The sequence below is a fragment of the Brucella sp. NBRC 14130 genome (assembly GCF_040371715.1).
GTDB classification, from domain to species: Bacteria; Pseudomonadota; Alphaproteobacteria; order Rhizobiales; family Rhizobiaceae; genus Brucella; species Brucella intermedia.
Map to the genome: position 1 here is coordinate 1 of NZ_BAABTE010000006.1, position 54883 is coordinate 54883.

Genomic DNA, 54883 nt, shown 5'->3' on the forward strand with positions numbered 1-54883 from the left:
GTTTTGGGGCGTATATTTGGCGCCCCCACCCCCCCCGCCGCCGCAAGGGGGGCGCCGCGGGGGGGGAGGCGGGCCAACCCCCCCCCCCCCCCCGGGCCTCGTGTTTCGACAGACCGGCCATTCACCGTAAAGTGACGATCAGGAAGCTGGTTCGGATGCCGGAAAAAGCTTCCAGTAACGTGGGCGGAAAGCGATGCGGCTTTTTTCCGCCGCCGGATGTTCGGCCGGGATTTCGATCTCGACCCGCTCGCGCGCGCCGCCCACTTCCAGTTCGACGCGCCGCTTGCCGCCCGAACGGCGGCTCGCCACCACCGTGCCTGCGATGCAGCCGCCGCAGCCGTCCAGCAGTTCGACATCGTGCGGACGGAAGAAGAGTTGCGCGTCCCCATCGGCCACACCATCGGCGGTCAGGCCGATATTGCGGTCCACCAGCCAGACCTCACCCTTTTCGACCCGGACCGGAAGCGTGCTCGATTCTCCGATGAAGCCATAGACCCCGGGGGAATTCGGATTGTCGTAGACCTCATCCGGCGTGCCAACCTGCTCGATACGGCCCTGGCTCATCACCACCACGCGGTCGGCCAACTCCAGCGCCTCGTCCTGATCGTGGGTCACGAAAACGGTGGTGTGGCCCGTCTTGTCGTGGATCTCGCGCAGCCAGCGGCGCAACTCCTTGCGCACCAGCGCATCAAGCGCGCCAAACGGCTCGTCGAGAAGCAGGACTTTCGGTTCGATCGCCATGGCGCGGGCCAGAGCGACGCGCTGGCGCTGGCCACCGGAAAGCTGCGCCGGATAGCGCTTTTCCAACCCCTGCAACTGGACGAGATCGAGCAGTTCCAGCGCGCGGCTGCGAATGGCGTCGCTCGACGGGCGCGTCGCGCTCGGGCGCACCTTGAGGCCGAAGCCGATATTGTCCGCAACCGTCATATGGCGGAACAGCGCATAATGCTGGAAGACGAAACCGACATTGCGCTCCTGAACGCTCTTCTGCGATGCGTCCTCGTCACCGAAGAAGATCGTCCCCTCGGTCGGCGTTTCCAGCCCGGCAATGAGGCGCAAAAGCGTGGTCTTGCCCGAACCGGAAGGCCCCAGCAAGGCGATCAGCTCGCCGGAACGAATATCCAGCGAGACATTATGCAACGCCGGGAAGCGAGCGAACTCCTTACGCACTCCGGCAACACGAACTTCCATTCCCAATCCTTTCCCCTGCCGCCATGCGGGCGACCGTCGATTTAATTTCAATGCCCGTTTCCGCTGCCAGCCAGTTCATCGCCATAGCGCAATTCGAGCGCCGTCTTGATGGCAAGCGTCAGCAACGCCAGAAAAGCCAGCAGCGACGCCACCGCGAACGCACCGACGAAGTTATATTCGTTGTAGAGAATTTCCACATGCAGCGGCATCGTATTGGTGAGACCGCGAATATGTCCAGAGACGACGGAAACCGCGCCGAACTCGCCCATCGCCCGGGCATTGCACAGCAGCACGCCATAGAGAAGCCCCCATTTGATATTGGGCAGCGTCACATAGCGGAAGGTCTGCCAGCCATTGGCGCCGAGCGAAATCGCCGCCTCCTCGTCGCCCGTTCCCTGTTCCTGCATCAGCGGGATCAGTTCGCGCGCGACGAAGGGAAATGTGACGAACACCGTCGCCAGCACGATGCCCGGAACGGCGAACAATATCTCGATGCCATGCCGCGACAGCCACGGCCCGAGCAGGCTGTGACTTGAGAAAAGCAGCACGAAGACAAGGCCTGAAATGACCGGCGACACGGAAAACGGCAGGTCGATCAGCGTCGTCAGCAGTGCCTTGCCCTTGAATTCGAACTTGGCGATCGCCCACGCTGCCGCAATGCCGAAGACCAGATTGAGCGGCACGGCGATGGCTGTAACCAAGAGGGTCAGCCTTATCGCAGCCCACGCATCCGGCTCGACCAGCGCCGCCAGATATTCGCCCGCTCCCTTGCGGAAGGCTTCTACGAAGACCGCGATGACCGGCAGGATGAGGAAGAGCGCCAGGAAAGCCAGCGCCAGAGCGATCAGCGTGATGCGCGTTAGCGGGCTCTCGGTGAGGGCGCTCCGGCTTTCGCGGGGCGCGGAAGAAGCAGGTTCATTCGCCATGACCATATTTCCTCCGTGTCCACGCCTGGATGAGATTGATGAAAAGCAGCATCGCAAAGGAAAGCGCCAGCATCACCGTGGCAAGCGCGGTCGCTCCGGCATAATCATATTCCTCAAGCTTGATAACGATCAGAAGCGGCGCGATTTCCGAAACATAAGGCGTATTGCCCGCGATGAAGATGACCGAGCCATATTCGCCGACCCCGCGCGCAAAGGCGAGCGCGAAGCCAGTCAGGATGGCCGGTTGCAGGCTTGGCAGCAGCACCCGCCAGATCGTCTGGAACCGGGAAGCGCCAAGTGTTGCCGCAGCTTCTTCCACCTCGCGGCTGATTTCCTCCATGATCGGCTGCACCGTGCGCACCACGAAGGGCAGGCCGATGAAGATCAGCGCGATGACGATGCCCGCCCGCGAGAACGCGACGCGGATGCCCAGCGGCGCCAGCAGGCTGCCGATCCAGCCATTCGGCGCATAGATCGCGGCAAGCGCGATACCGGCCACGGCCGTCGGAAGAGCGAAGGGAATATCGACGATAGCATCGACGAAGCGGCGCCCGGGAAAGCGATAGCGCACGAGAACCCAGGCGAGGATGACGCCAAAGACCACATTGACCAGCGCCGCGATGAAGGCGGTGCCGAAACTCGTTTCGAGCGCTTTCAACGTGCGCTCGTCGGTGACGAGGCGCCAGAAGCCGGAAATCCCGACTTCGCTGGAACGCAGCACCAATGCCGCAAGCGGAATGAGAATGAGAAGGGTCAGATAGGCAACACTGAAGCCGAACGTCAGCCCGAAACCGGGAATGACGCTCGGCTTTCTGAAGTGCGACCCTGCCCTGGCCCGTGCAGGGAGCGAAGTCATGCGCTGGTTTGTTCCCTCTTCAGTATTTGATATTACCGATTGCTCACGGTTTCCGGATTATTTTCCCGGCTTGTAGAGCTGGTCGAACGTTCCTCCATCGCCAAAATGATAGGGCTGCGCCTTGGCCCACCCGCCGAAAATCGGATCATCGATCGTTACCAGCGTCAAATCGGGAAACTTGCGCTGCTTGTCGGCCGGGATGATTTCGGGCTTCGACGGACGGTAGAAATGCTTGGCGGCAAGCGCCTGGCCTTCCGGCGAATAGAGATATTCGAGATAGGCCTGCGCCAGCTTGGTGGTGCCGTTTTCCTCGGCATTCTTGTCCACGACCGCGACCGGCGGTTCGGCCAGAATGGATTGCGGCGGCGCGACGATGTCGAATGCGTCCTCGCCAAATTCCGCGACCGAAAGATAGGCTTCGTTTTCCCAGGCGAGCAGCACGTCGCCCAGCTGGCGCTGCACGAAAGTGGTTGTCGAGCCGCGCGCGCCGGTGTCGAGCACGGGCACATGGCGGAACAGCTCGCCGATGTAATCCCTGATCTTCTGTTCGTCGCCGCCAAACTGCTTGTGGGCCCAGGCCCAGGCGGCGAGATAGTTCCAGCGCGCGCCACCGGAGGTCTTCGGGTTCGGCGTGATGACCTCGACGCCATCCTTCACCAGATCGCCCCAGTCCTTGATGCCCTTGGGATTGCCCTTGCGCACGAGGAAGACGATGGTTGACGTATAGGGGGCGGAATTGTTGGGCAGGCGCTTGCGCCAGTCCTTGTCGATCTTGCCCGACAGCTGGGCAATGGCATCGATATCGCTTTCAAGCGCCAGCGTCACCACGTCGGCCTTGATGCCGTCGATCACCGAACGCGCCTGTTTGCCCGACCCGCCATGGGAAGCGCGAATGGTGACGGTTTCGCCGGTTTCCGCCTTCCAGTGGGCGGCAAAGGCGGCGTTGTAATCCTTGTAGAGTTCACGCGTCGGATCGTAGGACACGTTGAGAAGTGTCTGGTCGGCGAAGCTTGACCCAACCGTTCCGGCCAGCGAAGCCGCAGCCACCAATGCCGCCAGAGTGAGCGAAAATCTCGATATCTTCATGACCGCCTCCATGTTTCATTGGTCAAGACAGTATCAGAGCTCTTTGACGACAGGATGCCACAAGCCGGTCGTTATTTGAAACGACTTCGAAAAATCCGCGCAGTTTTGAGGAGATTTCGAGGATAATTTTTTCACCGGCAGGTCGAAACATGCGGGCGATAGTATCATTAACTCATTGGGCCGATGCGGGTTTGAGGGAAGGCGCCGGCGTGCCGCTCGTGGCCAGTTCAAGCTCAGGCTGCCTCGGCTCGTTCCAGCCCATGAAATTGTAGACCGTGTAGCGCCAGAGACCGATCTCCTCGTGAAGCGCCACATCCGTGACAAGGAAATAAAGGGCAGTTGAAGACATGTTGGTATGGGAGCCCGTCAGAAAACCGGCGGCGACCGGCTCGGGCTTCACGCCGAAATGCGCCAGATAAAGAAGATCGCGGGTCAACATGGGCGCAGCCTGCAACAATACGACCCTGGCCGGCCTGATCTCGCGCAGGATCGCCGCCGTGTTTTTGGAATTCTGCCAGCTGTTGCGGCTCTTTTCGTCAAGCAGGATGGAAGCCGGATCGACCCCGACCTTTTCAAGCTGCACGGCGATGGCCGTGGCCTCGGAAACGCCGGTGCCGCTCACATCCGCGCCGCTGGCGATGAACTTGCAACTGAACCCCTTGTCGACGCACTGGCGGTTCATGGCGGCTGCCGCCAGAAGCGGAGCATAGGAGAAGGCCAGCGGCTCGACCGCTTTCTGGCCGCGCTCGTCAACGACCTGCGTTCCCGTGCCGAAAATGATGAAGGCGGTATTGTCTTCAAGCGGCCTCTGCAATTGCGACGTATAGGGCGATTGCAGACGGTTCATCAGGTAATCCGGGGCCAAGCCTGAAGCAATCGCGCCATAAAGAATGACTGCAAGGCCAATCAGAACAGTACCCGTCTTGCGCCATTTGAAACAGAAAAGGATTAAACCGACAGCGGCAAAGGAAAGCATGATATTGATCGTCATTGAAAATCACCGCTTTCAATATAATATTTCATCAATCGGCGGATTTGTGATATACGTGAACGCGTTGCTTGAAAACAACCCCAAGAATTTCGGAAATAACGATCTGTTTGTTGTGAGAAGCCGCTGTTCAGGATGCACCCTGCCCCGAAAGGGTGAGGCCCGGACTGGGGTTGCGGGGGGCAAGTATTCATCCGGGCCTCGGCCAGTCTCGCGACCGGCAGGCTAACAACGGACGAAACCCGTTTCGGTTGCACGAAATCTCGACAGGCAGCGAATATTTTTTCGCTTTCATTTGCAGGCCCTTCGGCGGCCGGATCGCTCTTGAACCGTACAGGCGAAGAGTTATTCTCCCCGGATGGATTGGCTGACCAGAGGATTTTTCACCATGGCATTTGGCAAACGCTCTATCGGCACCCTTTTCGTGATTGCCGCAGCCCCGGCACTGCTCCTGGCGTCGTCCCTTTCCCTAAAGGCCGAGGAGTCGAATCCGATCGAGCGGGTCGATTACATCTGCGAGCGCGGGGTCGTCGTGCCGGTCACCTATATCCGCAAGGGCAGCGCGCCCGGATTTGCGGTCCTCGACGCCGAGGGCAAGATGATCGCGATGCAATGGCATGAAAGCCTGAAGAAATATGTCGCTCTCGACGAGCAGGACAGCTATCGCTGGAGCGACAATGACGGTCAGGCGGTGCTGAGCCATCTGGAAGCCGATCACACCGCCAAGGAGGTGACGCTGCTTTCGGCCTGCCGCTCGGACGATGCGGAAGAATAGGAACTCCCGCTACGGGACGAGGTAATGCCGGTCCCACTGATCCTGCGGTACTTCATCGCCAATGTCGTAACGGAAAGACACGATATTGATGTGGTCCTGATCCGTCTTGCAGACGAAGGACAGCCTGTACCAGTGCTCGCGGCTGCGGAATGCCGCGCCATCGGCCTTGATGGAATTTTTCTTGGTCACAGGATCGGAAAAGGCATAGGCCAGAACCTTGTCGACGGAAAACTTGCCTTGTTCCCGCGTGATGCGCTCCATGGCTTCCACGTCGCAACGCTGCTCGAGGCGGGTCGCCGGGTCGAGCTTTTCAAGCTGGGCCTTTTCGGAAGCATTCATGGCGAAGGACGGGAAAACCGCCAGCCCGAAGGAAAGGAAACCGGCAAGGGCGGACGCAGGCAACACAAGGGACATGCATTTCATCGGACTTTCGGGAACTCCTCGCGCGGATATTGTTGGTCACAATAATAAGCATGATTTGCTGCCCTGTCTGGATTATCACCGGAAAGTTACCGGCGACCAACAGCAAAGCCGACCTGCGCGAAACCGCATCGCACTTTTGCTGGAAATGCTCCAATGCGGGCTATGGCACGCGACTCAGCCCTGCCGCTTCCACATAGGTGCGGTTGCGACCGTCCTTCTTGGCGGCATAGAGGACCTTGTCGGCCTTGTCGACCGCCTGCCACAGATCGCCCTGCTCCTGAAGGCGGACGCAGCCGATACTGCATGTGACGCTGGTTTCATCCGACAGCCGCTGGAAACGATGGGTTTCGATGTTCCGGCGCACGCCCTCCATGAGTTCCAGGACGTTATCGGCCTGCATATCATGAAGGCAGATGACGAATTCCTCGCCGCCCGTGCGGGCAATCAATGACCGCTCGCCTAAGAGCTTGCGCAGGATTCCGGCAAATTCCTGCAGCACGGCGTCGCCGGCCGCATGGCCGTAGTCGTCGTTCAGAGCCTTGAAATAGTCGATATCGCAGACGGCAACCCAGCCCGATGCGCCCCTCTTCGTATGCGAAAGGGCATTGTAGCGCATTTCCAGCCCACGCCGGTTGAGAAGGCCGGTCAGCGGATCGCTGTCACGTTCATGGGAAAGCTCGCCGATACGGTCATGTCCAGCCGCCGCCAGCAAGGCGAAGCCGGTGAGAACCGCGGCGATGGCCGTGGAGAACACCGTCCATTGCCAGAAGACCGTCGCCGCGAAATTCTCGCCGTCGACTTCGCCGAGCAGGGAACGGGCAGTCAGGAGCGTGCGCGGCACCAGTTGCAGCGCCACCAGAACGAGCATGACCAGCAGAAGCTTGTCCACCAGCGGCCCCTTGAACAGGCGCCGCGCCCGCCAGGCGAAAGAAAGAATCAGCGTCGCCATGCCGAGATTGAGCACATAGACCCGTGCCAGAAGATTGGACTCGACATAGCAGAAATACCAGACGCCGCCGACAATGAGCGCAAAGCTCAATATGTAGAAGGCGGAGGTCAGGCGCAGCCCGCTGCGCTGCAGAATGCCATAGCCGCCGACCAGCGTGCCGCCCACATAGAATGCAGCCGAAAGCACCGTGTTCAGCCGGTCGTCGGCGGGAAAATTGCCAAGCTGCACCAGCATGGCAAGGCCGATCAGCAGGAAACAGGCCCCGCAGGACACAAGAAAACGGCGCCCGCGATCCGACAGCCAGGCCGTGAAAAAGGCGAGTGAGAATAATAGAAGGACGGCGGGGAGTACGAACTTCATATAAACCGGATGTGCAATTTGCAGTTTCAATAAGAATCCTTATTGCGTCCTCTCATCAAAATTACAATTCAGTAAATTAACACGTTTTGTGAACCGACATGCATTGAGCCGCCAGCCCGGACGTCTTGTCCCGGCGTGCTTTCGCTCTTGATTTCATCGGGCCGTCCGTGTTTGTAACCTGCAAACAGTGCTGCCATATGCGCTATCATGCGCATCACGCAGCCCCGTCGCGAAAGGTAGAGACATGAAGCCCGTTTTCCTGCAACTGCAGTGCACGCCCGGCAAGACCTACGAAGTTGCCGATACGCTCTTTCAGCGCGAAATCGTCTCCGAGCTTTATTCCACCAGCGGCGAATTCGACCTTCTGGCCAAGATCTACATTGCCGAGGATCAGGATATCGGCAAGTTCATCGCCAGCAATGTTCTCGACATTCCCAATATCGTGCGCTCGCTGACGACACTGACCTTCACCGCCTTCTGACGCTCCTGAAAGCCGCCAGCGGGCGGCAGATGCCGCCGGGGAAACCGGTAAAGGTTTGATTCACCATTAACGAATTATCATGCCGGCGAAAGGAACCTCTGCTTGCGCTCGCGCATTTGTTGCGTGATGGGCTTACCTCGAAAAGGGAGGCAGCGAGACAAGTGATGAACGATCTTGGACATCGGCGGGTGCTGGTGGTGGAAGACGAGGTTTTCGTCGCCCTTGACGTTGCCGCGACTGTCGAGGACGCGAACGGAACCGTTCTCGGCCCGGTCGGCACCGTGCGGCAGGCGATAGATATCATCAACCGCAATGAAATCGACGCTGCCATTCTGGACGTGAACCTCGCCGATGGCGATGTGGAAGCCGTGCTCGACCGGCTGAAAAGCCGCGATGTCTTCGTGGTCATCCATACCGGCGGCGGGCTGCCCGCGCGCCTGGCGGACCGCTATCCAGAAGTGCCGGTTTTCCAGAAGCCCATCCCGCCATCCGTACTGACACGCACGCTCGCCTCCGCTCTCGCCTCTCACATGGCCTGACGAGGCAGGATGCAGCCGACATTTCCCGATTTCGCAACCGTGCTAAAGGAGGTCGAGGCTGATCAAGGCCCTGCGGACGACATTCGTGGCCCGCAATTCGGATTTGCCTCCGCCGTTTTTTCCGCCAGCCTGTCCGACCTGCCGGCCTCCCCTCGCCAGCCGGACGATCTGGAAAGCCTGTTCGACATTGGAAGCCCGCCGGAAGCGGCGCCCGATCCGGAGCACGAACGGCAGGAGATTGCCGCGCGCATGCAAAGCCAGTCGGCGGACGCCATCCGCCGCGAGCTTGACCTTCAGCCGGGCCTGAAGCGCGCCGAACTGCAGCGCCGCCGCCGCAGCTTTGCCGCGAGGAACCACCCCGACCGCCTGCCGGGAGAATTTCGCCCTGCCGCCGAACAGCGGATGAAAACCGCGAATGCCTTGCTGGACAAGGCCATGGCCGAGGCCTTGCGCTGACGCGCCAGCGCATTGCCAGTTTGAATTGAACCATTGGAAATGCTCTACTTCCTGACTGCAGGCTTTATCCTGCGCAAAACCGCTTCGCACTTTCGCTGGAAATGCTTAAAGCAACTTCCTTACGTTTTGCGCGCAAAATCTTTTGCCTTATAACAATAACGTGCTAGATTGGCTTGTCTGTGCCTGCGAAAGCTGTCGCACGCCGGAACCCTTTCCGTTGTCCGCAAGCCCGCAAACGGTCCCGCTGCTCCCCGTACACCGGGGCAAAATGGGCAATATGGGGCAATTTGCGCTTTGCTCGGCGGGAGCGGTTCTGTCATATCGACGTTACACATTGGAATAGTTCCTAAAAGGTTTGAAAATGCCTCCTTATCGTTCGCGTACAACCACCCACGGCCGCAACATGGCCGGCGCGCGCGGCCTTTGGCGCGCCACCGGCATGAAGGATGAGGATTTCGGCAAGCCGATTATTGCCGTGGTGAACTCGTTCACCCAGTTCGTGCCCGGCCACGTGCACCTGAAGGACCTCGGCCAGCTCGTAGCGCGCGAAATCGAAAGCGCTGGCGGCGTCGCCAAGGAATTCAATACCATCGCGGTTGATGACGGCATCGCCATGGGCCATGACGGCATGCTCTATTCGCTGCCCTCGCGCGAACTCATTGCCGACTCCGTCGAATATATGGTCAATGCGCACTGCGCCGATGCGATGGTCTGCATTTCCAACTGCGACAAGATCACCCCCGGCATGCTGATGGCAGCCCTTCGCCTCAATATCCCGGTCGTATTCGTTTCCGGCGGACCGATGGAAGCAGGCAAGGTCGTCTGGGACGATCAGGTCAAGAAGCTCGACCTCGTCGATGCAATGGTTGCCGCTGCCGACGATCATTACACCGACGAGCAGGTCAAGACGATTGAACGTTCCGCCTGCCCGACCTGCGGCTCATGCTCGGGCATGTTCACCGCGAACTCGATGAACTGCCTCACCGAAGCGCTTGGCCTGTCGCTGCCGGGCAACGGCTCGACGCTCGCAACCCATGCCGACCGCAAGCGCCTCTTCGTGGAAGCCGGTCATCTCATTGTCGACCTCGCCCGCCGTTATTACGAACAGGACGACGAAAGCGTGCTGCCGCGCTCGATTGCGAGCTTCCCGGCCTTTGAAAACGCCATGACGCTCGACATCGCCATGGGCGGCTCGACCAACACGGTCCTGCATCTGCTTGCCGCCGCGCAGGAAGCCGAAATCGACTTCACCATGGCCGATATCGACCGGCTGTCGCGCCGCGTGCCGGTGCTCTGCAAGGTCGCGCCAGCCAACAACACGGTTCACATGGAAGATGTGCACCGCGCAGGCGGCATCATGGGCATTCTCGGCCAGCTCGACAAGGCAGGCCTGATCAATACCGATCTGCCGACCGTGCACAGCGAAACGGTTGGCAAGGCGCTCGATCATTGGGACGTGACCCGCACCAACAGCGAAATGGTGCACAAGTTCTATTCGGCGGCACCGGGTGGCGTGCCGACACAGGTTGCCTTCTCTCAGGAGCGCCGTTTCGACAGCGTCGATACAGACCGCGAAAAGGGCGTCATCCGCTCCAAGGAACATGCTTTCAGTCAGGATGGCGGTCTGGCCGTGCTTTACGGCAATCTGGCCGAAGACGGCTGCATCGTGAAAACGGCAGGTGTGGATGATTCCATCCTGAAATTCTCCGGCCCTGCCCGCATTTTTGAAAGCCAGGATTCGGCTGTGCTCGGCATTCTGAACGGCAAGATCAAGCCGGGCGACATCGTGCTGATCCGCTATGAAGGCCCGCGCGGCGGCCCCGGCATGCAGGAAATGCTCTACCCGACCAGCTATCTGAAGTCGAAGGGCCTCGGCAAGGCATGCGCGCTGATCACCGACGGACGCTTCTCGGGCGGCTCTTCGGGTCTCTCGATCGGTCACGTCTCGCCGGAAGCAGCCGAAGGCGGCACGATCGGTCTGGTGCGCGAAGGCGATATCATCGATATCGACATTCCGAACCGCAAGATTCATCTGGCTGTGGACGATGCGACGCTTAGCCAGCGCCGCGCCGAGCAGGATGCAGCAGGCTGGAAGCCAGCAGAGGAACGCAAGCGCAAGGTTTCGACCGCGCTGAAGGCTTACGCCGCCATGGCTACCAGCGCCGCCAAGGGCGCGGTCCGGAAACTGCCGGATTGATAAGTTCGAATGAAATAAAGGGCCATATGGCCCTTTATTTTTGGATGATTATCGGTTCGCAGGATATTCCATGGTTGTGCCAACCCCATCAGACGCTGGCCAAGTTCTTACCCCACATGCATTGTCAACGGGATCACCAAATGGAAGATCATACTCTTTGGCCTCGAAAAAACCCACTACGTGAAGTGGATAAAACGTGATATCTGTAGTAGAAACTTGATCACACGGATCATCTGTTCCTTCTACCCATGAAATCATGTTCTTAAAATACGCAGCCCCTTGAGCAACCTCTATTGTTCCGATTTCTTTATTATCGATAATTTTTCCGTCTCCGTCAGACACTTCAACCGTACCTGCAACAACAATTTGATACTGATCTCCGCTTATAATCTTTGCATTTAGCTTGTATGTATAGCCTTCATGCGTAGGAAGATCTATTGCGCAAGTAACACCCTCTTCCGCGTCCGCACCTTTGCTACAAGTATCGCTTTTTCCAACTCCATCTTTCCCAAAGTATGAAAAATGCGCTTACCCAGGATATCCTTGCGAAAGCTGAGTCGGATTAACCCCTATGTACATAACCCCGACATCTCCGCCCAGTATTTTTTTCAAATCAAACTGCGTAGCGACAAACTTCGTACCACGAGGAGACTCTTTAATTTTATTAAAAGTAAAAGAACTATAAATATTAATCACGCCGCCGTTGTTGCCATCCGGCATTACACTTGCGTCATAACTAATATTAATATAATTCCCATGGTTGTTTGGCGGAAAATAATCGCCTTCTCTCGCCTCACCATAAGATATTCCAGCCAAAGCAAAAAATAACAAAAACACTATACCTTTATTAGAAACCTTCATTTCATACCCCAAAATTCAAATTAATAAGGAAAACTCATGTTAATTTACAATTACTAAACTGTAATAAGAGCCTGACCGAAAAAGGGTTTTATTTTTTCAAATCCTTGCGAGACGTGTTGTTAGCGTATATGGGCATGACCAACCAGGCTTCGGCCGAAGCGATAGTCTTTTCAAAGTCCTCACAAGTCTTCGTCATCGTCCCAACTATGCAAATGTACGTTGACAACCCATCTGCCTGGCGGGACTTGGAAACCGCTGACTTGATCCGACCGCTTAACGATTTCCAACGTAAATTTACCGACCTTTTCCATTTTACCTCTTAGAGGTAATGCTAGCCAATATTAATGTCAGTATATTTTTTCTATGCGTGAATTTTCTCCTCAATTATTCTAAATTATATTATATACTTTTTTGTACATAAAATTTGTATTAATTTGCTATTTTGTGCTATTTTTTATTGTTGTGTAGATTATTTTAATAAGTATATTATCTTGTTTATACTGTAACTAATTACAGATAGGCAAATTAGTTTTAAATGTGTAAAAAAGTCTAGCCGAAAGAAAGTTGAGTTACTTCAGTTAGTTGTGATTCAATGTTGTTTACGAAGCCACGCTGAAGAGCACGATGGATTAGGCTGAAATCACCCGCAAACAATATGCTCGAGGCGGTCAACGTTATGCAAGCGACCTTATTCCAAGGCCTTTTATCAATCTTCAATAATTTAACCATTGTACTCAATCATATACGCGGAGATTATTAATGTTTGACGTCATAAATTATATAATCGCTAGAGTTAAATGTGTCGAAACTGGAACTTATCTACAATATAATGTAAATATTAATGGTGACACTCTCTGTACAGCACCGCTAAAAAGTATGGATGACCCCGATCATATCGCTTTTTATTGGAGGATTGGCTACCTTTGGGACGCCAATACAAACGCGAACATCTATGTAGATTTCAATACTGTATTCGACGGTCTATGCATTCAATTTCCAAGTGGAATCACCGAACAAACGACATTCAGTAATTTGACATTTACAGATGAAACACATGATATCGCTCACTTTTCTCCTATAGAAATGGCAGATAATCAATTCAAATTCCAACTGGTTACTACTTATCAAGATTCTTATTCAGTGCCAGAGATGTTTCTTGCTGCCCGAGGCGCAGGTGAGTCGGCTGCTGGTGTAGCCAGAGAGCCATTACCTAAATATGCAAGCAACGTCTGGACAATTGAACGAATCGACAACCTATAATCGATCACTTGAAGAGCTGGGAAACCGCCGGCATCAGATCGTTCTTCACCGACTCCGGCGTAAACGGCCCGACATGCTTGTAGACGATCTTGCCGTTCTGATCGACGAGGAAGGTTTCCGGCACGCCGTAGACGCCCCATTCGATGGCTGAGCGCCCGGCGCGGTCGGCGCCGACGGCGGCAAACGGATTGCCGAGATCGCCGAGGAAGCGGCGCGCATTTTCCGGCTGGTCCTTGTAATTGAGGCCAACCACGCGGATGCGCTCGTCCTTGGCGATTTCCATCAACAACGGGTGTTCCTGACGGCAGGGAACGCACCACGCCCCCCAGACATTCACCAGTGTCAGCTTGCCGCCCGGACCCGTTTTGAAATCTTCGCTGTCGAGGCCCGGAACAGGTGCGCCATCGCGCACCAGACCCTCGACAGGCGGCAGGTTCGTCTGCGGGGCCTGCTTGCCGATGAGCGCCGAAGGTATCGTCGTATTGTCCTTGCCCGACAGAAGCTGAACCGCGAACACCGCCGCCAGTGCGACGAAAATCGCCAGCGGCAGCAGGGCAACCCAGGTGGAACGCTTTTTCGGCGCGGCGGGCTTTTCGGTCGTTTCGGTCATTGTGCCTTACCGGGGACTTTCGCGGAACGGCGGCGCACGCCCTGCACTTCCAGCCGCTTCAACTCGTTTTTCTGGATACGCTGGTCGATCAATATCCAGCCGATGGTGACGACAAGTGCCGCGACCGTGATGCCATATGAGGCGAGAACAAAGCCGAGGTGATTCATACCGCGTCCTCCTGTGCCTTGCGGTTGCGGTCGGTTCCCCGGTCGGCCCCTCGGTCGGCATTGCGTGCGGCAAGCTTCTTCATCGACGCGACACGGCGGCGCCAGATTTCATTGCGCATGGCCATCATGTGCAGCGTGAAAAACAGAAGCGAAAAGCCGATCGCCATCACGAAAAGCGGGCGCAGCATGGATGCGTCGATGGTCGGGCCGTCCATGCGGAACACCGAGGCTGGCTGGTGCAGCGTGTTCCACCAGTCGACCGAGAATTTGATGATCGGGATGTTGATGAAGCCGACCAGCGTGAGAACGGCCACCGGCTTGGCGCTCTTCGCCGGATCGTCCATGGCGCGCGACAGCGCGATGATGCCGAGATACATCAGGAACAGCACGAAGACCGAGGTCAGCCGCGCATCCCACACCCACCATGTACCCCACATCGGCTTACCCCAGAGCGAGCCGGTGGCAAGCGCAAGCGCGGTGAAGACGGCGCCGAGCGGCGCGGCGGCGCGGATCGACACATCGGCCAGCGGATGCCGCCAGACTAGCGTGCCCAGCGCTGAAACCGCCATAATCGAGTAGCACATCATGGAAAGCCATGCGAAAGGCACATGGATATACATGATGCGGACCGTCATGCCCTGCTGGTAATCCTCCGGCGACAGGAAGAAGACCATGTAGAGGCCAGCCGCCAGAAGCAGCGCCGAAAGCCCGGCCAGCCATGGCAATACCTTGCCTGCAAAGGCAAGGAACCGCGTGGGATTGGCCAGATCGAGCCAGCTCGTGGTTTTAACGGCGTCTTTGGTCATGTCTTTTTCCATGGCCTATGTTTACCTTCCGCCCCTGTGCCGTTCAATTGACCGAAATCAACTGCGTCAATCGGTCGAACATGATCGTTTCCGAAAACGGGTGCCCACTTTTCGGGATCATGTTCAATCCGCCGAACTTTTCAGGGCCGCGCTCGCGGCCAGAGGCCCGAGGACGGCAAAGAACAGGGTAAGTGCAGCAAGAATGAGGAATGGCGCCAGAAAGGGCGCATTGTCTACCGTCGCCCCGTGCGAAGCTGATACACCGAAAATGAGCACCGGAATGGTGAGCGGCAGAACGATCACCGACACCAGCAGGCCGCCGCGCGGCAGCGCCACGGCAAGGGCTGCACCCACTGCACCGATGAAGGCGATGGCGGGCGTTCCCACCAGAAGCGTCAGCGATGTCGCGCCGATTGCCGATGCATCCATGTTCATGAACAGGCCCAGCATCGGCGATGCGATCACCAGCGGCAGCACGCTTGCCACCCAATGCGCCACGCATTTCACGAAAACCGTGAAGGGTAGCATGTGGCTGTCCGCGCCGATCAGCAGCAGGTCGAGCGAACCGTCCTCCCGGTCGGCCTGAAACAGCCGGTCGAGGCCCAGAAGCGTTGCCAGCAGCGCGCCGATCCACAGCATGGCCGGGCCGATGCGCGCCAGAAGGTTGAGGTCGGGTCCGACGCCGAAAGGCATGACGGCGATGACCGCGAGGAAGAACAATATGCCAATCAGCGCGCCGCCACCGGCGCGGAAACTGAGGCGCAGGTCTCTCAGGAAAAGCGCCAGCATCAGGCAGCCTCGAGCGAACAGGCGGCCATGTCGAGGGTGCGGACACCTTCAAGGCCAAGGGGAATATGCGTTGCGGCGACGATCATGCCGCCCTCCCGCATATGCCCGCGCATGATTTCCGCAAAGCGGGCTTCCGACGCCTTGTCGAGACCGGCGGTCGGCTCGTCGACGATCCAGAGCGGACGATGGCTGACCAGAAGCTTGGCAATGGAGACACGGCGTTTCTGCCCCGTCGACAGATAGCCGAACGGCAGATGCTCGACGCCGGGCAGGTCGACCGCCTCCAACGCCTCATCGATCTCCACCTGCGCGGCGCCGTTGAACTTCTGCCAGAAGGACAGGTTCTCGCGCACGCTCAAGGCCGGTTTCATTGCGTTCTGGTGTCCGAGATAGTGGCAGGCGGCGCGCACTGGCAAAACGGTGCCATCCTCGCGAAGCTCAACCTTGCCCGCTTGCGGCGCGAGCAGGCCGCAGATGATTCGCAGCAGCGTGGACTTGCCGGAGCCGTTCGGGCCGGTCACCACCAGCGCCTCGCCGTCACCGAGCGCAAAAGACAGGCCAGCGAAAATCGTTTCGCCACCCCTTTCGCCCGCCAGATTGTCGGCTTCCAGCCGCATTTTATACCCTCTAAGCCCCGATGGATAATTGCCAGACCATTAGAACCGGAACCCCGGAAGATCCATGGAAAGGCATCGCAACATTTCGCCGCAAGGGGCCGAATTCACGATATTCTGTCTGGAATCGTTTTAGAAAACTCTCTATATGAGGGCTACCACGCCAGCGGTCGGCGTGGAAACCATTTTTGGCCGATCTCAACCTGTTGCCCGTAAGGATGCAGGCTTCGGGACGGACAGCGGAAATGACTGCACCCGCACCTTGGCGCGTCCTTGAAACGCTAGCCTAGGCGTTCGTCCTGGTTTTCTGGCCAGCAGCATAAGGACGAACGCAGTGTCGCACATCGACAGCTTTAAATGCCGCAAAACCCTTACCGTAGGCGGTAAGGATTATGTTTATTACAGCCTGACCGAAGCCGAAAAGAATGGCCTCGAAGGCGTTTCCAAGCTTCCATTCTCCATGAAGGTTCTGCTTGAGAACCTGCTCCGCTTCGAGGACGACCGCTCCGTCAAGAAGTCGGACATCGAAGCTGTTGCCAAGTGGCTGAACGACCGTGGCTCCGCGGGCGCGGAAATCGCCTACCGTCCGGCGCGCGTTCTCATGCAGGACTTCACCGGCGTTCCTGCCGTCGTCGACCTTGCAGCAATGCGCGACGGCATCAAGGCGCTCGGCGGCGATCCTGAAAAGATCAACCCGCTCGTTCCCGTCGATCTCGTCATCGATCACTCGGTCATCGTCGATGAATTCGGCAATCCAAGCGCGTTCAAGGCCAATGTGGACCTCGAATACCAGCGCAATGGCGAACGCTACCGCTTCCTCAAGTGGGGCCAGCAGGCATTCCAGAACTTCCGCGTCGTTCCTCCGGGCACCGGCATCTGCCATCAGGTGAACCTCGAATATCTGGCGCAGGCCGTCTGGACCAAGGAAGAAGACGGCGAGACCGTCGCTTACCCAGACACCTGCGTCGGCACCGACAGCCACACCACCATGGTCAACGGCCTTGGCGTTCTGGGCTGGGGTGTTGGCGGCATCGAAGCTGAGGCGGCCATGCTCGGCCAGCCGGTTTCCATGCTCCTGCCGGAAGTCGTCGGCTTCCGCCTGACCGGCAAGATCAAGGAAGGCGTGACCGCGACCGACCTCGTGCTCACCGTCACGCAGATGCTGCGCAAGAAGGGCGTCGTCGGCAAGTTCGTCGAATTCTTCGGCGAAGGCCTCGAAAACATGACGCTGGCCGACCGTGCGACCATCGCGAACATGGGTCCGGAATATGGCGCGACCTGCGGCTTCTTCCCGGTTGACCGCGAAACGCTGAACTACATGAACACCACCGGCCGCGACGAGCATCGCATCGAACTGGTCGAAGCCTACTGCCGCGCGCAGGGCATGTGGCGTGAAAAAGGTGCAGCCGATCCGGTCTTCACCGACATTCTCGAACTCGACATGGGCGACGTCGTTCCGTCGATGGCCGGCCCGAAGCGTCCGGAAGGCCGCATCCCGCTGGAAAACATCGGTTCCGGTTTCGCGACCTCGCTCGAAAACGAGTACAAGAAGACCACCGGCCAGACCACGCGCTATGCCGTTGAAGGCGAAGACTACGACCTCGGCCATGGCGATGTCGTGATTGCCGCCATCACGTCCTGCACCAACACCTCGAACCCGAGCGTGCTGATCGCCGCTGGCCTTCTGGCCCGCAATGCGGTCGCCAAGGGCCTGAAGACCAAGCCATGGGTCAAGACCTCGCTTGCGCCCGGTTCGCAGGTTGTCGCCGCCTATCTCGAATCCGCTGGTCTCCAGAAGGATCTCGATGCGCTCGGCTTCAACCTCGTCGGCTTCGGCTGCACGACCTGCATCGGCAATTCCGGTCCGCTGCCTGCTCCGATCTCCAAGACGATCAACGAAAAGGGCCTGATCGCGGCTGCCGTCCTGTCCGGCAACCGTAACTTCGAAGGCCGCGTTTCGCCGGACGTTCAGGCGAACTATCTGGCTTCGCCGCCGCTCGTCGTCGCCCATGCTCTTGCCGGTACGGTCACCAAGGACCTGACCAAGGAGCCGCTCGGGGAAGACCAGAACGGCAACCCGGTATATCTCCGCGACATCTGGCCTTCCTCGCAGGAAATCCAGGAATTCATCGCCAAGAACGTCACCCGCAAGATTTTCTCGGAAAAGTACGCGGACGTGTTCAAGGGCGACGAAAACTGGCAGGCCGTTCAGGTGCCCGCTGGCCAGACCTATGCATGGGACGACAACTCGACCTATGTGCAGAACCCGCCTTACTTCGTCGGCATGGGCAAGTCGGCCGGCACGATCGGCGACGTCAAGGGCGCCCGCATTCTGGGCCTCTTCGGCGACAAGATCACGACCGACCACATTTCGCCTGCCGGTTCCATCAAGGCGCAGTCGCCTGCCGGCAAGTATCTGCTGGACCATGGCGTCGGCGTTGCCGACTTCAACCAGTACGGCACGCGTCGCGGCAACCATGAAGTGATGATGCGCGGCACTTTCGCAAACATCCGTATCCGCAACCACATGCTGGGCGAAAACGGACGCGAAGGCGGCTACACCATCCATTATCCGTCGAAGGAAGAAACCTCGATCTATGATGCTGCCATGCAGTACAAGGCCGAGGGCGTTCCGCTCGTCGTCTTCGCAGGCGTCGAATACGGCAACGGCTCCTCGCGTGACTGGGCTGCCAAGGGCACCAACCTGCTCGGCGTCAAGGCCGTGATCGCGCAGTCCTTCGAGCGTATCCACCGCTCCAACCTAGTGGGCATGGGCATTGTGCCTTTCGTCTTCGAGGAAGGCACCAGTTGGCAGACGCTTGGCCTCAAGGGTGATGAAATCGTCACCATCGAAGGTCTGGCCGATGTGCGCCCGCGCCAGAAGGTCGAAGCCTCCATCACCTATGCCGACGGCACGGTGAAGAAGGTTCCGCTCATCTGCCGCATCGATACGCTGGACGAGCTGGACTACATGAAGAACGGCGGCATCCTGCAGACCGTTCTGCGTGACCTGGCTGCCTGATCCACACGCACCTGAAATTCAGAAGCCGCCGGAGAAATCCGGCGGCTTCTTTATTTGGACTGAACCCGTCCCCGCACAATCTATTGGGAGCCAATTTTGAGAGGAGATTCGCAACCCTTTCGAATCTCACCGCAACGTGAATTCCTATTGATCGCAAGGCTTCTTACATAATAGATGTCAGCGACAATTATTGCAGGATGAAACGAAGTGATACTCCACGCCCCCTTCTACGGGACAGGTCCATGGCTTGCAGGCGAGCATCTGCCCGGCTGGCGTAGCATCTGTGCCGTTCTGGGGCTGGCGGTTACCGGCTGCATTTCCATGCAAGGCCCGGCGCGGGCGCAGGACAGCGACAAGAAGACGACCGTTCTGGAGCTTTATACCAGCCAGGGCTGCAAATCCTGCCCGCAGGCCGATCGCAACCTCGCCAGATATGCCGATGATCCCAATGTTCTGGCGCTGTCGTTTCACGTCAATTACTGGGATTACATGGGCTGGCGCGACACGCTTGCCAATCAGGAAAACACCGACCGGCAGAATGCCTATCGCAATTCCTTCAATGCGCGCATGATCTATACGCCGCAAGCCGTCATCAACGGTACTGCCGAAGTGAATGGCCGCGACAGCGAAGCCATCAAGACGCAGATCGCGGCAAACAAGCTGGATGTGCCGGTTTCGATCAAGCAGCTCGATGACGGGCGCCTGTCCATCGATATCGGCGCAGGCAAAAAGCCCGACGCGCCTGTGCATGTGGTCCTGTTCTATTTCCGCGATTCGGTGACGATCCCGATCACGGAGGGCGAAAATGCCGGGGAATCGATCACCTATCGCAATACGGTCAGCGATACCGATACGATCGGCATGTGGGACGGCAAGCCGTTGAAGATCGAGATTCCGGCGTCAGAACTGAAACGCAAGGATGTTTCGGGTTGCGCCGTCGTGTTGCAGGAGACCCGCAACGACAATTCGCTCGGCGCCATACATGGCGCAGCCATGTTCAAGCAGTCGAGGCCCGTGGGCCTTTAGAGTGGTTCCTGTTCCAACAGAATCGCCGGAACCGCTCTAACTTGTTCTATCGCATTATCCAGCGCATCGAGGCGGGGTAAGAAATCAGTCCAGTGAACTGATCCCCGCGTAGAGGTTTTACACTTTTGATGGAAATGCTCCAGGCAGCCGGTTCGCGCGGGCAGCAATGCGCGCTTCGGCGGTGTTTTCTTCCAGAAAGTTCAGCGGGAAAGCGTCTGTCCGGGCTTCGCAGAGCGGTCATCGAACCGGAGTGGAAACCGGTCTGGCAGCCAGGCCGGGAAAAGGTTGGTTCGGTCCGAGCAGTCCTTTGGGCGGGGGGCTTGGGGTCGGACTTGCCCGAACCGAACCGTCTCAGGCAACGTGTAGATGCTGAAGCCATAATCGGGCTGCAATGCGAAGCTGACAAGGCGAAAATGTGGCCAACAATCACCATTGCAAACACACATTCTCTTTTCGTGAATGACGGCTTCCCGCCGCTAATCCCTATTTATTGGGGCTTCTTTCGGCCCATGAGCGGCAGCAAAAACAGGCTCGCGGACGCGGCCCCTTGAAATTGCTTCACAAAAGCATCACCCTGTTGTCATGCGCCGGGTCCGGTTCGCTTCACCACCCTTGCTGAACACCGATCCCGGTTGCACGCAGTTTGTTCCTGAGCCTGTCCGGCTTCCGGGCGGCGCTCCGCAAAAGGCTGAAAGGAAGGAAATGGATACGTCAAGCGCAGCGAATGAGGATTCGTCGTCCCCTTCCCCCTCGTCTGCTTCGCCAAAGGTCGTTCCTCTCGACCGTGCGCGATCTGCTCCCGTCAGTTTCAACCGGCATGAACTCGGCAAAATCCTGAACATCTATGGCCGCATGGTCGCCTCCGGCACGTGGCGCGACTATGCCATCGACCATCTGAGCGACCGCGCCGTGTTCTCCATCTTTCGCCGTGCAAGCGAGATGCCGCTTTTCCGCATCGAGAAGAACCCGAAGCTCGCGCAGAAGCAGGGCGCCTATTCGGTCATCGCCGCAAGCGGGCTGATCATGAAGCGCGGCCACGAACTGGAGCGCGTGCTGCGGGTTTTCGACAAGAGCCTCAAGCTCGTCGAAAGCTGATCCTTCGAGACACCGTTTTCAACGGCCTCTCAGGATGAGGGAGGCGTAAGCGGCGGGGTTCCCGGTTCCGTTGAGCGACCGCCATTGAGCGGCAGTTGCATCAGCACCGTGTCGAGCCAGCGCCCATGTTTGAAGCCCGAACCCTCGATGCGCCCGCAATGGGCAAAGCCGAGGCTTTCATGCAGCCGGACCGAACCGATATTGTGTTCGCCGTCACCGATCACCGCCAGCAACTGACGGAAGCCCAAAGCGGAAATGCGCTCGATAAGCGCGCGCAGCAGCAGCTTGCCGATGCCCTTTCCCTTGGCATCCGGGGCGATATAGATCGAATCCTCCGCAAGCCAGCGATAGGCGGGCCTGACGCGGAAATGGCTGGCATAGGCATAGCCCAGAACCCGGTCATTTTCCTCGGCCACGAGGATCGGAAAGCCCTGCGCCACCAATGCCGCGAAACGCCTTGCCATTTCATCGGCGGTCGGCGGTTCGATCTCGTAGGAACCGGCGCCGGTCAGGACGGCTTCCGAATAGATCGCGGTGATTGTTTCGATATCGGCAGGCTGGAAATCACGAATGACGGGCATGTTGAAACCGCAGCAGCGTGGGAGACGGGTCCCTAACATGCATCAGAAATCGCCCGGAAAAAAGCAAAAAAGGGCAGCGTTTCCGCTGCCCTTTTGTTCAAGCCTCTTCGGCTGATTATTCACGGTTGCCCATGAACTGCAGCAGGAAGGTGAACATGTTGATGAAGTCGAGATAGAGGCGCAGCGCGCCCATCACGACCTTGCGGCCATGCGCATCCGAAGAATCGCCTTCGTAGTACATTTCCTTGATCGACTGCGTGTCGTAGGCGGTGAGGCCTGCGAAGATCAGGACGCCGATCACCGAGATCGCGAACTGCAGCGCGGTGGAGCCGAGGAAGATGTTGACGACCGAAGCCAGGATCAGGCCGAACAGGCCCATGACCAGGAACGAGCCCATGGCGGACAGGTCGCGCTTGGTCGTGTAACCATAGAGCGACAGCGCGCCGAAGGAAGCAGCCGTCACGAAGAAGGTGCGAACGATGCTCTGGCCGGTGAAGACCAGGAAGATCGACGACAGCGACAGGCCGACGAGAGCTGCATAGCCCCAGAAGACGGCGTTAGCCGTGCCGACCGACATGCGTTCGATGCGGAAGCTCAGGAAGAACACTGCCGCGAGCGGCGCAAGCATCACGACCCAGCGAAGCGGGGACGTGTAGAGCGCCACACCGAGGCCGGTGAGCATCTTGCCGTTGGCGAGCTGGGCGACGGCTGCGGACGGGTCCGTGGTCGTTGCGAGCGCTGCAACGGCAAATGCGGCAAGGCCGGTAACGGCCAGGCCGATAGCCATCATGTTATAGACGCCGAGCATGTAGCTGCGCAGGCCCTGGTCGATGCCTGCATCGGCGCGAGCGCCGCCTACCGGCCTCTGCTGCGCCTGAATATTGCGAAAGTCAGCCATGACTTAAATCCTCTTGCCATGTCCCGTCCGGTGTCGGGGCGCTCATGAAGGCCGAGCCGCCGCCAGGCGCCGCTGGCGGGACCCCAGCATGCCTGCCTGACATTATGGGGATTTCGGCCTTCGCGTACAAGTACCACCTGTAAAAAAACGTGATGGGGCGACTTGAAAAGCCGACCGCATTATCCATGCGATCCAAGGGGTTACCTAATTGGAAGCTTCAGGATTACAAAAGCTTCATATCGTCCTCAGCACCTGTGCGGGCTTCTGCCCGAGGACGCGCCACGTGCCCGCGAGGCCGAAACCGACCGTCAGCACCAGCGCGATGGCCACGGTCATCAGCGCGACATCGGGCAGGAAACTCGCCTTCAGCTTCATGATTTCCACCACGACATACCATCCCGCCACGCTGCCAGCGACGAGCGCGAAGAGCGCCGTCGCCAGCCCCAGCAGCATATATTCAAGCACATAGGCCGTGATCAGCGTTCCCCGCGTCGCGCCGAGCGTCTTCAGCACCACCGCATCGTGGACGCGGGCGCGGTTACCGGCGGCAAGCGCCCCGCCCAGCACCAGAACCGAAGCCGCAAGCGCGATGGAAGCGGCGGCGCGGATGGCGGTTGCAAGCTGGCCGATCAGATCATTGGCAACATCAAGCGCATCGGTCACGCTCACCGTCGTGATGGCGGGCCATGTCCTTGTGACCTGACGCAGCACGTCAGGCGCAAGGTTCTTCTGGCTGTCGGGAATGGTGAGCGTCGCCAACCATGTCGCAGGCGCGCCGGCGAAGGTGTTGGGCGAAAACACCATGACGAAGTTCATCGCCAGCGTTTCCCACTGGACCTGACGGAAGCTTGCGATCCTTGCAGTTATGTTGCGGCCAAGCACATTGACCGTCACCGTGTCGCCGAGCTTCAGGCCGAGTTCCTTGCCTTCGCGCTCCGCGAAGGACACCAGCGGCTCGCCGCCATAGCCAGCGGGCCACCATTCGCCTTCCGTCAGCGTCGAGTTTTCGGGGACGCTATCGGAAAAGGTTATGCCGCGGTCGCCGCGTAGCACCCAGGCTGCTTCCGGCGGGATGGTCATGTCGCGCACATTGGTGCCGTTGAAGGCGACGATGCGGCCGCGCAGCATCGGCCCGGAAGTGAGCTTGCCATCCGGCACGATGCCGCTCACCAGTTTGGTGAAGTCGCCGATGTCGCGGTTCTGAATGTCGACGAAAAAGAAATCGGGCGCCTGCGCGGGAATGTTTTCCGTCACCTGACGGCGCAGATTGCCGTCGATCAGCGCGATTGCCACCATCAGCGTCAGGCCAAGGCCCAGCGAAAGCACCACAGAGGGCGTGAGCGCGCCCGGACGATGGATGTTGCCCACTGCGAGCCGCAGCGCCGTCGAGCGCACGCGCGGCACCCGGCGGGCAAGCCAGCGGATGCCGTCCGCGACAAGCCGGAGAACGCCGAAGGCAGCAATGGCCGAGACGATGAAGATCGCCGCGATGCGCCGGTCATAGGCGACGTAGAGCGCGAGCCCCGCAAGCGCTGCAATCAGCAGAACCGCAAGGGCGAGATAAAGCAGCGGCGGCAGGCCGCGCTGCTCAAACCCCTGTTCGCGGAAAAGCGCCGTCGCCGGAATATCGCGCGCGCGGCCAAGCGGAATGATCGCGAAGGCAAGCGTGGTGATGAGGCCGAAGATGGCGGCAAGCGCCAGCGCGCCGGGGAAGAAACCGCCGCCACCGGCGACCGGCAGGTAATTGGCAAGCGCCAGCGCCGCCGCATAGGGGATGATCGCCGCCAGCACCAGACCGATGGCGATGCCGATCAGGCCGATCACCATGATCTGCACCAGATAGACCAGCACGGCGAAACGCGCAGGCGCGCCCAGCGACTTGAAGGTGGCGATCACGCCGCGCTTGCCGTCGAGATAGGCGCGCACCGCATTCGCAACGCCGACGCCGCCGACGATCAGGGCCGTCAGGCCGACCAGCGTCAGGAATTGCGAGAAGCGCTCGATATTGGCGCTGAGCGCCGGAGCGGCATTGGCGCGGGAGCGGATGTTCCAGCCTGCATCGGGAAAATCGGCGGCAGCCTGCCGCCTGACTTCGGCGATGGCGGCATCGGGCGCGCCATCCGGCAACGCCACCTTGTAGATATGATCGACGAGGCTGCCCGGCTGGATAAGGCCGGAAGCGCGCAGGCCGTCCAGCGAGACCAGAAAGCGCGGCGCGAAATTGAAGCCGGAAGAAAGCAGGTCCGGTTCACTCTCGATCAGGCCGCGCAGTTCAAAGGTCTGCGAACCGAGCAGCACTTTCGCGCCAAGCGACAGGTCCATGCGATTGAGAAAGTCCTGGGTTACGGCAGCGCCATAGATGCCGTCCTTCTCGCCGGTCATATCGGCCAAAGATTGCTGCGGCTCGACCTTCAGTTCGCCGTAAAGCGGATAGGCGGCGTCGACCGCCTTTACTTCGACCAGCGACTGGTCGGAGCCATCCGGCATGCGCGCCATTGAGCGCATGGTAGCGCTTTCGGCAAGCCTGCCCTGCCTTTCGATGAAGGCGCGTTCTTCCGCCGTCGTTTCGCGCTGATTGAGCGCGAAGCTGACATCGCCGCCAAGAATGCTCTGGCCTTGCGCGGCAATGCCGGTGCTGACCGAACGCGCCACCGAATTGACGCCGCCGATGGCGGCAACCCCAAGCGCGATACAGGCGAGGAAAATATAGAAACCGGCAAGCCCACCGCGCATTTCACGGAGCGCGAAGCGGAGGGCGAGCAGGAATGACTGTGCCGCACTCATGCGCCAGCCGCCAGCGTTTCGGAAACGGTACCGCCCTGCGCGGGTTCCTCGATCCGGCCCGAGCGCACCGGAATTTCGATGTCGCAGCGCGCGGCCAGCGCCGGGTCATGCGTGACCAGCACCATGGTCAGGCCGTTCTCGCGCTGCTTGGCGAACAGGAGGTCGGCAATCTGACGCCCTGTCGTGGTGTCGAGATTGCCGGTTGGCTCATCCGCGATCAGTATCTTCGGGCTTGGCGCGAGGGCGCGCGCGATGGCGACGCGCTGCTGTTCGCCGCCGGAAAGCTCGGACGGATAATGGGTAAGGCGTTCGCCGAGGCCCACGGCGCGCAATTCCCGCTCCGCCACCTCGAACGCATCGCGGCGACCGGCAAGCTCCAGCGGCACGGCGACATTTTCGAGCGCGGTCATGTTGGGAATGAGGTGGAAGGACTGGAACACGATGCCGATATTGGCGCCACGGAAAGCGGCCGCCTGATCTTCGCTCATCCGGCTGATGGTCTCGCCCGCGATCTTCACAGTTCCGTTATCGACATGCTCCAGCCCAGCCAGAACCATCAGCAGCGTGGACTTGCCGGAACCGGACGGACCGACGATTCCGACTGACTGTCCTTGCGATATATGAAGGGAGACACCCTTCAGCACATGCACCAGCGAAGCGGCGTGACCAAGGGTCAGGTGAACGTTCTCAAGTTCGATAATCGGGCCAACAACCTGTTCCGTCACGCGGTTTTTATCCTATATGAGTCTTTGGAACCAAACAGCGCGTCACAAATTTGAACTTATGTTGCGCCAGTTATTGAAGAGAAGTCCGGCGGGCCATTTGCCCACAGCCCCTCAAATATGGGTTTTCGACGATGCGTTTCAAACTATCAATTCCGGCATGGCTCCCTATTTTTGCGGTAATGGCGTCTTTCATGGCGGCGGGCCCCATCGCGACGGCGCAGGCACAGGAAGAACCGACCGGCCTTGAAGACGCACTGCCCACCGAGCAGCTGTCGCAGATCAGGATCGTCGGCTTCGGCGACAGCCTGATGGCCGGCTATCTGCTGCCGTCCAATGCCGCCTTTCCGCAGCAGCTTGAAAAGGCGCTCAATGACAAGGGCGTCGAGGTTTCGATCGAGAATGCGGGCGTGTCGGGCGATACCACCACCGGCGGGCTTTCGCGCATCGACTGGTCGGTGCCCGATGGCACCGATCTCGTCATCCTCGAACTTGGCGCCAATGACGCGCTGCGCGGCATCGAGCCCGACATTACCGAAAAGAACCTTGATGAAATGCTGGCGCGCCTCAAGCAGCGCGGCATTTCGGTCATTCTTGCCGGCATGATGGCCCCGCCCAACATGGGCAAGGACTATGCCGCCCGGTTCAACCCGATCTATCCCAAGCTGGCACAGAAATATGGTGTGCCGCTCTACCCGTTTTTCCTCGACGGCGTAGCAACCAAAAAGGACCTTTTGCTCGAGGACGGAATGCACCCCAATGAGAAAGGCGTCGAAACGATGGTCTCCAATTTTATGCCCACTATCGAAAAGAGCCTGACGAACATGCAAAACAAGGGGACATCAGGAGGCTGAAGCCCGCCGGGAGCATAAACAGCTTGCCCCCGCTATGAAACTTTGATTCGCTTCGGGTGTATCGGCGAATATCGAATCAATTTCGATGGAACGATGCACTGACTCTCTAGGTTAGAGTGTCCTTTATGCATCCTTTGGATGCCCGGCGCTCTGACATGGAACGCTTCGAGGAGGATGCCTTATGCCGCGTCTTTTCACTGCCCTCGAAATCCCGCGCGACGCCGCGCTTTCGCTCTCGCTGCTGCGAGGCGGTCTCCCCGGCGCACGCTGGATTGATGTCGAAAACTACCACATAACGCTACGTTTTATCGGAGATGTGGAAGGCCACGTGGCCGACGAGGTTGCCAATGCGCTCGATCGCGTGCGGCGGCCCGAATTCATGCTCAACCTGTCGGGTGTCAATGCGTTCGGCTCCAAGAAGCCGCACAGCATCTATGCGGGTGTATCCCCCTCGCCTGAGCTTAACGCCTTGCAGGCTGAAATCGAAAGGATCTGCCAGCGGCTTCACATTCCCGCCGACCCGCGCAAGTTCACGCCGCATGTGACGCTGGCGCGGCTGAGAAACGCCCGCATCGACGATGTGGTGCGCTATCTTTCCTCACGCGGCAACTTCGCGACGCTGCCCTTCAAGGTGGGACGGTTCGTACTGATGTCGTCCCGCGATTCGGTCGGCGGCGGACCTTACATCGTGGAAGAAGCCTGGCCCCTGGTCGCCACGTCCTTCACGGGCCAGAACTGGTCGGCAAGCGCGATGGAAGCCGCCAGAACCATCCGGTAAACCTTCTCAAAATCCCCGGTCCCGCCATAATAGGGATCGGGGATTTCAACCGCCCGCCCTTCGGCGATCTCGGTGAAAAGCCCGATATGCGCGCTTGCATTCGCAGGCTGACGCCCGGCGATCATCCGCATATTATAACGGTCCATCCCGAGGATCAGGTCGAAACGGCTGAAATCACCTGCGATCAGCTGGCGGCAATGCTGCCCGGAAATATCGAGGCCATGCCGCGCCGCGACGCTGATGGAGCGCTCATCCGGCTCCTCGCCGGTATGGTAGCCATTGGTTCCGGCGGAATCGACCAGCACATGGCGGATGCCGCGCTTTTCCAGCACATGCCCCATCACGCCTTCGGCAAGCGGGGAACGGCAGATATTGCCAGCGCAAACAAATAAAATGCTGGCTGGGGCTTTTGCGGTTGCTGATACGGTCACGGAACTCTCGCGCTCATGATAAGTTTGTTCAGGAACCGCAACATAGGCGAAAGACGATGGCACGCAACCGGCTGACGGAAAACGAACTGAACGAAGCGCTCAAGGAGCTGGAGGGCTGGCAGAAGACCGATGGACGCGAGGCCATTTCCAAAAGCTTCAGGTTCAAGGATTTCAATGCCGCCTTCGGCTTCATGACGCGCGCGGCGCTTCACGCGGAAAAGCTCGACCATCATCCCGAATGGTTCAATGTCTATAACCGCGTCGATGTCACGCTTTCGACCCATAGCGAGAACGGCATTACCGAACTCGATATCAAGCTTGCGCGCAAAATGAATGCTATAGCCTGAATTTAGAGCTTTGAAATATAGACATATATTTTCCGGCGGTCATAGTTGAAGCTGCCATCGGCGTTGCGGCTGGAATAGGGAAGGACGCGGGTCAGGTTGGTGCGGTCCTGCCAGTTCTGCCCGAGCTTGCCGCCATGGACGCCGCGGATATAGACATCGCCGAGCGAGATGGCGGCGTGGAAAATATGCCCCGCCTGAACGTCATAAAAGCCGATGGCCTTGCCAAAGGGCAGCGCCGAATAGCCGTTCCATTGCTCGCCCGCCCTGAAATTCAGGATGGGTATCCAGTTCTGGCTGGACGTGCCGCGCAGGGTGTTGAGCGAGATTCCGGCGCCGAAGAGGAACCGCAGATAGACGGCGGCATCATAGCATCCGGCCTCGAACAGATCGATGGTGATGTAATCGTCCTCGCTTCCGGCGGCCAGCAGCTGGTTGCCGCGAAACAGCCGTGTTGAACGGTCGCTGCGGATGAAGTTTTCCCCATAGCCGGTCAAATGCATCAAACCCTCCATTCATTCCGCACCTGCTTCGTCGCGCGTCCAAAACGCTTCCGAAGCGATCCGGTCGAATCTGTATTTTGGGGATTTGACGGGGCCGTTGTAGCTGATGGTTCTGGCAGGATCGGACCGGGGCGAAATCGCCCGGACTTGCAAGGAAGGCACGAACTCCCCATTTTTAGCGCTGCAGTTGCATTCCTCGTGATGCCGGGCTGCAAAGAGCAATTTTTGCGCTCCGGTGCTCGAAAATCACTCTTTTCGCCACGGCCTGACGATTTTTCAACTGTAGCGTTAACCGGTCATGGCCCGTGTCAACGCAATCGGGACGACAGGAGTTGAACGAGAATGGATGACGTCAGAATCGGTGAAATCCTCGAACCGGGCAGCGAGAGCGAATTCAAGAAGCGCAGCGACCGGGTGAAGAACGGATTCTGGAAGGCCGCGCGCCGCGCCGGTCGCATGGTGCCGTTCATGGACGAGGTGGTTGCAGCCTATTACTGCGCGCTCGACCAGAAGACGCCGACCCGCGTGCGCATGACGCTGATGGCGGCGCTCGCCTATTTCGTCCTGCCCTTCGACGCCATTCCCGATCTTCTGGCCGGTATCGGCTTCACGGACGACGTTGCTGTGCTGATGGCGGCGCTGACCGCCGTTCGCGCCCATATCACGCCCGCGCACCGGCTGGCTGCGAAGCAGGCGTTGGAAGATGAGGCAGTAGGGCAGTAGGGCAGTAGGGCAGTAGGGCAGTAGGGCAGTAGGGCAGTAGGGCAGTAGGGCAGAGAAGGATATGTGCGTTGAGGTCGTCCGCAACAAAACATATTCCCCTACTCCCTTATTCCCCTATTCCCTTAACATACTGCCTTACTGCCCTACTGCCTTATTGCCTTACCCGACTGCCTTACTCACGCCGCTTTCTTTTCATTCAACTGAATCAAGGGATGGCGGGGCGACTTGGCTGCTCATTCAAAAGTTTTCTTTCGAAACTTCACCGTTTGGTAACCCAGATTAAGGCACTTTAATCGGCAACTGAGCGGGACGGCGTGATGAACGGCGGCATCCCGATATTCAAGTTTGAAGCAAACGAAAGAGAACCGGTAAAAACCAATGCTTGGAAAATCGATCGTCGCGGCTTCTGTGTTCATGATTGGGATGGCGGGCTCGGCACTCGCCCAGACCCCGAGCCAGATCAGCCAGTTCAATGCCTGGGGCGCCTACAGCTATCAGTCGGGCAACGGCAAGGTCTGCTATGTCCTCTCCGTACCGACCCAGAAGGCTCCGGCCAGTGTCGATCACGGTGACAACTTCTTCCTCGTGAGCCAGAAGCCCGGCCAGAACATCTCGTTCGAACCGCAATTCATGGCCGGTTACGACCTCAACACCAATGCCAAGGTCGTCGTCTCCATCGGCAACCGCAGTTTCAACATGTTCGTCAACGGCAAGTCGGGCTGGATGGAAAATGCAGCCGAAGAGCCGCAGCTCATCGCAGCCATGCGCGGCGGTTCGGAGATGAAGGTGCAGGCGCAGTCGAAGCGGGGCACCAAGACCAACTACACCTATTCGCTGAAGGGCATTTCGGATGCGCTGAAAGCCATCCAGAAGTGCAAATGATCCAGACGATCGGATAGAGTTCAGAAGCCGGGCCATGTGCCCGGCTTTTTGGTTTGGCGCTGCTATTCCCGCAGCCGTGCATGGCAGACAAGACTCCATGTAGGATGACGAATGCGATATTGTGTGCTAAGAGCGCGCGCAACAAGGGTCGAAAAGCCAGGTGCCGGACCCTATTTATCCATGAATTCGGGCCAGATTGTCTGGCGAAGCTTATCGGCGCGCTTCCGGCGGTCGTCTCCAACAGTTGAAAACAGATGTCCATTTCGTTCGACCTTACCATTGATGATACGCGCGACCAGCTTGCCCGCCATGCGCGCGCCAGCCTGGAGGCAAAGCCGTCGCTTATCGGCATGTCACGCGAGGAAATGGCGCAAGCGCTGATCAAGGTCGGCGTGCCGGAACGCCAGACGAAAATGCGTATCAGCCAGCTGTGGCACTGGCTCTATGTGCGCGGCGTTTCCGACTTCGCCGACATGCGCAATATTTCCAAGGATTTGCGCGCCCTGCTGGCGCAGCATTTCACCATTGCGCGGCCCGAAGTGGTCGAGGAACAGATTTCGCAGGATGGCACCCGCAAGTGGCTGTTCCGCTTTCCGCCGCGCGGCGCTGGCCGCCCCGTCGAAATCGAAAGCGTCTATATCCCTGAGGAAGGCCGCGGCACGCTGTGCATTTCCAGCCAGGTCGGCTGCACGCTCACCTGCTCGTTCTGCCATACCGGCACGCAGAAGCTGGTGCGCAACCTCACCTCGGAAGAAATTCTGGCGCAGCTTTTGACCGCCCGTGACCGGCTTGGCGATTTTCCTGACAAGGATACGCCGGACGGCGCAATGGTGCCTGCCGAAGGGCGCAAGATCACCAATATCGTGATGATGGGCATGGGCGAGCCGCTCTATAATTTCGAGGAAGTGAAGAAGGCCCTGCTGATCGCCTCCGATGGCGACGGCCTGTCCCTTTCCAAGCGCCGCATCACGCTTTCGACCTCCGGCGTCGTGCCGGAAATCTATCGCACCGGCGACGAGATCGGCGTCATGCTCGCCATTTCGCTGCACGCAGTGCGCGACGAGTTGCGCGACATTCTGGTGCCGATCAACAAGAAGTATCCGCTGGAACAGCTCATCAAGGCCTGCCGCGAATATCCGGGCCTGTCCAATGCCAAGCGCATCACCTTCGAATATGTGATGCTCAAGGACATCAATGACAGCCTTGAGGACGCCAAGCTTCTGGTGAAGCTGTTGCAGGGCATTCCGGCCAAGATCAACCTGATCCCGTTCAATCCGTGGCCTGGCACCAATTACCAGTGCTCGGAATGGGAGCAGATCGAGAAATTTGCCGATTATGTGAATGCGGCTGGCTACGCATCGCCGATCCGCACGCCGCGCGGCCGCGACATTCTCGCCGCCTGCGGCCAGCTCAAGTCGGAATCCGAGCGCATGCGCAAGAGCGAGCGCCTTGCGCTCGAAGCCATGATGATCGCCGGGCATGGTGAATAACAGTCCGATGGGGGAGCGCGCTTGAACGATACTCTCGACTATATCATGCGCTTCGTCGTCGTCGTGTTCGGCTATTGCTGCGCTGTACTGGCGGCAGGCTGGTTTCTGGCCGCCATCCTGTTCCGTACCCTCGGCATCGATTCCTTCATGAACGATTTCGTCATGATGGCGAGCGATACGGATGCCGGTTCGTTCTTCGCGGCCACCAGCTTCTGGAGCGCCGTGTTCGTCAGCGGTTTCGCGCTTGCGGTACTGGCCGGCGGGTTCAGCTTCCTGCCCGCCCTCATCCTGATCATCCTGGCGGAAGCGCGCGGTTACAAGTCGTCGCTGTTCTACTGCGTTGCGGGCGCACTGATCGGGCTTGCGGCAGCTAGCGCATCGCTTCCGTTCAGCGATAACCGGAGCGTACAGGAAAGCTCGCTCTGGATTGCAGCCATAGCAGGCGCCGGCGTCGTCGGCAGCTTCGTCTACTGGCTGCTCGCTGGCCGCAATGCCGGACGGCTTCTATCCCGCCCGACCAACTGATTTTTACTTCGCCTGTGCGGTGATGATCTTCAGCGCGAAGGCCGAGAATACGCCCGCAAACATCCAGTCCACGATGCGCGTCACGGTCGGGTTCTTTTTCAGGAGCCCGGCGAAACGGTCCGCTGCCACCACCATCGGAATGGTGAAGGGCAGCGCCATCGGAATGAACGACAGGCCGAGGAAGAACAATTTGCCCATGGCATGCGGGTCATGGGCCGAGACGAACTGCGGCAGGAAGGTCATGTTGAACAGGATGATCTTCGGATTGAGCAGGTTGATGCCAAGCCCCGTCAGCCAGTTCTGGAACAGCGTATGCTTCTTGCCGCCATTCTTTTCCGGCGAGAAGGCCGATCCCTTGCGGATCGCCTGCACGGCCAGAAAGACCAGATAGCCCGCGCCTACGATTTTCAGCGCCGTGAAGGCAGCCGGAGAAGCGATGATCAGCGCCGAAAGGCCGAGCGCCACCATGGTGGTGTGGATGACGATGCCGGTGCTGGCGCCAGCCATGCAGGCAAAGCCCGCGGCCTTGCCTTCGGACAGGGCGCGCCCGACGAACAGCGTCATGTCGGGGCCGGGCGTGATGGAAAGGATCGCGGTTGCTATCGCGAACTGGACAAAGATCGTCCATTCGGGGATGAAGGTCAGGTTCGTCAGAAAAGACATCGAAATGTGCTCCAAGAGATGGCGCACGCTAGAATAATTTCCCGGCAAAGGGAACAGTGGAATGGAGACCGGAATGCTGCTGATCGTGGGGACCGTCCGCCTGCCGCCGGAAAACCTCGAGCGGGCGCGCGAAGCCATGCGGGTCATGATCGCGGCCAGCCGCGCGGAGGATGGCTGCGTGGACTATGGCTATGCCGAGGACGTGCTGGAGCCCGGCCTGATCCACGTCAAGGAATTCTGGCGCGACAGAGCCTCGCTCGACCGTCATTTCGCCTCCCCCCATATCGCCGCATGGCGCGCGACATGGCCCGAGCTTGGCATCAGCGACCGCAATCTCGTCATTTATGAAGTTGGCGAACCACAGATCACGTAATACGCATGAGTTTTCGCGATAAGTCGCAGTTCGTCGGCTTGCACGCGGCTTGGCAACTGGTAAAAGACTTGCGGATATATCTGTTGGAGTTCCGCTCCAACCGCCACCGCATCAGACGGAAGTGAATTATGAGCAAGTGGAAAGACGTTAAGAAAGTCGTTCTCGCCTATTCGGGCGGCCTCGACACCTCGATCATCCTGAAGTGGCTTCAGACGGAACTGGGCGCGGAAGTCGTGACCTTTACCGCCGATCTGGGCCAGGGCGAAGAACTTGAACCGGCCCGCAAGAAGGCGGAAATGCTGGGCATCAAGGAAATCTTCATCGAGGACGTGCGCGAAGAATTCGTGCGCGATTTCGTCTTCCCGATGTTCCGCGCCAATGCCGTCTATGAAGGCGTCTACCTGCTCGGCACCTCGATTGCCCGCCCGCTGATCTCCAAGCACCTGATCGACATCGCCAGGAAGACCGGCGCCGACGCCATCGCGCATGGCGCGACCGGCAAGGGCAACGACCAGGTTCGTTTCGAGCTTTCCGCTTACGCGCTGAACCCGGACATCAAGATCATCGCCCCGTGGCGCGACTGGTCGTTCAAGAGCCGCACCCATCTGCTGGAATTCGCCGAACAGCATCAGATCCCCGTCGCCAAGGACAAGAAGGGCGAAGCGCCGTTCTCCGTCGACGCCAACCTGCTGCACTCCTCGTCCGAGGGCAAGGTTCTGGAAGATCCGGCTGTCGAGGCTCCCGAATATGTGCATATGCGCACCATTTCGCCGGAAACCGCGCCCGACAAGGCAACGATCATCAAGATTGGCTTTGAAAAGGGCGACGCCGTTTCGATCAACGGCGAGCGCCTGTCGCCTGCGACACTGCTTGCCAAGCTCAACGACTATGGCCGCGACAACGGCATCGGCCGTCTCGACCTCGTGGAAAACCGCTTCGTCGGCATGAAGTCCCGCGGCGTCTACGAAACGCCGGGCGGCACGATCCTGCTTGCCGCACACCGCGCCATCGAATCCATCACGCTCGACCGTGGTGCGGCGCACCTGAAAGACGAACTGATGCCGCGCTATGCGGAACTCATCTATTACGGCTTCTGGTTCTCGCCGGAACGCGAAATGCTGCAGGCGGCAATCGATCACAGCCAGCGCCATGTCGAAGGCGAAGTCACGCTCAAGCTCTACAAGGGCAATGTGATGGTGATCGGCCGTGAATCGGAAAAGTCGCTCTATTCCGACAAGCTCGTCACCTTCGAAGACGATCAGGGCGCCTACGACCAGAAGGACGCCGCAGGCTTCATCAAGCTCAATGCGCTGCGTCTGCGCACGCTCGCCGCGCGTGATCGCAAATAAGCATATCCAACCCGGACAAAAGCCCGCCTTCCCGGCGGGCTTTTTGTTTTTAGAGCAGGACGTGAATCTTGTCTGTATATCTGGCCCTGCCTGCCTGCATTCTGCTTGGCATTTATCTGCTGGTCCGCTGCATTTCCATTCTATGGAAAATCATTGCGCCTGAGGTCCGCCACCAGTTTGCGGGCAACGCCCGGCCACACGTCTTTCATTTGCCAAACGCCGGGCGATACGCGATCAGCATCGTGTTTCCGCCGTTTACCATTTTCCCCGGCACAGCCTATTTCTCAACGCAGTTTGCCATCAAGTCGCGCGCGACCGGCGCGCCGATTGCCTATCATTCCACAAGCCGCTTTCTGTTGAGCGTCCGGCGGACGGATATGCGCGGCAATGCTTCCCATGCCTTGGGATATTTCGACTGCATGACAGCCGGGGATTACGAAATCACCTGCCTGACCCCTGAAAAGATCAGGGCGAATTTCCGGCTGGAAATAACGCCCCATGTTTCGGTCCTGAAACTCGCGCCCGTCATCGCTGGAACCATTCTTGCCGCTGGAATGAGCGTGGGCGGGACGATTGTCTTTCTGCTCTGGATGGCCGGCAAAATTTGATGATGTCAGACTGCGTTCTTGATTGCCGCCAGCATCTTTTCCTCACCGGGACGCAAGGTCAGCACCCGCACGCCATTGGCCGTGACGGCGACCGTGTGCTCGAACTGCGCTGACAGTTTGCCGTCACGCGTCACCACCGTCCAGCCGTCCTTTTCCTGCTTCACCTTGGCCGTACCCTGATTGAGCATCGGCTCGATGGTGAACACCATGCCTTCGCGCAGGCGAACCCCGGTGCCGGGCTTGCCGAAATGCAGGACCTGCGGTTCCTCGTGCATTTCGCGACCGATGCCATGGCCGCAATATTCCCGCACGATGCTGTAATCATGCCGCTTGGCGTGGCGTTCGATGGCATGGCCGATATCGCCGAGCGTCGCGCCGGGGCGCACGGCGGCAATTCCCTTCCACAGCGCCTCATAGGTCACGCGGACCAGCCGCGAGGCAAAGGGCGCAACTTCGCCCACCATGTAGGTCTTGCTGGAATCGGCGATATAGCCGTCCTTTTCCAGCGTGATGTCGAAGTTGATGATCTCGCCGTTTTGAATGATCTCGTCATTCGACGGCATGCCATGGCAGACGACCTCGTTCCTGGAGCTGTTCAGCACATAAGGATAGTCATATTGCCCCTTGCTGGCAGGCCGCGCCTGCAATTCGCGGGTGATGTAGTCCTCGACCAGATCGTTGACCTGCATCGTGGTCATGCCCGCCAGCGGGGTACGGTCGAGAAGGGCAAAAACCGAGGCGAGCAGCGCGCCGGATGCCGCCATCTTTTCCACTTCGGCCGGCGTCTTGGTCATGACGGCTGCACTTCCAGCACCGGCAGAACCGGCAGCTCAACCTGCGCTGCGCGCAACTGCATCTGCACGATCTCGTTGAACGACAGGTCGGGATGGGCCTGCGCCAGCATGCCGATCTTCATCCAGTATTCAGCCTGCGCATTGATCGAACGGCACATGACGTCGCTCGCCTTGCGCAGTTCTTCATGCAGCTCGTCACCGATCTTTACGATACCCATAACAGTGTCCAGAATAAGCGTTTGATATACGAACCATATATAAACCGTATATGCGCATCGTTCAAGCTTTCTACTCTTTCTCCTCAGCCAATCAAATCATTTGCATTTAATACGGTACCTTACTATAAGGTGCCGTATGGAAATTATCGAGCAAAAGCACCGTGCCCTTCTGGGCGAAATGGAACGCCGGCACAGCCCGTCCACCGACGCGCTGAAAGCCTGTTTTGAAGTCTTGTCGCTTGCTGCGGCCATTGACCGGGATTGCGCCAGCCGACTGGCGCCGCACAAGCTTTCTGAGGGCAAGTTCGTCCTGCTGTTTCTGCTGCACGATGCGCCCGAGGGCCTCTCGCCGCACGCGCTTTCGGAACGCGCAGGCGTCACGCGCGCCACCATCACCGGCCTGCTGGACGGGCTGGAGCGCGACGGTTTCCTCAAGCGCCACGCGGATAGCGCGGACCGCCGCAAGCTGACTGTCCGGCTGACATCCGAAGGAGTGCTGCTGGCGCAACAGCTTTTCGAACAACATACCGCATGGATTGCAAGCCTGATGAGCGATCTCTCGTCAGGCGAACAGCAGCTTCTCAGCACCTTGCTGCGCCGCATCTGGAGCCGCACCGATGCCGGTCGCTCCTTCAAGATCAATGAAACCCTAAGGGATATGACATGACCTATTACCTCGCCGAGCTTTATTCCCCGAAATCGAGCTGGCACGCACTCGATGCTGAAGGCCGGCAGGCCTTCTTCGAGAAAGTCGGCGCGGGCATGGGCGGACTTGCGGCGCTCGGTATCGAGGCTTTGGCGTTGGGGCCTGTCGACGCGACAAAGCCTTTTGCACCCGGTCAGAATTTCTTCGCCATCTGGCGTTTCCCGGACGAAGCAGCCCTCGACATGCTGATTGCCGGAATCACCGCCACCGGCTGGCATGATTATTTCGACACGATCAATGCGGCTGGCGCTGGCACGGACCTGCCCGGTCATCTGGAGCAACTGGCAGGCGTGCCTTTCCGTGAAGCTGCCTGATACTACAGTTGCATTCTTCGTGAGGCCGGGGCTGAAAGAGCGCCTTGTCTGCCTTCCGGGGCCCGCCTACCTTCAAATACGCACCGCTCCGGTACTCGAAAGTCACTCTTTCGCCACGGCCCGACGAATTTGCAACTGGGGTGCCAGCTGATCGCATGACGATAAATGCTTCCTCTCAGAGCGACCTTTGTGCGTCCCAATGGACGCAGGGCGCTCCAGGGAGGGATTTTTCTTATCCACACATGCTCCCGGCTGATCCCGCCGACTGATCCCGCCGACGGATCCCGCTTGACTCTTGCCTCGCTCGATTCAATACTAGAACAAATAGAGAACAATTTGACAGGAATCGAACGTGAGCGGCATCGACATCGCGGCGTTGCGGCGCATGGTTACGGCCATTGCAGGCAATGATCCGCAAGGCAGTTTTGCCAGCAGGACAGGAAGCGAGGACAGGTGCGGTTTTGCGCGCGCCCGCAGTTTCACGCTTGGCCTTGCCGGGGCCGATGCCGCCTTTCCGCATGGTCTGGCGGGCGATGCGCTGCACGAGGTCTTTGCCGAAAATCCGGGCGCGCATATGGCGGCGACCGGCTTTGCGCTCGCCTTTGCCGCCCGCGCGGCCGAGCGCTCCACACAATATCGGCGCCCCATCATCTGGATCGAGGAGGAAAAGGCTGCAAGCGAATATGGCGGGCTTTATCCGCCGGGGCTCCATGCCTTCGGCATCGATCCGTCGCGGCTTCTGATCGTGCGCTGCCCCACGGCGCAGGATGTGCTGAAAGCGGCAAACGATGCGCTGGAAGCGGGCAGCGGCGGCAAGGCCTCGCATCTTGTTTCCGGCGTCGTCGCCTCGGTGACAGGCCAGCCGAAATGTCTCGACCTCACCGCCTCGCGCCGCCTGCTTCTTGCAACAGAAACCGCGCAGCTGCCCGTCATCCTGCTCAGGAGCCACCGGACGGCGGTGCAAAGCGCTGCCGTCAGCCGCTGGCGGGTGGCGCCCGCGCCATCGCGTTCAAGCGGAGCGAGTGCGCCGGGAAAGCCCGCCTTTTCCGCCGTGCTGGAGCGCAACCGCCACGGCACATGCGGACAATGGATCATGGAATGGAACAATGAAACCCTTGAATTTGGTGCACGAGAACGGGACGGCAGAACGCTTGTTTCTCGCCCTGTGGTTTCCGTTTCTGCCGACCGACCGGCTTCGCCGCGCCGTTCCGCATGACGGCAGGGAGCGCCCGCCCCTGGTGGTGACCGAGCGCACGGCCAATGCGCTGCGCCTGACGGCGGTGGATGCGGCGGCGGCAAGGCTCGGTCTTTTCCCCGGCATGGCGCTGACGGATGCCCGCGCCCGCGTGGAAAGGCTGGAAGTGGCGGCCGCAGCACCAGAACAGGATGCGGCATTGCTCAAGCGCCTTGCCCATTGGTGCGAGCGCTACACTCCGCTCGTCGCCTATGATGAGCCGCATGGGCTGATGCTCGACATAACCGGCTGCGCGCATCTGTTCGGCGGGCTCGCCGCCATGCGCGCCGACGCCATCGGCCGCATCGAACGCGCCGGGCTGAAGGTGCAGGCAGCGATTGCCGACAACAGTTTTGCCGCACGGCTTCTGGCACGGGGAACGAAGGGCGGTGTCTTTAGCAAGGCGGAGGCCGACCGGCAGCTTCCCCGCCTGCCGCTTTCCGCGCTTGAACTGACGCAAGCCGCCGAAACCGGACTCAAGCGCGCCGGGCTGAAACGCATCGGCGATGTGATGGGGCTTCCGCGCGCCGCGCTCACCGCCCGTTTCGGCACCGATCTTGCGACCCGGCTCGACCGGCTGGCGCGACGCGAGCGGGCGCCGATTTCCCCCTTGCGCATCCTGCCGCTCCGCACCGCCGAACGCCGCCTGTCGGAACCCGTCACGGGGATGGAGCTGGTCGAACACATATTGCAGGAACTGGCGCAGGCGCTTTTTGCGCAGCTTGAACCGGAGGGCAAGGGCGCGCTGCTGATCGAGGCCTCCTTCTTCCGTGTCGATGGCGACGTGCGCCATATCCATATCGAAACCGGCCAGCCCTTGCGCGACGACAGGGTTTTTCTGCGCCTTGCCCGCGAAAGGCTCAACGCCTTGACCTCTCCCCTCGACGCCGGTTTCGGCTTCGACATGATCCGGCTGGCGGCGTTGCGCTGCGCACCCGTCGCCCAGCGCCAGACGGGGCTCGACCAGCATGAGGAGGATGAAGCGGGTTTCAGCCAGCTTGTCGACCGGCTTTCGGCGCGGCTTGGACAGGACCGCGTTCTCGTTTCCTTTTCGCGCAACACCCATATTCCCGAACGCGCCTTCGGCCTGCGCCCTGCCCTCCATACGGACGGCAAGGGCGAAGCCGGTCATGAAAGCGTTCCGATGCTTCCCTCAGGGCTTCCCCCGGCGCTTTCCCCAGTGCTTCCCGGCGATCCGCCCGCGCGCCCCATAAAACTGTTTCGCCCGCCGCAATTGATCGAAAGCGTGGCGGAAGTGCCTGACAGTCCGCCTTCCTTCTTCCTGTGGCGGCGGGTGCGCCATCAGGTGCGCCTTGCCGAAGGGCCGGAACGGATCGAGCCGGAATGGTGGCGTGCAATCGGCCAGAACGTGCCGGAACTGCGTGATTATTACCGGGTGGAGGACGAAAACGGCCAGCGTTTCTGGATTTTTCGCGAGGGGCTTTATGACGGTCTCAATCATCCGCGCTGGTTTCTGCATGGGTTGTTTGCGTGATGGCACAATTTTTTGAAATGGCTACTGCCAGCAATTTTTCCTTCCTTTGCGGCGCATCGCATCCGCAGGAACTGGTTTTGCAAGCCCATGCGCTTGGCCTGTCCGGCATAGGCATTGCCGACCGCAACACGCTCGCCGGTGTGGTGCGCGCCCATGCGGCATGGAAGGAATTTCGCGACAAGAGCGATTTCCGGCTGTTCATCGGCTGCCGCCTGTCCTTCACCGACGGAACGCCGGACATGGTCGTCTATCCGCGTGATCGCGCCGCCTATGGGCAATTGTGCCGCCTGCTGACCGAAGGCAAGACCCGCGCCGCCGCCAAGGGGGAATGCCATCTCGAATGGAGCGACCTGCTGTTTCGCGCCCGGCAATTCCAGATCGCGGTCTTTCCTCCCGAGGACGACAGGCCGGACTTTGCCGACCGCCTGGCGGATATCGCCAAGGCCGCCCCCGGCTCCGTCTGGCTGGCTCTCGCCATGCCGCATCAGGGGCACGACGGGCGCCGCGCGGAACGCATCGCCCGTTTCGCAGCCGAAGCCAATGTGCCACTGATCGCCACCAATGACGTGCTCTATCATCATCCCGACCGCCGCGCGCTTCAGGACGTGCTGACGGCAACCCGCCACTACACGACTGTTTTTGCAGCCGGGCGGCTTCTGGAAAAGAATGCCGAACGTCATCTGAAACCGCCGAAGGAAATGCTGCGGCTGTTCCGCGATTATCCCGAAGCCGTCGCGGCGACCGCCGATTTCGCGGCGCCCATCACCTTCCGGCTTGACGAGCTGAAATATGCCTATCCCGATGAACCCATTCCGCCCGGCAAGACGGCACGGCAGCATCTTCATGATCTCACCTGGGAAGGCGCTGCCCGCCATTACGGCGCGGACACGATCCCGCCCAAGGTGCAGGCGCTGATCAACAAGGAGCTGGCGCTGATTGCCCAGCTTCAATACGAACCCTATTTTCTCACCGTCTATGACATTGTGAACTATGCCCGCAAAGAAGAGATTCTGTGTCAGGGGCGCGGCTCGGCGGCCAATTCCGTCGTCTGTTTCTGCCTCGGCATTACCGGCGTGAACCCGACGGAAGTGGACCTCCTGTTCGAGCGCTTCATCTCCGCCGAGCGGCAGGAACCGCCGGATATCGATGTCGATTTCGAGCATGAGCGCCGCGAAGAGGTGATGCAATATGTCTATGACCGCTACTCAAGGGACCGCGCCGCCATTGTCGCGACCGTCATCAGCTATCGGTCCCGCAGCGCCATTCGCGATGTCGGCAAGGCGCTGGGCCTGACCGAAGACGTGACGGCGGCGCTCGCCAATACGGTGTGGGGCATATCGGGCGGCGGCATCGACAAGCAGCATATAAGACAGGCGGGCCTTGATCCCGAGAACCCCATCATCCGGCGCGCGGTGGAACTTGCCATCACGCTGATCGGCTTTCCGCGTCATCTGTCGCAGCATGTCGGCGGTTTCGTGCTCACCCGCGACCGGCTGGACGAGACCGTGCCCATCGGCCCGGCGGCAATGAAGGACCGCTCCTTCATCGAATGGGACAAGGACGATATCGACGAGGTGGGGCTGATGAAGGTCGATGTTCTGTCGCTCGGCATGCTCACCTGCATCCGCAAGGCATTGGACCTCATTCACCAGCACAAGCCGCAGCTTTATGGCGGCGAAAAGCTGACGCTGGCCAATCTGCCGCGCGAAGACAAGCGCGTCTACGACATGCTGTGCACGGGCGATTCGCTCGGCGTGTTTCAGGTGGAAAGCCGCGCCCAGATGAACATGCTGCCACGCCTGAAACCGCGTGAGTTCTACGATCTCGTCATCGAGGTCGCCATTGTGCGCCCCGGCCCCATTCAGGGCGACATGGTGCATCCTTACCTGCGCCGGCGAAACGGACAGGAGCCCTCCACCTTGCCTTCGCCCGCGCCGGAGCACGGCCCGCCGGACGAGCTGCGGCAGATTCTCGGCAAGACGATGGGCGTCCCGCTTTTTCAGGAACAGGCGATGCGCATTGCCATGGAGGCCGCAAAATTCACCCCCGATGAGGCCAACCAGCTGCGCCGCGCCATGGCCACCTTCCGCAAGATGGGCACCATCCATACGATGGAGCAAAAGATGATCGAAGGCATGGTCAGGCGCGGCTACGAGCGGACCTTTGCCGAAAACTGCTTCAATCAGATCAAGGGCTTCGGCGAATATGGCTTTCCCGAAAGCCATGCGGCGAGCTTTGCGCATCTGGTCTATATTTCCGCATGGCTCAAATGCCACCATCCGGAAGTGTTCGCCGCCGCCCTTCTCAATTCCCAGCCCATGGGTTTTTACGCGCCCGCCCAGATCGTGCGCGATGCCCGCGAGCATGGCGTGACGGTGCTGCCCGTCGATGTGAATTTCAGCCAATGGGATAATATTCTGGAGGAAACGCCCGATATTCGCCTGGCGCTGCGGCTCGGCTTCCGCCAGATCGACGGTTTTTCCAAACGGGACACCGAACTCCTGATTGCCGACCGGCAGGAGCCCTACAGCACTATCGAGGACATGCACCGGCGGCTGCGGCTCGACCGGCGCGCCTTCACTCTTCTGGCCGATGCCGATGCCTTCGGCTCGCTCGATATCGACCGCCGCGCCGCATTGTGGGCCGTGCGCCGCCTGCCCAATGACGAAACGCTGCCGCTGTTCCGCGCCGCAGCGACCAGCGAGCTGGCGGAGGAACCGCGCACAAAACTTCCCGAAATGGCGGCATCCGAGCATGTGATTGCCGATTACGAGACGACGCGGCTTTCGCTGAAAGGGCATCCGCTGCAATATCTGCGCGAGGGGCTTGCGACGGAAGGCGTTTCCACCTGCCGCGCCGTGCAGGAAGGCGCCGACGGACGCCGCATGAAAGTGGCGGGCGTCGTCACCGTGCGCCAGCGCCCCGGCAGCGCCAAGGGCGTGGTGTTCCTCACCATCGAGGATGAAACCGGCATCGCCAATATCGTCGTCTGGCCGAAGATCATGAAGGCGTTTCGCCGCGAAGTGATGGGGGCGCGGCTGATCCATATCGAAGGCCGCATCCAGCGCAGCCCCGAAGGGGTGGTGCATCTGGTGGCGGCGAAATTGCAGGACCGTTCGGCAGCGCTGATCGAGATGAGCGGGCGCGAAGCGCAGCGCCTCGTCGCCCCATCCCAGATGGCGCATCATCCGCGAAATGTAAAAATCATGCCGAACTCACGGGACTTCCATTAGGATTCAGCTTCTGACGGCCTGCAAATGGCGCTTTGCTGCGCTTCCGGTGCTCATGTACCTTAAAGTACACTCCGCTCCGGTTCTCGCAAAACACCATTTTCGGCACGTCATAAGCTGAATCCGGGATGCCGCCCTTTTCGTTAGTTCCACGCGCCAACGAAAAGCACATGAGCACCGGAAGCGCAGAAGTGTGCCATTTGCAGGCCGTCAGAGCCGAAATAGACCGGACTTCAGTTCCATGTGCCGACAACGAACACAGCACAATAATGCAGCGCCGCGCCCACCACGACAAAGCCGTGCCAGATGGCATTCTGGAACCGCAGCCGCTCCCAGACATGGAAGATCACGCCCAGCGAATAGATTATGCCGCCGGCTGCAATCAGCCAGAAGACCGCTGGCGGCAGCGACTGCACCATGGTGTCATAAACCATGACGCCACTCCAGCCGAGCGCTAGATAAAGCAGGATCGACAGCCGGTCGAAACGCCCCGGCATGAACAGTTTCAGCGTGATGCCGACCGAAGCCACGCTCCACACGAAAAGCAGCAGCGGCAGCGCACGGTCGCCCATATGCATGGCAAAGGGCGTGTAGGTTCCGGCAATCAGCAGGTAGATCGCCGAATGGTCGAAACGGCGCAGGAACCATTTGGTCGGGGAAACCGGCCAGATATTGTAGACAGCCGAAATTCCGAGCGCCACCAGAAGGCTTACGAGATAGACGCCCGACGAGATCGAGGTCACTGCCGGCATGTTCGGCAGGAAATGGACCAGCATGGCAACCGCGCCGACAAGCGCCAGCCCCACACCCAGAACATGGATGACGCCATCGGCCCACAATTCGGCCCGGTCATATTTCCACTTGATGGGGTGCGGCAATCTCACATTCATGCGGTCTTCCTGTCGTCGGTTCCAGAGCGCATCGCGAAAGTGTGGAACGGTTTTCGGAAAAGATGCGCGTGAAACATGGAGATAGAGCGCCGGTCCGATCAGATCAGATCGAAATGCGCTCTCAACAGGAAACTGCCATTAGATTGCAGCGTCAAGATGACAGTTAGCTCAATGAGCATTTCTTCTGACGCGCACCTTATCCCGAAAACCGGACTCCACTTTTCGGGTGCGCTCTATTGAGCCGCCGGTGTGTAGGAAGCCTGGATGGGAGCCACGCCCGGAAGCGGTGCGGCGGCACCTTCCGGCAATGATGCGGGCTGGATGGACGCGGCTGCCTCACGGGTCGGGCCGCTGCGCTTCCAGCTGCCGTCAAGGCCCGTTTCCTGCAACAGCCCCTTGCGCTTGGCATCGTAATAATAGCCGCGCGCATAATAGCGGACCGCCTGGCTTTCGTCGCCGCCCGCCACCTTGTAGGCGCCGGACAGATAGCGCACCGCATATTTCAGATTGGTTTCCGCATCGAGCAGGCCCTTGGCCGCGCCCGTATACCCCATGCCGCGCGCGGTCGGATGGCTGATCTGCATCAGGCCCCAATAAGGACCGTTGCGCGCACCCGGATTGAACCGGCTTTCACGATGCACGACCCGGCGCACAAGGCGTTCCGGCACGTCATAGGCGACGGAATATTTGGTGATGAGCGTGTCCAGATCCTTAGGCGCGCTGTCCGGCGTCTCAAACGCCATGTTGGCAGCAACGGATGCCGGAGAAGCGGCGGCCTGCGCACCGGCATAGGCCATCATCGGTTCGGACTGGCCGCGAATGCCGGGAATGGGAACGACGGCGGGCAGGACGGGATCGGAAGGATCGGTCACCGCCGCGACGGTCTGCGTTCCAGCAGCAGCGGCGGCAGCGCCCGCATCGGCTGTCGCCGTGCCTGCGGCATCTGCTGTGGCACCGGCGGCGCCGCCTGCGGCGGCAACGGTCGTGCCGGATGTATCGGTCTGCGTGATCAGCGCGGTTTTCACCGGCTTGCCGCCATCGGTGGTGTTGCAGGCGCTGAGCGCCACGGCGCAACCCAGAAGCAGAATGCCCTTGCGGACCATATCAGCGGAAGAAGAAGAAAGCTGGAGACGCATGACCGGACCCGTTCTCAGGAATCGAAATCTTGTTCGATGCGTTTTTCAAGCTCGACCAGATCGGCCGGCAGAGGCAAGCCGCTTGCGCGCAGCGCATTGAGCTTCTCGCGAACCGTTTCGCGGATTTCATGAGCGTCTTGCGGCTGATTCACCATTTGCTCGAAAAGCAGCGCAATTTCCGCCTTGATGTCCTCGAATGCCATCCAGATCCTCTTGGCTTTGCGGGCATCGCGGGACACCCGTTTCAGTCAATATTCTTTCGGTCGATGACAGTCGTGTACCATGCAAAAGGCGGCAAACGGAAGCGCTAAACGTCAGGGCGCGGCCAAAATGAATATTTCAAATGGTAACAAAAATATTAACGCGCTCACGCAAGGCGGTGCAGCACCATATCTACCGCATTGAAATTAAACGCAAAAATAGCAAGATCGTCGAAGTCCAGACCGCCATGGGGATCGAACAGATAAATGCTCGTCCAGACGAGCGCGATCACGAGCAGAATTGCCAGAATTGTCAGAATCAAAAGGCGTCGCCCGAGCGCGGCCTTGCGGCCCGCTCCTTCCGGCGGCTGTTTGGCCATAGTCACTTGCTGCCTTGTTCAATCGTCATTGGTCGCGTTCAGTTCCTCCGGCGGGGTGCCGTGTTCGGGCTCCGCCGACAGATAGCCCTCGCGCACCAGCCATTTGCGCAGGATAAGCGTCATCGCCTCGGTCTGGTTGAGACCGGGATGCCTTTCGGCGATGAAGCGCTCCAGAGCGTCGTGCACGTCATCGGGAAGATAGGTGCTCATTCATGCTCCTCCGCATATCTTCACACTACGGTTACGGACAGTTCCCCCACACCATCCACCTTGCCTTCCAGACGGTCGCCGCGCTTGACCGGGCCAACGCCCGCAGGCGTACCCGTAAAGATAAGATCGCCGGGGCGCAGCTCAAAGAGCGACGACAGGTAGGAAATGGTCTCCGCCACCTTCCAGATCATCTGGTTGAGGTCGCCCGACTGGCGCGTCTCGCCATTGATGGAAAGCGAAATCGCCGCCTTTTCCGGGTGGCCGATTTCCGACACCGGCACGAGGGCCGAACAGGGCGCGGAGTGCTCGAAAGCCTTCGCCACTTCCCACGGGCGGCCCGCCTTCTTGGCCACGGCCTGCAGGTCGCGGCGCGTCATGTCGATGCCGACGGCATAGCCATAAACATGGCCCAGCGCCTTTTCGACGGAAATGTCGGTGCCGCCGGTCTTCAGCGCCACCACGAGTTCGATCTCGTGATGCACGTCCTCGGTCTTCGGCGGATAGGGGAAGTCGCCGCCCCCGATCACCAGGCTGTCCGGGTTCTTCTGGAAGAAGAAAGGCGGGTTGCGGGTCGGATCGCCGCCCATTTCAATGGCGTGATCGGCATAGTTCTGGCCGACGCAATAGATGCGATGCACGGGAAAGAGCGCGTCCGTTCCCTTCACCGGCAGAAACGGCTGCGGAGGCGGCGCAAAAACATATGTCGTCATGGGGAACTATTCCGGTCGGAAACTGATGAAGCGATTTTCCCATCATGCAGACGCAAGCGCGTCGCCGCAACCCTTGAAAGACGCAATTCCCTGTTATCGCCCGTCCGAGACCACGACAAAATCCGCCTTGCGCGATTGCGCGACCACGAGTTCGGCATTGGGAATATCGTTGGAAAGGGCGCGGTTCCGGGCGGTTTCGGCATCGAAGCCGAAGCCAAGCCAGCGATCGGTGAGGCGGCGCTCCAGTTCGTCGAAAGGCACGTCCAGATAGATCGTGAGATCGAAGAAGGGAGCAAGCTGCGCCCATGGCTGCTGATCGAGCAGCAGGTAATTGCCTTCCACCAGAAGCACGCGATGCTCCGGCCCGACCACGGATGCGGCGGCGCGGGAAAGCTCCAGCGAGCGGTCGAAGACCGGGATGAAGACTTCGCCGTCCGCCTGTTTCAGCCGTTGCAGCAGCACCGCAAACCCGGCGCAGTCGAAGGTTGGCGGCGAACCCTTGCGGCTCAACAATCCGCGCCTGTCGAGAATGGCGTCGTCGAGGTGAAATCCGTCCATGGGCACGACGATGGACGGCGCATCGCCGCCCTTGTTGATGGCATGGAGCAGATAGTCGGACATGGTGGATTTTCCGGCTCCCGGCGGGCCTGCAACGGCCACGATCAGGCGTCCGTCAGTTTCCGCCAGCCGCGCAAGAATTTCCGAAGGCAGGGCTTCGCGCTCGATAGGCGTCATGTCCGGTTTCCGTGATTCGTCCCGCCAGCATATCAGAAGCTCAAGCCGCTTCCTTCGGCCTCATCGCGCCGGTCATCAGCGCCACGGCGTCCGACATGGAATATTCCTTGGGGTCGATGACCGTCAGGCGGCGTCCCAGCCGGTGAATGTGGATGCGGTCGGCGACCTCGAACACATGCGGCATGTTGTGCGAGATGAGCACGATGGGCATGCCGCGCCGCTTCACGTCCTGAATGAGTTCCAGCACGCGGCGCGATTCCTTGACGCCGAGCGCCGCAGTCGGCTCGTCCATGATGACCACCTTGGAGCCGAAGGCGGCGGCACGCGCCACCGCAACGCCCTGACGCTGGCCGCCCGAAAGGGTTTCCACCGCCTGGCCGATGTTCTGGATGGTCATCAGGCCCAGTTCGGAGAGTTTTTCTCGGGCGATCTTTTCCATCGCCCCGCGATCCAGCATGCGGAACAGCGAGCCGAGCGGCCCCTTGCGGCGGATTTCGCGGCCGAGAAACAGGTTGTCGGCGATGGAAAGTGCTGGCGACAAGGCAAGGTTCTGATAGACCGTCTCGATGCCCGCCTGCCGCGCTTCCATCGGCGAATGAAAGCTGACCGGCTTGCCGTCGAGCAGGATTTCGCCCTCGTCCGGCTTGATCGCGCCGGACAGCGCCTTGATGAGCGAGGACTTGCCCGCGCCATTATCGCCGATGACCGCGAGGATTTCGCCGGGATAGAGGTCGAAATCGGCATGGTCGAGCGCCGTGACGCGACCATAGCGCTTGACCAGCCCCTTGGCGGAAAGAACAGGCGTGGTGTTCGTTTTCATGCGGCAGCCTTTCTGATCCACTGGTCGATGGCGACGGCGGCAATGATGAGAACGCCGATCAGGAGATAGGTCCATTGCGGATCGGTGCCCCACAGGCGCAGGCCCAGCGAAAACACGCCGACGATCAGCGCGCCGAACATGGTGCCGAGGATGGAGCCGCGCCCGCCGAAGAGCGATATGCCGCCGATCACCACGGCGGTGATGGATTCGATATTGGCGAACTGGCCCGCAGTCGGCGACACGGAGCCGAGACGGCCGATCATCGCCCAGCCCGCCAGCGCGCAGATGATACCCGCCAGCACATAGACCGACATGAGGATGGGCTTGACCGAGACGCCGGAAAGCTGCGCCGCCTCCGGATCGTCGCCGATGGCATAGACGTGCCGTCCCCATGCGGTGTGGTTCAGCACATACCAGAGCAGCAGCACCAGAAGCACCATGGCGATGACGCCATAGGTGAAGACCGCGCCGCCAATGCGCACACTCTCGCCGAAGAATTGCAGGATCGGCGCTTCCGCCGTGATTTCCTGCGCGCGGATGGTCTCGTTAGCGGAATAAAGGAAGTTGGTGGCGAGGATCACCTGCCACATGCCGAGCGTCACGATGAAGGGCGGCAGGCGCACATAGGCGACCAGAAAGCCGTTGATGAAGCCGCAGAGCGCGCCGGTGGCAAAGCCGCAGAGAACGGCAAGCTCGGCGGGCAGACCGTAGCGGAAGGTGAACTGGCCCATCACCACCGAGGACAGCACCATGATGGCGCCGACCGAAAGGTCGATGCCGGCGGTGAGGATCACCAGCGTCTGCGCCGCCGCGACAATGCCGGTAATGGCGACCTGCTGCAGTATAAGCGTCAGCGAGAAGGCGGAGAAGAACTTGCCGCCCAGCGTGACGCCGAAGATCAGCAGCGACAGGACGAGCACGATCAACGGCACGGCAGCGGGATTGTGATGCAGGAAACTCCGCATCCGATAAAGCAGCGACCGGTCGCCCGCATCGAAGGAGGCGACTTCCGCCGCGCTCTGCGAAAGCGTCTTTTCATAGTCCTGCATGGACGGTTTTTGTGCAGCGGAAGCCGCCTGTGGCTCACTCATCTCTGTCTCCTGCCTTCAACCTGGCCCGGCGGACCTTCCGATCCGCCGAACCAGAACCCAAAGAGCCTGTCAGCCCCAGCACTTGCCGAGCGCGGTCTTGGTATCGATCGACGGAACGCCTTCGACCGGCTTGTCGGTGACGAGCGACACGCCCGTATCGACAAAATCCTTGCCTTCGGTCGGCTTCGGCTTTTCGCCCGTATCGGCAAACTTCTTGATCGCTTCGATGCCGAGCGCCGCCATCTGCAGCGGATATTGCTGCGAGGTCGCGCCGATCACGCCAGCCTCGACATTCTTCACGCCGGGGCAGCCGCCATCGATGGAGACGATCAGCACATCCTTTTCGCGTCCGACGGCCTTCAGCGCCTCATAGGCACCGGCGGCGGCAGGTTCGTTGATGGTGTGGACGACATTGATGTTCGGGTCCTTCTGGAGAAGATTCTCCATCGCGCGGCGTCCGCCCTCCTCGTTGCCGTCGGTCAGGTCGCGACCGGCAATGCGCGGATCGTCCTCGTCGCCGAGCTTGGTCTTGTCCTTCGGATCGATGCCGAAACCGGTGGCAAAACCCTGATCGCGCAGCACGTCGACGCTCGGCTGCGATGCGGTGAGGTTGAGGAAAGCCACATGCGCGTCCTTGGCCTTGTCGCCAAGCGTCGCCGCCGCCCATTTGCCGACCAGCTCACCGGCGAGGAAATTGTCGGTGGCGAAGGTTGCGTCCGCCGCGTCGGCTGGCTCAAGCGGCGTATCGAGCGCGATGATGAGCATGCCCGCCTCGCGCGCCTTCTGCAGCGACGGCACGATGCCCTTGGTGTCGGACGCGGTGATCAGAATGCCCTTGGCGCCATCGGCGATGCAGGTTTCGATGGCCGCGACCTGGCTTTCGGAATCGCCGTCGATCTTGCCCGCATAGGTCTTGAGATTGACGCCAAGCTCCTTGGCCTTGGCGACAGCGCCTTCCTTCATCTTGACGAAGAACGGGTTGGTGTCGGTCTTGGTGATGAGGCACGCGCCGGCATCGGCGGCGTTGGCCGAACTCAATGGAATGGCGGCAGCGCCAAGCGCGAAGGCAGCAAAGGCTGCCGACAGAACTGTCTTCTTCATGGACTCCTCCCAGATTGCAGCCGGTTCCTCTTCCCGGCACCGGAGAAGCAAAACACGGCTTTAAAACAGAGTCAATTAATAAATCCACTTGATTTATTAATGTGCTGTGTCACTCTGACTGGCGGAGGAGAAAGCGCGAAACGAGCGGGCGACAGGCTGCCAGCTTTATCCGCGCCTATCTTAAGCGATTGTTTTATTTGATGTCCCGCACGTCAGGGGTTTTTCTCCTTCGATGTTTGGTTTAGGAATTCCCGCACGCCATGGCCGCATTCCGATTGCATCCCATGGGCCGGAATCTGGGAGAGGCTATGGTCAGGCATAAAGTTGAGCGCGAGCCGGACAGCGGATCAGCCGAAAGCGTTCCCGCAACGCCTTCCGGCACAATTTCGGGAACGCTTTCAGGAACGCCGGGCCCCGCCATGCAGCAATTCGCCGGGCCCGGCGCGAACGTCAATCGCGGTTCAAACCAGATCGGCGTGCGCGCCTATAATGAGCGGCTGGTTCTGGCGCTGGTGCGCAGGCACGGCGCGCTTGCCCGCGCCGACATTGCGCGCCTGACCGGGCTTTCGGCGCAGACGGTTTCCGTCATCATTCGTGCGCTGGAAAAAGACGGCCTCATCACGCAGGGCGAACGGGTGCGCGGCCGTGTCGGCCAGCCTTCCATGCCGATGCGCCTTGCCGCCGACGGGGTTTTCTCCTTCGGCCTCAAGATCGGGCGGCGCAGCGCGGAAATCATTTTGATGGATTTTCTGGGCGCGATTCGCGAGCGGCGGCACATCACCTATCGCTGGCCGGTGCCGGACGAAATCCGCAGCTTCACCATCGACAGCGTCAACGCCTTCACAGCCGCGCTGGAACCGGCCAGGCGCGACCGCATCGCCGGGCTTGGCATTGCCCTCCCCTTTGAACTGTGGAACTGGGTCGAGGAAGTGGGTGCGCCAGCCGAAGATCTTGATGCATGGCTTGGCGCCGATCTGGTCAGCGATTTCGCCCATGCTTTCTCGTTTCCGGTCTTCATCCAGAATGACGGAACGGCGGCCTGCGGCGCAGAACTGACTTTTGGCCGCGGACCAGAATTCACCGATTTCGTCTATTTCTTCATCGGGTCGTTCATCGGCGGCGGCGTGGTGCTGAACAACACGCTCTATCCGGGGCGCACCGGCAATGCGGGCGCGCTCGGCTCCATGCCGATGCGCATGCGCGGCACGTGGGAACGCGGCGAAACCTTGCAGCTTATCGACACGGCCTCGCTGTTCGTCCTCGAACGCATGTTGCAGGAGCGGCACCTGCCCTCCGACGATCTGTGGCTTTCGCCGGAAAACTGGCGAAATTTCGGTACGCCGCTCGACGAATGGGTGGCGCTTGCCGCACGGGGGCTGGCGCATGCGGCAGTGGCCGCCGCCTCCGTCATCGACTTTCCCGCCGCCATCATCGATGGCTGGCTGCCGGGCAATGTGCGCCACCGCATCGTGGAAGCGACCCGCGTCGAGCTTTCATGCCTCGATTTGCAGGGCCTGCGGGCGCCGGAGATCATCGAGGGCAAGGTTGGCGTCCATGCCAAGGCGATGGGCGCGGCAAGCCTGCCGCTTTCCAACCGCTATTTGTTCGACCAGAGCGTGCTGTTCAAGGATGCAAGCTAGTTCCCTTTATGGCCTTGTCGATATCCTTCTTTGGACCATAAAGCGCAAGGCCGACCAGATCGGGGGCATCGGCATTTTCGGCCTTGAACACAGCACGGTTGGCGACGTCGTGCCCGGTCTCGAACATGGCGCGCACATAGGGCGCACGGACGAGATCGCGCTGGATCGATTGCTGCCATGCCCTTTGCAGCACGTCCGGCGTTGCCGAGAAGATCAGCATCGGCTGGCCGAGCAGAGGCGTATGCCTGCGGCCTGCCGCATCCTCATAAGGGTCGCCCATTGCCTGCGGAACCGCGCCGGATATGCCGGTCGCGATGAAGGCGGTTACGTTCAACTTCTGCCAGACGGGCAGATCGTGCAGGACAAGAATGGCTACTTTGGTTTCAAAAATCATCGGGTCTTCCTCTGTTCGAGGAAAGAACTAGCCCTTTGCGGCTGCAATTTCTGGAACGTTTGTGCGCCCCCGGCGATAGGCGGCAGGCGTCATGCCATAGGCGCGGCGGAACCAGCGCCCCATATGGCTCTGGTCGGCAAAGCCGCTGAGTGCTGCGGCCTCCGCCGGCGGCACTTTTTCGCGCAGCAGGCGGCGGGCTTCGGCAAGGCGCAACTGCACCAGACAGGCATGCGGCGAGGTGCCGTAGGCGCGCCGGAACCCGCGTGAAAGCTGGAAACGGTCGGCGGCTCCCACCGCTTCCGCCAGTTCATCGAGGCCGAATTCCTCGTCGAAGCGCGCGCGCAGATAATCCATGGTGCGGGCTGCGACCGGATGCGGAGCCGCCGCTTTTTCTGCCACGTCGTGGCCCAGATTGGGGGAAAGATGCCGGGAAAGATGGTTCGTCACCCGGTCGCGGCAGTCCTCGATCATCAGGCGCGGCGCTTCCAGAAAGATTGCCTCGCAGGCGCGGGCGACCGCATGGAAGAGTTCCTTGTCATCGGCCAGCGTCTGGCGAAAGCCGATATGCGCATCATTGCCGCCCATGGCATCGCGGATCAGCGCCTGCGGCATATAGAGCATGTTATAGGCAAAGCCGTCCGCCGCGACCGCCTGCCCGTCGTGGCGTTCGCCAGGCTCGATGAGAATCACTCGCCCCGGCGTGCTTTGCCGCCGCCTGCCCCGGCAGAAAAAATCCTGAACGCCCGCATGTGTCACCCCGACAAGCCATTCGTCGTGAAAATGCATGTCATAGGCGTGGCTGTGAAAGCGCGCCGCCACGGCTTCGAGGCCGGTGGCATCGTCGCGTTTCAGGCGCGTCTGATCGCGCGGGCCAGCGATGGGGCGAGCATTGTCCGTCATGACGGAATTTGTAGCATGGCCAGCGACAAACACACGCTTTGTTATTTTCAATCAATAAGTTTGATCTATGTTGTCTTGCAATGACCGCAAATGCCGACAAGGTGTATCGTACCAACTGATTGAATCAACCGGGAAAAACATGACCGTAACGACAATCGCGACCACCCCATACCAGGATCAGCAGCCGGGCACTTCGGGCCTGCGCAAGAAGGTTCCGGTGTTCCAGCAGCAGAACTACGCTGAAAACTTCATCCAGTCGGTCTTCGATGTGCTGGAAGGTTTTGCCGGCAAGACGCTCGTGGTCGGCGGCGACGGTCGCTATTACAATCGCGAAGTGATCCAGAAGCTGATCAAGATTGCCGCCGCCAACGGTTTTGGCCGCATCATGGTGGGTCAGGGCGGCATTCTTTCGACGCCTGCAGCCTCCAACATGATCCGCAAATACAAGGCTTTCGGCGGCATGGTGCTTTCGGCCAGCCACAATCCCGGCGGGCCGAATGAAGATTTCGGCATCAAATACAATATCGGCAATGGCGGACCGGCGCCGGAAAAGATCACCGAGGCGATCTTCGCCCGCTCCAAGGTGATCGACCAGTACAGGATCGCCGATGTGGCCGATGTCGATATCGACACGATCGGCACCACACGGATCGGCGACACCGAGGTCGTCATCTTCGATCCCGTTACCGATTATGCCGAA

General features: G+C 59.8%; 61 protein-coding genes (1 of these 61 cut by a window edge). 26 read left to right on the plus strand and 35 right to left on the minus strand.

All coding sequences use genetic code 11. The annotated features are described in order from the left end of the window. Positions 1–138: 138 nt before the first annotated feature. The 5 genes from ABWW28_RS13490 to ABWW28_RS13510 all read right to left on the minus strand — a co-directional run bounded on the left by ABWW28_RS13490 (position 139) and on the right by ABWW28_RS13510 (position 5050). Positions 139–1191: a sulfate/molybdate ABC transporter ATP-binding protein gene (locus ABWW28_RS13490; RefSeq protein ID WP_063619938.1), complete on the minus strand. Its 1053-nt coding sequence runs from the start codon at positions 1189–1191 to the stop codon at positions 139–141. A 47-nt stretch (positions 1192–1238) separates the two neighbouring features. Further along, entirely contained in the window at positions 1239–2123 is an 885-nt protein-coding gene (cysW, locus tag ABWW28_RS13495) for a sulfate ABC transporter permease subunit CysW (RefSeq protein WP_100651984.1), read from the minus strand. Next, complete coding sequence (gene cysT / locus ABWW28_RS13500) at positions 2107–2973, minus strand: sulfate ABC transporter permease subunit CysT (protein ID WP_063619936.1); 867 nt, start codon at positions 2971–2973, stop codon at positions 2107–2109. Before cysT ends, cysW begins: the two co-directional genes overlap by 17 nt. Positions 2974–3030: 57 nt before the next feature. After that, positions 3031–4059: a sulfate ABC transporter substrate-binding protein gene (locus ABWW28_RS13505; RefSeq protein WP_063620069.1), complete on the minus strand. Its 1029-nt coding sequence runs from the start codon at positions 4057–4059 to the stop codon at positions 3031–3033. A 172-nt stretch (positions 4060–4231) separates the two neighbouring features. Continuing rightward, the gene (locus ABWW28_RS13510; protein ID WP_063619935.1) at positions 4232–5050 is read right to left on the minus strand and encodes a YdcF family protein; all 819 of its coding nucleotides are present in this window, start codon (positions 5048–5050) and stop codon (positions 4232–4234) included. A gap of 385 nt (positions 5051–5435) precedes the next feature. Here ABWW28_RS13510 and ABWW28_RS13515 point away from each other — a divergent pair, with 385 nt between their 5' ends. After that, positions 5436–5822: a lysozyme inhibitor gene (locus ABWW28_RS13515; RefSeq protein ID WP_245670643.1), complete on the plus strand. Its 387-nt coding sequence runs from the start codon at positions 5436–5438 to the stop codon at positions 5820–5822. Between the two features lie 9 nt (positions 5823–5831). Here ABWW28_RS13515 and ABWW28_RS13520 read toward each other — a convergent pair whose 3' ends face one another. After that, positions 5832–6161, minus strand: coding sequence for a DUF930 domain-containing protein (locus ABWW28_RS13520; protein WP_230350314.1), 330 nt, complete (start codon positions 6159–6161; stop codon positions 5832–5834). Positions 6162–6405: 244 nt separating this feature from the next. Then, on the minus strand, positions 6406–7584 hold the full coding sequence (locus tag ABWW28_RS13525) for a GGDEF domain-containing protein (protein ID WP_245670641.1): 1179 nt from the start codon (positions 7582–7584) through the stop codon (positions 6406–6408). A gap of 214 nt (positions 7585–7798) precedes the next feature. Between ABWW28_RS13525 and ABWW28_RS13530 the strand changes: the two genes are divergently transcribed. The 4 genes from ABWW28_RS13530 to ilvD all read left to right on the plus strand — a co-directional run bounded on the left by ABWW28_RS13530 (position 7799) and on the right by ilvD (position 11227). Further along, positions 7799–8035 carry an Lrp/AsnC ligand binding domain-containing protein gene (locus ABWW28_RS13530; RefSeq protein ID WP_006472935.1) on the plus strand — a complete coding sequence of 79 codons (237 nt, stop codon included), beginning with the start codon at positions 7799–7801 and terminating at the stop codon, positions 8033–8035. Positions 8036–8199: 164 nt separating this feature from the next. Then, on the plus strand, positions 8200–8574 hold the full coding sequence (locus tag ABWW28_RS13535) for a response regulator (protein WP_021586420.1): 375 nt from the start codon (positions 8200–8202) through the stop codon (positions 8572–8574). Between the two features lie 9 nt (positions 8575–8583). After that, positions 8584–9030, plus strand: coding sequence for a hypothetical protein (locus ABWW28_RS13540; RefSeq protein WP_063619933.1), 447 nt, complete (start codon positions 8584–8586; stop codon positions 9028–9030). 361 nt (positions 9031–9391) lie between these two features. Next, the gene (gene ilvD, locus ABWW28_RS13545) at positions 9392–11227 is read left to right on the plus strand and encodes a dihydroxy-acid dehydratase (RefSeq protein WP_006472937.1); all 1836 of its coding nucleotides are present in this window, start codon (positions 9392–9394) and stop codon (positions 11225–11227) included. Positions 11228–11275: 48 nt separating this feature from the next. On the opposite strand, the gene ABWW28_RS13550 is transcribed toward ilvD, so the two are convergent. Both ABWW28_RS13550 and ABWW28_RS13555 read right to left on the minus strand, forming a co-directional pair. Continuing rightward, positions 11276–11569: a hypothetical protein gene (locus ABWW28_RS13550; protein ID WP_138725254.1), complete on the minus strand. Its 294-nt coding sequence runs from the start codon at positions 11567–11569 to the stop codon at positions 11276–11278. 186 nt (positions 11570–11755) lie between these two features. Continuing rightward, a complete protein-coding gene (locus ABWW28_RS13555; RefSeq protein ID WP_100651983.1) occupies positions 11756–12088 on the minus strand; it encodes a hypothetical protein in 333 nt (110 codons plus the stop codon). 759 nt (positions 12089–12847) lie between these two features. Between ABWW28_RS13555 and ABWW28_RS13565 the strand changes: the two genes are divergently transcribed. Then, positions 12848–13348, plus strand: coding sequence for a hypothetical protein (locus tag ABWW28_RS13565; protein WP_187963203.1), 501 nt, complete (start codon positions 12848–12850; stop codon positions 13346–13348). Positions 13349–13352: 4 nt separating this feature from the next. Here ABWW28_RS13565 and ABWW28_RS13570 read toward each other — a convergent pair whose 3' ends face one another. From ABWW28_RS13570 to ccmA, 5 genes are all read right to left on the minus strand, one after another. Beyond that, positions 13353–13958: a DsbE family thiol:disulfide interchange protein gene (locus ABWW28_RS13570; RefSeq protein WP_353391164.1), complete on the minus strand. Its 606-nt coding sequence runs from the start codon at positions 13956–13958 to the stop codon at positions 13353–13355. Further along, positions 13955–14125 carry a heme exporter protein CcmD gene (gene ccmD / locus ABWW28_RS13575; RefSeq protein WP_006465826.1) on the minus strand — a complete coding sequence of 57 codons (171 nt, stop codon included), beginning with the start codon at positions 14123–14125 and terminating at the stop codon, positions 13955–13957. The genes ABWW28_RS13570 and ccmD overlap by 4 nt, the downstream gene beginning before the upstream one ends. Next, positions 14122–14931 carry a heme ABC transporter permease gene (locus ABWW28_RS13580; RefSeq protein ID WP_171053447.1) on the minus strand — a complete coding sequence of 270 codons (810 nt, stop codon included), beginning with the start codon at positions 14929–14931 and terminating at the stop codon, positions 14122–14124. Before ABWW28_RS13580 ends, ccmD begins: the two co-directional genes overlap by 4 nt. 123 nt (positions 14932–15054) lie before the next feature. Beyond that, the gene (gene ccmB / locus ABWW28_RS13585; RefSeq protein ID WP_006465824.1) at positions 15055–15720 is read right to left on the minus strand and encodes a heme exporter protein CcmB; all 666 of its coding nucleotides are present in this window, start codon (positions 15718–15720) and stop codon (positions 15055–15057) included. Then, a complete protein-coding gene (gene ccmA, locus ABWW28_RS13590; RefSeq protein WP_063619927.1) occupies positions 15720–16337 on the minus strand; it encodes a heme ABC exporter ATP-binding protein CcmA in 618 nt (205 codons plus the stop codon). The genes ccmB and ccmA overlap by 1 nt, the downstream gene beginning before the upstream one ends. Positions 16338–16668: 331 nt before the next feature. Between ccmA and acnA the strand changes: the two genes are divergently transcribed. From acnA to ABWW28_RS13605, 3 genes are all read left to right on the plus strand, one after another. After that, entirely contained in the window at positions 16669–19356 is a 2688-nt protein-coding gene (gene acnA / locus ABWW28_RS13595) for an aconitate hydratase AcnA (RefSeq protein WP_006465822.1), read from the plus strand. Between the two features lie 291 nt (positions 19357–19647). Beyond that, complete coding sequence (locus ABWW28_RS13600; protein ID WP_025089819.1) at positions 19648–20382, plus strand: DUF1223 domain-containing protein; 735 nt, start codon at positions 19648–19650, stop codon at positions 20380–20382. A gap of 702 nt (positions 20383–21084) precedes the next feature. After that, positions 21085–21477 (plus strand): DUF2794 domain-containing protein, encoded by a 393-nt coding sequence (locus ABWW28_RS13605; protein ID WP_025089820.1) that lies wholly within the window; start codon positions 21085–21087, stop codon positions 21475–21477. Between the two features lie 29 nt (positions 21478–21506). Here ABWW28_RS13605 and ABWW28_RS13610 read toward each other — a convergent pair whose 3' ends face one another. From ABWW28_RS13610 to ABWW28_RS13625, 4 genes are all read right to left on the minus strand, one after another. Beyond that, entirely contained in the window at positions 21507–22058 is a 552-nt protein-coding gene (locus ABWW28_RS13610; protein WP_063619925.1) for a GNAT family N-acetyltransferase, read from the minus strand. Positions 22059–22173: 115 nt separating this feature from the next. Continuing rightward, the gene (locus ABWW28_RS13615; protein ID WP_063619924.1) at positions 22174–22956 is read right to left on the minus strand and encodes a Bax inhibitor-1/YccA family protein; all 783 of its coding nucleotides are present in this window, start codon (positions 22954–22956) and stop codon (positions 22174–22176) included. A gap of 234 nt (positions 22957–23190) precedes the next feature. Further along, positions 23191–25740 carry an ABC transporter permease gene (locus ABWW28_RS13620; RefSeq protein ID WP_063619923.1) on the minus strand — a complete coding sequence of 850 codons (2550 nt, stop codon included), beginning with the start codon at positions 25738–25740 and terminating at the stop codon, positions 23191–23193. Continuing rightward, on the minus strand, positions 25737–26465 hold the full coding sequence (locus ABWW28_RS13625; RefSeq protein WP_063619922.1) for an ABC transporter ATP-binding protein: 729 nt from the start codon (positions 26463–26465) through the stop codon (positions 25737–25739). Before ABWW28_RS13625 ends, ABWW28_RS13620 begins: the two co-directional genes overlap by 4 nt. Before the next feature lie 131 nt (positions 26466–26596). On the opposite strand from ABWW28_RS13625, the gene ABWW28_RS13630 reads away from it, so the two are divergent. Further along, the gene (locus ABWW28_RS13630; protein WP_006465813.1) at positions 26597–27316 is read left to right on the plus strand and encodes an arylesterase; all 720 of its coding nucleotides are present in this window, start codon (positions 26597–26599) and stop codon (positions 27314–27316) included. Between the two features lie 181 nt (positions 27317–27497). Then, complete coding sequence (gene thpR / locus ABWW28_RS13635; protein WP_006465812.1) at positions 27498–28094, plus strand: RNA 2',3'-cyclic phosphodiesterase; 597 nt, start codon at positions 27498–27500, stop codon at positions 28092–28094. Here thpR and ABWW28_RS13640 read toward each other — a convergent pair. After that, positions 27998–28525: a low molecular weight protein-tyrosine-phosphatase gene (locus ABWW28_RS13640; protein WP_100651982.1), complete on the minus strand. Its 528-nt coding sequence runs from the start codon at positions 28523–28525 to the stop codon at positions 27998–28000. The genes thpR and ABWW28_RS13640 overlap by 97 nt on opposite strands. A gap of 56 nt (positions 28526–28581) precedes the next feature. Between ABWW28_RS13640 and ABWW28_RS13645 the strand changes: the two genes are divergently transcribed. Next, positions 28582–28872 carry a 4a-hydroxytetrahydrobiopterin dehydratase gene (locus tag ABWW28_RS13645; protein WP_063619921.1) on the plus strand — a complete coding sequence of 97 codons (291 nt, stop codon included), beginning with the start codon at positions 28582–28584 and terminating at the stop codon, positions 28870–28872. Positions 28873–28874: 2 nt separating this feature from the next. On the opposite strand, the gene ABWW28_RS13650 is transcribed toward ABWW28_RS13645, so the two are convergent. Then, the gene (locus ABWW28_RS13650) at positions 28875–29372 is read right to left on the minus strand and encodes a hypothetical protein (RefSeq protein ID WP_245670639.1); all 498 of its coding nucleotides are present in this window, start codon (positions 29370–29372) and stop codon (positions 28875–28877) included. 342 nt (positions 29373–29714) lie between these two features. Between ABWW28_RS13650 and ABWW28_RS13655 the strand changes: the two genes are divergently transcribed. The 4 genes from ABWW28_RS13655 to ABWW28_RS13670 all read left to right on the plus strand — a co-directional run bounded on the left by ABWW28_RS13655 (position 29715) and on the right by ABWW28_RS13670 (position 32992). Next, a complete protein-coding gene (locus ABWW28_RS13655) occupies positions 29715–30095 on the plus strand; it encodes a YkvA family protein (RefSeq protein ID WP_025089826.1) in 381 nt (126 codons plus the stop codon). Between the two features lie 378 nt (positions 30096–30473). Beyond that, positions 30474–30977 (plus strand): invasion associated locus B family protein, encoded by a 504-nt coding sequence (locus ABWW28_RS13660; protein ID WP_006465808.1) that lies wholly within the window; start codon positions 30474–30476, stop codon positions 30975–30977. Between the two features lie 254 nt (positions 30978–31231). After that, positions 31232–32467, plus strand: a complete 1236-nt coding sequence (rlmN, locus tag ABWW28_RS13665) for a dual-specificity RNA methyltransferase RlmN (RefSeq protein WP_021587727.1) — start codon at positions 31232–31234, stop codon at positions 32465–32467. Positions 32468–32488: 21 nt separating this feature from the next. After that, positions 32489–32992 carry a hypothetical protein gene (locus ABWW28_RS13670; protein ID WP_063619920.1) on the plus strand — a complete coding sequence of 168 codons (504 nt, stop codon included), beginning with the start codon at positions 32489–32491 and terminating at the stop codon, positions 32990–32992. Positions 32993–32995: 3 nt separating this feature from the next. On the opposite strand, the gene ABWW28_RS13675 is transcribed toward ABWW28_RS13670, so the two are convergent. Beyond that, complete coding sequence (locus ABWW28_RS13675) at positions 32996–33655, minus strand: LysE family translocator (RefSeq protein WP_006472946.1); 660 nt, start codon at positions 33653–33655, stop codon at positions 32996–32998. 73 nt (positions 33656–33728) lie between these two features. On the opposite strand from ABWW28_RS13675, the gene ABWW28_RS13680 reads away from it, so the two are divergent. The 3 genes from ABWW28_RS13680 to ABWW28_RS13690 all read left to right on the plus strand — a co-directional run bounded on the left by ABWW28_RS13680 (position 33729) and on the right by ABWW28_RS13690 (position 35985). Then, entirely contained in the window at positions 33729–34028 is a 300-nt protein-coding gene (locus tag ABWW28_RS13680) for a putative quinol monooxygenase (protein WP_063620066.1), read from the plus strand. 128 nt (positions 34029–34156) lie between these two features. Then, positions 34157–35377 carry an argininosuccinate synthase gene (locus tag ABWW28_RS13685; protein WP_006465803.1) on the plus strand — a complete coding sequence of 407 codons (1221 nt, stop codon included), beginning with the start codon at positions 34157–34159 and terminating at the stop codon, positions 35375–35377. Between the two features lie 68 nt (positions 35378–35445). Beyond that, positions 35446–35985 carry a hypothetical protein gene (locus tag ABWW28_RS13690; protein WP_241084705.1) on the plus strand — a complete coding sequence of 180 codons (540 nt, stop codon included), beginning with the start codon at positions 35446–35448 and terminating at the stop codon, positions 35983–35985. Between the two features lie 5 nt (positions 35986–35990). Here the strand turns inward: ABWW28_RS13690 and map are convergent, their stop codons facing one another. Both map and ABWW28_RS13700 read right to left on the minus strand, forming a co-directional pair. Next, entirely contained in the window at positions 35991–36779 is a 789-nt protein-coding gene (gene map, locus ABWW28_RS13695) for a type I methionyl aminopeptidase (RefSeq protein ID WP_063619919.1), read from the minus strand. Next, entirely contained in the window at positions 36776–36997 is a 222-nt protein-coding gene (locus tag ABWW28_RS13700) for a ParD-like family protein (RefSeq protein ID WP_006472948.1), read from the minus strand. Before ABWW28_RS13700 ends, map begins: the two co-directional genes overlap by 4 nt. A 136-nt stretch (positions 36998–37133) precedes the next feature. Here ABWW28_RS13700 and ABWW28_RS13705 point away from each other — a divergent pair, with 136 nt between their 5' ends. From ABWW28_RS13705 to ABWW28_RS13725, 5 genes are all read left to right on the plus strand, one after another. Next, positions 37134–37664, plus strand: a complete 531-nt coding sequence (locus ABWW28_RS13705) for a MarR family winged helix-turn-helix transcriptional regulator (RefSeq protein ID WP_063619918.1) — start codon at positions 37134–37136, stop codon at positions 37662–37664. Continuing rightward, positions 37661–38017 carry a DUF6616 family protein gene (locus ABWW28_RS13710; RefSeq protein ID WP_063619917.1) on the plus strand — a complete coding sequence of 119 codons (357 nt, stop codon included), beginning with the start codon at positions 37661–37663 and terminating at the stop codon, positions 38015–38017. Before ABWW28_RS13705 ends, ABWW28_RS13710 begins: the two co-directional genes overlap by 4 nt. A 352-nt stretch (positions 38018–38369) precedes the next feature. Then, positions 38370–39233, plus strand: a complete 864-nt coding sequence (locus ABWW28_RS13715; RefSeq protein WP_006465797.1) for an ImuA family protein — start codon at positions 38370–38372, stop codon at positions 39231–39233. Further along, complete coding sequence (locus tag ABWW28_RS13720) at positions 39169–40746, plus strand: Y-family DNA polymerase (protein WP_063619916.1); 1578 nt, start codon at positions 39169–39171, stop codon at positions 40744–40746. Before ABWW28_RS13715 ends, ABWW28_RS13720 begins: the two co-directional genes overlap by 65 nt. Continuing rightward, on the plus strand, positions 40746–43979 hold the full coding sequence (locus ABWW28_RS13725; protein WP_063619915.1) for an error-prone DNA polymerase: 3234 nt from the start codon (positions 40746–40748) through the stop codon (positions 43977–43979). The genes ABWW28_RS13720 and ABWW28_RS13725 overlap by 1 nt, the downstream gene beginning before the upstream one ends. A 230-nt stretch (positions 43980–44209) precedes the next feature. Here ABWW28_RS13725 and trhA read toward each other — a convergent pair whose 3' ends face one another. The 10 genes from trhA to ABWW28_RS13775 form a co-directional block, all read right to left on the minus strand. Beyond that, complete coding sequence (gene trhA / locus ABWW28_RS13730; RefSeq protein WP_063881801.1) at positions 44210–44866, minus strand: PAQR family membrane homeostasis protein TrhA; 657 nt, start codon at positions 44864–44866, stop codon at positions 44210–44212. Positions 44867–45099: 233 nt separating this feature from the next. Further along, positions 45100–46002, minus strand: coding sequence for a lytic transglycosylase domain-containing protein (locus ABWW28_RS13735; RefSeq protein ID WP_063619913.1), 903 nt, complete (start codon positions 46000–46002; stop codon positions 45100–45102). Between the two features lie 14 nt (positions 46003–46016). Further along, entirely contained in the window at positions 46017–46205 is a 189-nt protein-coding gene (locus ABWW28_RS13740; protein WP_006472952.1) for a hypothetical protein, read from the minus strand. A gap of 164 nt (positions 46206–46369) precedes the next feature. Then, complete coding sequence (locus tag ABWW28_RS13745) at positions 46370–46582, minus strand: hypothetical protein (protein WP_006472953.1); 213 nt, start codon at positions 46580–46582, stop codon at positions 46370–46372. An 18-nt stretch (positions 46583–46600) separates the two neighbouring features. Next, positions 46601–46792, minus strand: coding sequence for a hypothetical protein (locus ABWW28_RS13750; RefSeq protein WP_006465790.1), 192 nt, complete (start codon positions 46790–46792; stop codon positions 46601–46603). Positions 46793–46812: 20 nt separating this feature from the next. Then, positions 46813–47502 (minus strand): fumarylacetoacetate hydrolase family protein, encoded by a 690-nt coding sequence (locus tag ABWW28_RS13755; protein WP_063619912.1) that lies wholly within the window; start codon positions 47500–47502, stop codon positions 46813–46815. A 93-nt stretch (positions 47503–47595) separates the two neighbouring features. Next, positions 47596–48237, minus strand: a complete 642-nt coding sequence (locus tag ABWW28_RS13760; protein WP_063619911.1) for a nucleoside/nucleotide kinase family protein — start codon at positions 48235–48237, stop codon at positions 47596–47598. A 40-nt stretch (positions 48238–48277) separates the two neighbouring features. Then, a complete protein-coding gene (locus ABWW28_RS13765; protein ID WP_061344754.1) occupies positions 48278–49057 on the minus strand; it encodes an ATP-binding cassette domain-containing protein in 780 nt (259 codons plus the stop codon). Further along, positions 49054–50148, minus strand: coding sequence for an ABC transporter permease (locus ABWW28_RS13770; RefSeq protein ID WP_021587711.1), 1095 nt, complete (start codon positions 50146–50148; stop codon positions 49054–49056). Before ABWW28_RS13770 ends, ABWW28_RS13765 begins: the two co-directional genes overlap by 4 nt. Before the next feature lie 69 nt (positions 50149–50217). Further along, on the minus strand, positions 50218–51249 hold the full coding sequence (locus ABWW28_RS13775) for a sugar ABC transporter substrate-binding protein (RefSeq protein ID WP_025090704.1): 1032 nt from the start codon (positions 51247–51249) through the stop codon (positions 50218–50220). A gap of 308 nt (positions 51250–51557) precedes the next feature. On the opposite strand from ABWW28_RS13775, the gene ABWW28_RS13780 reads away from it, so the two are divergent. Continuing rightward, positions 51558–52889 (plus strand): ROK family protein, encoded by a 1332-nt coding sequence (locus tag ABWW28_RS13780; RefSeq protein ID WP_081252452.1) that lies wholly within the window; start codon positions 51558–51560, stop codon positions 52887–52889. Here the strand turns inward: ABWW28_RS13780 and ABWW28_RS13785 are convergent. Both ABWW28_RS13785 and ABWW28_RS13790 read right to left on the minus strand, forming a co-directional pair. Further along, the gene (locus ABWW28_RS13785; RefSeq protein ID WP_081252451.1) at positions 52873–53283 is read right to left on the minus strand and encodes a DUF2000 domain-containing protein; all 411 of its coding nucleotides are present in this window, start codon (positions 53281–53283) and stop codon (positions 52873–52875) included. The genes ABWW28_RS13780 and ABWW28_RS13785 overlap by 17 nt on opposite strands. 27 nt (positions 53284–53310) lie before the next feature. After that, positions 53311–54183, minus strand: coding sequence for an AraC family transcriptional regulator (locus ABWW28_RS13790; protein WP_063620063.1), 873 nt, complete (start codon positions 54181–54183; stop codon positions 53311–53313). Positions 54184–54322: 139 nt separating this feature from the next. Here ABWW28_RS13790 and ABWW28_RS13795 point away from each other — a divergent pair, with 139 nt between their 5' ends. Beyond that, positions 54323–54883, plus strand: the 5' end (the start) of a protein-coding gene (locus ABWW28_RS13795; protein WP_063881799.1) for an alpha-D-glucose phosphate-specific phosphoglucomutase. Its footprint extends 1071 nt past the window's final position; only the first 561 of its 1632 coding nucleotides appear in the window; the start codon lies at positions 54323–54325; its stop codon lies beyond the right edge, outside the window.

Excerpts from the sequence above, each read along its gene's own strand:
- ABWW28_RS13565 (WP_187963203.1), top strand. The coding sequence starts at position 12,848 with ATGTTTGACGTCATAAATTATATAATCGCTAGAGTTAAATGTGTCGAA.
- ABWW28_RS13490 (WP_063619938.1), bottom strand. The coding sequence starts at position 1,191 with ATGGAAGTTCGTGTTGCCGGAGTGCGTAAGGAGTTCGCTCGCTTCCCG.
- thpR (WP_006465812.1), top strand. The coding sequence starts at position 27,498 with ATGCCGCGTCTTTTCACTGCCCTCGAAATCCCGCGCGACGCCGCGCTT.
- ABWW28_RS13770 (WP_021587711.1), bottom strand. The coding sequence starts at position 50,148 with ATGAGTGAGCCACAGGCGGCTTCCGCTGCACAAAAACCGTCCATGCAG.
- ilvD (WP_006472937.1), top strand. The coding sequence starts at position 9,392 with ATGCCTCCTTATCGTTCGCGTACAACCACCCACGGCCGCAACATGGCC.
- ABWW28_RS13760 (WP_063619911.1), bottom strand. The coding sequence starts at position 48,237 with ATGACGCCTATCGAGCGCGAAGCCCTGCCTTCGGAAATTCTTGCGCGG.
- ABWW28_RS13610 (WP_063619925.1), bottom strand. The coding sequence starts at position 22,058 with ATGCCCGTCATTCGTGATTTCCAGCCTGCCGATATCGAAACAATCACC.
- ABWW28_RS13660 (WP_006465808.1), top strand. The coding sequence starts at position 30,474 with ATGCTTGGAAAATCGATCGTCGCGGCTTCTGTGTTCATGATTGGGATG.
- ABWW28_RS13605 (WP_025089820.1), top strand. The coding sequence starts at position 21,085 with ATGGATACGTCAAGCGCAGCGAATGAGGATTCGTCGTCCCCTTCCCCC.
- ABWW28_RS13700 (WP_006472948.1), bottom strand. The coding sequence starts at position 36,997 with ATGGGTATCGTAAAGATCGGTGACGAGCTGCATGAAGAACTGCGCAAG.
- ABWW28_RS13580 (WP_171053447.1), bottom strand. The coding sequence starts at position 14,931 with ATGACCAAAGACGCCGTTAAAACCACGAGCTGGCTCGATCTGGCCAAT.
- ABWW28_RS13540 (WP_063619933.1), top strand. The coding sequence starts at position 8,584 with ATGCAGCCGACATTTCCCGATTTCGCAACCGTGCTAAAGGAGGTCGAG.
- ABWW28_RS13510 (WP_063619935.1), bottom strand. The coding sequence starts at position 5,050 with ATGACGATCAATATCATGCTTTCCTTTGCCGCTGTCGGTTTAATCCTT.
- ABWW28_RS13755 (WP_063619912.1), bottom strand. The coding sequence starts at position 47,502 with ATGACGACATATGTTTTTGCGCCGCCTCCGCAGCCGTTTCTGCCGGTG.
- ABWW28_RS13785 (WP_081252451.1), bottom strand. The coding sequence starts at position 53,283 with ATGATTTTTGAAACCAAAGTAGCCATTCTTGTCCTGCACGATCTGCCC.
- ABWW28_RS13735 (WP_063619913.1), bottom strand. The coding sequence starts at position 46,002 with ATGCGTCTCCAGCTTTCTTCTTCTTCCGCTGATATGGTCCGCAAGGGC.
- ABWW28_RS13630 (WP_006465813.1), top strand. The coding sequence starts at position 26,597 with ATGCGTTTCAAACTATCAATTCCGGCATGGCTCCCTATTTTTGCGGTA.
- ccmD (WP_006465826.1), bottom strand. The coding sequence starts at position 14,125 with ATGAATCACCTCGGCTTTGTTCTCGCCTCATATGGCATCACGGTCGCG.
- cysT (WP_063619936.1), bottom strand. The coding sequence starts at position 2,973 with ATGACTTCGCTCCCTGCACGGGCCAGGGCAGGGTCGCACTTCAGAAAG.
- ABWW28_RS13685 (WP_006465803.1), top strand. The coding sequence starts at position 34,157 with ATGAGCAAGTGGAAAGACGTTAAGAAAGTCGTTCTCGCCTATTCGGGC.
- ABWW28_RS13505 (WP_063620069.1), bottom strand. The coding sequence starts at position 4,059 with ATGAAGATATCGAGATTTTCGCTCACTCTGGCGGCATTGGTGGCTGCG.
- ABWW28_RS13645 (WP_063619921.1), top strand. The coding sequence starts at position 28,582 with ATGGCACGCAACCGGCTGACGGAAAACGAACTGAACGAAGCGCTCAAG.
- trhA (WP_063881801.1), bottom strand. The coding sequence starts at position 44,866 with ATGAATGTGAGATTGCCGCACCCCATCAAGTGGAAATATGACCGGGCC.
- ABWW28_RS13680 (WP_063620066.1), top strand. The coding sequence starts at position 33,729 with ATGCTGCTGATCGTGGGGACCGTCCGCCTGCCGCCGGAAAACCTCGAG.
- ABWW28_RS13655 (WP_025089826.1), top strand. The coding sequence starts at position 29,715 with ATGGATGACGTCAGAATCGGTGAAATCCTCGAACCGGGCAGCGAGAGC.
- ABWW28_RS13705 (WP_063619918.1), top strand. The coding sequence starts at position 37,134 with ATGGAAATTATCGAGCAAAAGCACCGTGCCCTTCTGGGCGAAATGGAA.
- ABWW28_RS13555 (WP_100651983.1), bottom strand. The coding sequence starts at position 12,088 with ATGAAGGTTTCTAATAAAGGTATAGTGTTTTTGTTATTTTTTGCTTTG.
- ABWW28_RS13790 (WP_063620063.1), bottom strand. The coding sequence starts at position 54,183 with ATGACGGACAATGCTCGCCCCATCGCTGGCCCGCGCGATCAGACGCGC.
- ABWW28_RS13620 (WP_063619923.1), bottom strand. The coding sequence starts at position 25,740 with ATGAGTGCGGCACAGTCATTCCTGCTCGCCCTCCGCTTCGCGCTCCGT.
- ABWW28_RS13710 (WP_063619917.1), top strand. The coding sequence starts at position 37,661 with ATGACCTATTACCTCGCCGAGCTTTATTCCCCGAAATCGAGCTGGCAC.
- ABWW28_RS13765 (WP_061344754.1), bottom strand. The coding sequence starts at position 49,057 with ATGAAAACGAACACCACGCCTGTTCTTTCCGCCAAGGGGCTGGTCAAG.
- ABWW28_RS13535 (WP_021586420.1), top strand. The coding sequence starts at position 8,200 with ATGAACGATCTTGGACATCGGCGGGTGCTGGTGGTGGAAGACGAGGTT.
- rlmN (WP_021587727.1), top strand. The coding sequence starts at position 31,232 with ATGTCCATTTCGTTCGACCTTACCATTGATGATACGCGCGACCAGCTT.
- ABWW28_RS13745 (WP_006472953.1), bottom strand. The coding sequence starts at position 46,582 with ATGGCCAAACAGCCGCCGGAAGGAGCGGGCCGCAAGGCCGCGCTCGGG.
- ccmA (WP_063619927.1), bottom strand. The coding sequence starts at position 16,337 with ATGCGGCTGGAAGCCGACAATCTGGCGGGCGAAAGGGGTGGCGAAACG.
- map (WP_063619919.1), bottom strand. The coding sequence starts at position 36,779 with ATGACCAAGACGCCGGCCGAAGTGGAAAAGATGGCGGCATCCGGCGCG.
- ABWW28_RS13615 (WP_063619924.1), bottom strand. The coding sequence starts at position 22,956 with ATGGCTGACTTTCGCAATATTCAGGCGCAGCAGAGGCCGGTAGGCGGC.
- ABWW28_RS13530 (WP_006472935.1), top strand. The coding sequence starts at position 7,799 with ATGAAGCCCGTTTTCCTGCAACTGCAGTGCACGCCCGGCAAGACCTAC.
- ABWW28_RS13520 (WP_230350314.1), bottom strand. The coding sequence starts at position 6,161 with ATGAATGCTTCCGAAAAGGCCCAGCTTGAAAAGCTCGACCCGGCGACC.
- ABWW28_RS13750 (WP_006465790.1), bottom strand. The coding sequence starts at position 46,792 with ATGAGCACCTATCTTCCCGATGACGTGCACGACGCTCTGGAGCGCTTC.
- ABWW28_RS13515 (WP_245670643.1), top strand. The coding sequence starts at position 5,436 with ATGGCATTTGGCAAACGCTCTATCGGCACCCTTTTCGTGATTGCCGCA.
- cysW (WP_100651984.1), bottom strand. The coding sequence starts at position 2,123 with ATGGTCATGGCGAATGAACCTGCTTCTTCCGCGCCCCGCGAAAGCCGG.
- ccmB (WP_006465824.1), bottom strand. The coding sequence starts at position 15,720 with ATGCTGGCGCTTTTCCTGAGAGACCTGCGCCTCAGTTTCCGCGCCGGT.
- ABWW28_RS13780 (WP_081252452.1), top strand. The coding sequence starts at position 51,558 with ATGGTCAGGCATAAAGTTGAGCGCGAGCCGGACAGCGGATCAGCCGAA.
- ABWW28_RS13725 (WP_063619915.1), top strand. The coding sequence starts at position 40,746 with ATGGCACAATTTTTTGAAATGGCTACTGCCAGCAATTTTTCCTTCCTT.
- ABWW28_RS13740 (WP_006472952.1), bottom strand. The coding sequence starts at position 46,205 with ATGGCATTCGAGGACATCAAGGCGGAAATTGCGCTGCTTTTCGAGCAA.
- ABWW28_RS13650 (WP_245670639.1), bottom strand. The coding sequence starts at position 29,372 with ATGCATTTGACCGGCTATGGGGAAAACTTCATCCGCAGCGACCGTTCA.
- ABWW28_RS13675 (WP_006472946.1), bottom strand. The coding sequence starts at position 33,655 with ATGTCTTTTCTGACGAACCTGACCTTCATCCCCGAATGGACGATCTTT.
- ABWW28_RS13775 (WP_025090704.1), bottom strand. The coding sequence starts at position 51,249 with ATGAAGAAGACAGTTCTGTCGGCAGCCTTTGCTGCCTTCGCGCTTGGC.
- ABWW28_RS13570 (WP_353391164.1), bottom strand. The coding sequence starts at position 13,958 with ATGACCGAAACGACCGAAAAGCCCGCCGCGCCGAAAAAGCGTTCCACC.